Source organism: Desulfovibrio mangrovi (assembly GCF_026230175.1).
GTDB classification, from domain to species: Bacteria; Desulfobacterota; Desulfovibrionia; order Desulfovibrionales; family Desulfovibrionaceae; genus Halodesulfovibrio; species Halodesulfovibrio mangrovi.
The window spans coordinates 573253-630262 of record NZ_CP104208.1; the positions used below are offsets into that span (position 1 = coordinate 573253).

General features: G+C 57.1%; 53 protein-coding genes (2 of these 53 running past the window's edge). 22 read left to right on the plus strand and 31 right to left on the minus strand.

The annotated features are described in order from the left end of the window. Together N1030_RS02670 and N1030_RS02675 are read left to right on the plus strand one after the other, a co-directional pair. Positions 1 to 354, plus strand: the 3' end of a protein-coding gene (locus N1030_RS02670) for a universal stress protein (protein WP_265827494.1). It extends 501 nt beyond the left edge of the window; 354 of the gene's 855 nt are visible here — the last part of the coding sequence; the start codon falls outside the window, past its left edge; it ends in the stop codon at positions 352 to 354. 2 nt (positions 355 to 356) lie between these two features. Next, positions 357 to 740, plus strand: coding sequence for a hypothetical protein (locus tag N1030_RS02675; RefSeq protein WP_265827495.1), 384 nt, complete (start codon positions 357 to 359; stop codon positions 738 to 740). A gap of 209 nt (positions 741 to 949) precedes the next feature. On the opposite strand, the gene N1030_RS02680 is transcribed toward N1030_RS02675, so the two are convergent. Both N1030_RS02680 and N1030_RS02685 read right to left on the minus strand, forming a co-directional pair. Then, positions 950 to 2137: an AI-2E family transporter gene (locus N1030_RS02680; protein ID WP_265827497.1), complete on the minus strand. Its 1188-nt coding sequence runs from the start codon at positions 2135 to 2137 to the stop codon at positions 950 to 952. A 21-nt stretch (positions 2138 to 2158) separates the two neighbouring features. After that, positions 2159 to 2341 (minus strand): hypothetical protein, encoded by a 183-nt coding sequence (locus N1030_RS02685; RefSeq protein WP_265827498.1) that lies wholly within the window; start codon positions 2339 to 2341, stop codon positions 2159 to 2161. Between the two features lie 249 nt (positions 2342 to 2590). Between N1030_RS02685 and N1030_RS02690 the strand changes: the two genes are divergently transcribed. Then, positions 2591 to 2794 (plus strand): hypothetical protein, encoded by a 204-nt coding sequence (locus tag N1030_RS02690; protein WP_265827499.1) that lies wholly within the window; start codon positions 2591 to 2593, stop codon positions 2792 to 2794. A 153-nt stretch (positions 2795 to 2947) separates the two neighbouring features. Here the strand turns inward: N1030_RS02690 and N1030_RS02695 are convergent, their stop codons facing one another. The 3 genes from N1030_RS02695 to N1030_RS02705 form a co-directional block, all read right to left on the minus strand. Then, entirely contained in the window at positions 2948 to 3958 is a 1011-nt protein-coding gene (locus tag N1030_RS02695; protein WP_265827501.1) for a hypothetical protein, read from the minus strand. A 1-nt stretch (position 3959) separates the two neighbouring features. After that, positions 3960 to 4754 carry a nucleoside triphosphate pyrophosphohydrolase gene (gene mazG, locus N1030_RS02700; protein ID WP_265827502.1) on the minus strand — a complete coding sequence of 265 codons (795 nt, stop codon included), beginning with the start codon at positions 4752 to 4754 and terminating at the stop codon, positions 3960 to 3962. Positions 4755 to 4829: 75 nt separating this feature from the next. Then, positions 4830 to 5300, minus strand: coding sequence for a CvpA family protein (locus tag N1030_RS02705; protein WP_265827503.1), 471 nt, complete (start codon positions 5298 to 5300; stop codon positions 4830 to 4832). A 287-nt stretch (positions 5301 to 5587) separates the two neighbouring features. Here N1030_RS02705 and N1030_RS02710 point away from each other — a divergent pair, with 287 nt between their 5' ends. From N1030_RS02710 to N1030_RS02725, 4 genes are all read left to right on the plus strand, one after another. Then, positions 5588 to 6844 (plus strand): HDOD domain-containing protein, encoded by a 1257-nt coding sequence (locus tag N1030_RS02710; RefSeq protein ID WP_265827504.1) that lies wholly within the window; start codon positions 5588 to 5590, stop codon positions 6842 to 6844. Then, positions 6837 to 7721 carry a histidine kinase gene (locus tag N1030_RS02715; RefSeq protein ID WP_265827505.1) on the plus strand — a complete coding sequence of 295 codons (885 nt, stop codon included), beginning with the start codon at positions 6837 to 6839 and terminating at the stop codon, positions 7719 to 7721. The genes N1030_RS02710 and N1030_RS02715 overlap by 8 nt, the downstream gene beginning before the upstream one ends. Positions 7722 to 7774: 53 nt before the next feature. Continuing rightward, the gene (locus tag N1030_RS02720) at positions 7775 to 7999 is read left to right on the plus strand and encodes a MoaD/ThiS family protein (RefSeq protein WP_265827506.1); all 225 of its coding nucleotides are present in this window, start codon (positions 7775 to 7777) and stop codon (positions 7997 to 7999) included. 106 nt (positions 8000 to 8105) lie between these two features. Then, positions 8106 to 10742: a bifunctional diguanylate cyclase/phosphodiesterase gene (locus tag N1030_RS02725; protein ID WP_265827508.1), complete on the plus strand. Its 2637-nt coding sequence runs from the start codon at positions 8106 to 8108 to the stop codon at positions 10740 to 10742. Between the two features lie 9 nt (positions 10743 to 10751). Here the strand turns inward: N1030_RS02725 and recQ are convergent, their stop codons facing one another. Then, a complete protein-coding gene (gene recQ, locus N1030_RS02730; RefSeq protein WP_265827509.1) occupies positions 10752 to 13049 on the minus strand; it encodes a DNA helicase RecQ in 2298 nt (765 codons plus the stop codon). 200 nt (positions 13050 to 13249) lie between these two features. Here recQ and N1030_RS02735 point away from each other — a divergent pair, with 200 nt between their 5' ends. Beyond that, positions 13250 to 14734 (plus strand): S1 family peptidase, encoded by a 1485-nt coding sequence (locus N1030_RS02735; RefSeq protein ID WP_265827510.1) that lies wholly within the window; start codon positions 13250 to 13252, stop codon positions 14732 to 14734. Positions 14735 to 14802: 68 nt separating this feature from the next. Then, positions 14803 to 16383 (plus strand): S1 family peptidase, encoded by a 1581-nt coding sequence (locus N1030_RS02740; protein ID WP_265827511.1) that lies wholly within the window; start codon positions 14803 to 14805, stop codon positions 16381 to 16383. Between the two features lie 103 nt (positions 16384 to 16486). On the opposite strand, the gene N1030_RS02745 is transcribed toward N1030_RS02740, so the two are convergent. The 16 genes from N1030_RS02745 to N1030_RS02820 form a co-directional block, all read right to left on the minus strand. Next, complete coding sequence (locus N1030_RS02745) at positions 16487 to 16978, minus strand: structural protein (protein WP_265827512.1); 492 nt, start codon at positions 16976 to 16978, stop codon at positions 16487 to 16489. Positions 16979 to 17261: 283 nt separating this feature from the next. After that, complete coding sequence (hisA, locus tag N1030_RS02750; protein ID WP_265827513.1) at positions 17262 to 18002, minus strand: 1-(5-phosphoribosyl)-5-[(5-phosphoribosylamino)methylideneamino]imidazole-4-carboxamide isomerase; 741 nt, start codon at positions 18000 to 18002, stop codon at positions 17262 to 17264. Then, positions 17999 to 18643, minus strand: a complete 645-nt coding sequence (locus N1030_RS02755; RefSeq protein WP_265827514.1) for a hypothetical protein — start codon at positions 18641 to 18643, stop codon at positions 17999 to 18001. Before N1030_RS02755 ends, hisA begins: the two co-directional genes overlap by 4 nt. Then, positions 18640 to 19233 carry an imidazoleglycerol-phosphate dehydratase HisB gene (gene hisB, locus N1030_RS02760; RefSeq protein WP_265827515.1) on the minus strand — a complete coding sequence of 198 codons (594 nt, stop codon included), beginning with the start codon at positions 19231 to 19233 and terminating at the stop codon, positions 18640 to 18642. The genes N1030_RS02755 and hisB overlap by 4 nt, the downstream gene beginning before the upstream one ends. 62 nt (positions 19234 to 19295) lie before the next feature. Continuing rightward, on the minus strand, positions 19296 to 20057 hold the full coding sequence (gene tatC, locus N1030_RS02765; RefSeq protein ID WP_420842836.1) for a twin-arginine translocase subunit TatC: 762 nt from the start codon (positions 20055 to 20057) through the stop codon (positions 19296 to 19298). Positions 20058 to 20401: 344 nt separating this feature from the next. Continuing rightward, entirely contained in the window at positions 20402 to 20839 is a 438-nt protein-coding gene (gene tatB, locus N1030_RS02770) for a Sec-independent protein translocase protein TatB (protein ID WP_265827518.1), read from the minus strand. 27 nt (positions 20840 to 20866) lie between these two features. Next, a complete protein-coding gene (guaA, locus tag N1030_RS02775; RefSeq protein WP_265827519.1) occupies positions 20867 to 22417 on the minus strand; it encodes a glutamine-hydrolyzing GMP synthase in 1551 nt (516 codons plus the stop codon). A 30-nt stretch (positions 22418 to 22447) separates the two neighbouring features. After that, the gene (gene guaB, locus N1030_RS02780; RefSeq protein WP_265827520.1) at positions 22448 to 23905 is read right to left on the minus strand and encodes an IMP dehydrogenase; all 1458 of its coding nucleotides are present in this window, start codon (positions 23903 to 23905) and stop codon (positions 22448 to 22450) included. A gap of 555 nt (positions 23906 to 24460) precedes the next feature. Beyond that, on the minus strand, positions 24461 to 25060 hold the full coding sequence (locus tag N1030_RS02785) for a tetratricopeptide repeat protein (RefSeq protein ID WP_265827522.1): 600 nt from the start codon (positions 25058 to 25060) through the stop codon (positions 24461 to 24463). Beyond that, positions 25050 to 25211, minus strand: a complete 162-nt coding sequence (locus tag N1030_RS02790; RefSeq protein WP_265827523.1) for a CcmD family protein — start codon at positions 25209 to 25211, stop codon at positions 25050 to 25052. The genes N1030_RS02785 and N1030_RS02790 overlap by 11 nt, the downstream gene beginning before the upstream one ends. Before the next feature lie 30 nt (positions 25212 to 25241). Then, positions 25242 to 25916, minus strand: a complete 675-nt coding sequence (locus N1030_RS02795; protein ID WP_265829002.1) for a cytochrome c biogenesis protein — start codon at positions 25914 to 25916, stop codon at positions 25242 to 25244. Between the two features lie 94 nt (positions 25917 to 26010). Next, positions 26011 to 26688 (minus strand): heme exporter protein CcmB, encoded by a 678-nt coding sequence (locus N1030_RS02800; RefSeq protein WP_265827524.1) that lies wholly within the window; start codon positions 26686 to 26688, stop codon positions 26011 to 26013. Beyond that, the gene (locus tag N1030_RS02805) at positions 26682 to 27329 is read right to left on the minus strand and encodes an ABC transporter ATP-binding protein (RefSeq protein WP_265827526.1); all 648 of its coding nucleotides are present in this window, start codon (positions 27327 to 27329) and stop codon (positions 26682 to 26684) included. Before N1030_RS02805 ends, N1030_RS02800 begins: the two co-directional genes overlap by 7 nt. Then, entirely contained in the window at positions 27319 to 29232 is a 1914-nt protein-coding gene (locus tag N1030_RS02810) for a heme lyase CcmF/NrfE family subunit (protein WP_265827527.1), read from the minus strand. The genes N1030_RS02805 and N1030_RS02810 overlap by 11 nt, the downstream gene beginning before the upstream one ends. 81 nt (positions 29233 to 29313) lie before the next feature. After that, complete coding sequence (locus tag N1030_RS02815; RefSeq protein ID WP_265827528.1) at positions 29314 to 29727, minus strand: cytochrome c maturation protein CcmE; 414 nt, start codon at positions 29725 to 29727, stop codon at positions 29314 to 29316. A gap of 219 nt (positions 29728 to 29946) precedes the next feature. Further along, on the minus strand, positions 29947 to 30981 hold the full coding sequence (locus N1030_RS02820; RefSeq protein WP_265827529.1) for a CNNM domain-containing protein: 1035 nt from the start codon (positions 30979 to 30981) through the stop codon (positions 29947 to 29949). Between the two features lie 292 nt (positions 30982 to 31273). Here N1030_RS02820 and N1030_RS02825 point away from each other — a divergent pair, with 292 nt between their 5' ends. After that, positions 31274 to 31894, plus strand: a complete 621-nt coding sequence (locus N1030_RS02825; RefSeq protein WP_265827531.1) for a D-glycero-alpha-D-manno-heptose-1,7-bisphosphate 7-phosphatase — start codon at positions 31274 to 31276, stop codon at positions 31892 to 31894. Then, a complete protein-coding gene (locus N1030_RS02830) occupies positions 31894 to 32922 on the plus strand; it encodes a glycosyltransferase family 9 protein (protein ID WP_265827533.1) in 1029 nt (342 codons plus the stop codon). The genes N1030_RS02825 and N1030_RS02830 overlap by 1 nt, the downstream gene beginning before the upstream one ends. A gap of 99 nt (positions 32923 to 33021) precedes the next feature. Here the strand turns inward: N1030_RS02830 and N1030_RS02835 are convergent, their stop codons facing one another. The 4 genes from N1030_RS02835 to N1030_RS02850 all read right to left on the minus strand — a co-directional run bounded on the left by N1030_RS02835 (position 33022) and on the right by N1030_RS02850 (position 36958). Next, positions 33022 to 33798, minus strand: coding sequence for an energy-coupling factor ABC transporter ATP-binding protein (locus N1030_RS02835; protein ID WP_265827535.1), 777 nt, complete (start codon positions 33796 to 33798; stop codon positions 33022 to 33024). Continuing rightward, complete coding sequence (gene cbiQ / locus N1030_RS02840; protein ID WP_265827537.1) at positions 33795 to 34574, minus strand: cobalt ECF transporter T component CbiQ; 780 nt, start codon at positions 34572 to 34574, stop codon at positions 33795 to 33797. Before cbiQ ends, N1030_RS02835 begins: the two co-directional genes overlap by 4 nt. A gap of 63 nt (positions 34575 to 34637) precedes the next feature. Beyond that, positions 34638 to 35306, minus strand: a complete 669-nt coding sequence (cbiM, locus tag N1030_RS02845) for a cobalt transporter CbiM (protein ID WP_265827538.1) — start codon at positions 35304 to 35306, stop codon at positions 34638 to 34640. 263 nt (positions 35307 to 35569) lie between these two features. Then, entirely contained in the window at positions 35570 to 36958 is a 1389-nt protein-coding gene (locus N1030_RS02850) for a sodium:proton antiporter (RefSeq protein ID WP_265829003.1), read from the minus strand. Positions 36959 to 37481: 523 nt separating this feature from the next. Between N1030_RS02850 and N1030_RS02855 the strand changes: the two genes are divergently transcribed. Then, complete coding sequence (locus tag N1030_RS02855) at positions 37482 to 38072, plus strand: TrmH family RNA methyltransferase (protein ID WP_265827540.1); 591 nt, start codon at positions 37482 to 37484, stop codon at positions 38070 to 38072. Positions 38073 to 38159: 87 nt separating this feature from the next. Here N1030_RS02855 and N1030_RS02860 read toward each other — a convergent pair whose 3' ends face one another. Together N1030_RS02860 and N1030_RS02865 are read right to left on the minus strand one after the other, a co-directional pair. Continuing rightward, complete coding sequence (locus N1030_RS02860; RefSeq protein ID WP_265827541.1) at positions 38160 to 39401, minus strand: glycosyltransferase family 2 protein; 1242 nt, start codon at positions 39399 to 39401, stop codon at positions 38160 to 38162. Between the two features lie 5 nt (positions 39402 to 39406). Continuing rightward, positions 39407 to 41089 carry a glycosyltransferase family A protein gene (locus N1030_RS02865; protein ID WP_265827543.1) on the minus strand — a complete coding sequence of 561 codons (1683 nt, stop codon included), beginning with the start codon at positions 41087 to 41089 and terminating at the stop codon, positions 39407 to 39409. A 156-nt stretch (positions 41090 to 41245) separates the two neighbouring features. Between N1030_RS02865 and N1030_RS02870 the strand changes: the two genes are divergently transcribed. The 10 genes from N1030_RS02870 (at position 41246) to N1030_RS02915 (ending at position 53938) form a co-directional block, all read left to right on the plus strand. Next, positions 41246 to 42889 (plus strand): glycosyltransferase family 2 protein, encoded by a 1644-nt coding sequence (locus N1030_RS02870; RefSeq protein WP_265827545.1) that lies wholly within the window; start codon positions 41246 to 41248, stop codon positions 42887 to 42889. A 29-nt stretch (positions 42890 to 42918) separates the two neighbouring features. Next, the gene (locus N1030_RS02875) at positions 42919 to 44088 is read left to right on the plus strand and encodes a THUMP domain-containing class I SAM-dependent RNA methyltransferase (RefSeq protein ID WP_265827546.1); all 1170 of its coding nucleotides are present in this window, start codon (positions 42919 to 42921) and stop codon (positions 44086 to 44088) included. 27 nt (positions 44089 to 44115) lie between these two features. Continuing rightward, entirely contained in the window at positions 44116 to 46368 is a 2253-nt protein-coding gene (locus N1030_RS02880; RefSeq protein ID WP_265827547.1) for a CHASE2 domain-containing protein, read from the plus strand. Between the two features lie 226 nt (positions 46369 to 46594). Continuing rightward, a complete protein-coding gene (gpt, locus tag N1030_RS02885) occupies positions 46595 to 47083 on the plus strand; it encodes a xanthine phosphoribosyltransferase (RefSeq protein ID WP_265827549.1) in 489 nt (162 codons plus the stop codon). Between the two features lie 163 nt (positions 47084 to 47246). Further along, the gene (locus tag N1030_RS02890) at positions 47247 to 48272 is read left to right on the plus strand and encodes a BMP family ABC transporter substrate-binding protein (protein WP_420842837.1); all 1026 of its coding nucleotides are present in this window, start codon (positions 47247 to 47249) and stop codon (positions 48270 to 48272) included. A gap of 39 nt (positions 48273 to 48311) precedes the next feature. Then, a complete protein-coding gene (locus N1030_RS02895; protein ID WP_265827551.1) occupies positions 48312 to 49412 on the plus strand; it encodes an ABC transporter permease in 1101 nt (366 codons plus the stop codon). Then, positions 49412 to 50332 (plus strand): ABC transporter permease, encoded by a 921-nt coding sequence (locus N1030_RS02900; protein WP_265827552.1) that lies wholly within the window; start codon positions 49412 to 49414, stop codon positions 50330 to 50332. The genes N1030_RS02895 and N1030_RS02900 overlap by 1 nt, the downstream gene beginning before the upstream one ends. A 2-nt stretch (positions 50333 to 50334) precedes the next feature. After that, positions 50335 to 51876, plus strand: coding sequence for an ABC transporter ATP-binding protein (locus tag N1030_RS02905; protein WP_265827553.1), 1542 nt, complete (start codon positions 50335 to 50337; stop codon positions 51874 to 51876). Positions 51877 to 52072: 196 nt separating this feature from the next. Further along, positions 52073 to 52918, plus strand: coding sequence for a ThiF family adenylyltransferase (locus N1030_RS02910; protein WP_265827554.1), 846 nt, complete (start codon positions 52073 to 52075; stop codon positions 52916 to 52918). Between the two features lie 108 nt (positions 52919 to 53026). Beyond that, positions 53027 to 53938, plus strand: a complete 912-nt coding sequence (locus tag N1030_RS02915) for a cation diffusion facilitator family transporter (RefSeq protein ID WP_265827555.1) — start codon at positions 53027 to 53029, stop codon at positions 53936 to 53938. An 83-nt stretch (positions 53939 to 54021) separates the two neighbouring features. Here the strand turns inward: N1030_RS02915 and N1030_RS02920 are convergent, their stop codons facing one another. The 3 genes in view from N1030_RS02920 to N1030_RS02930 are tightly spaced (at most 44 nt apart) and all read right to left on the minus strand, a layout consistent with a single transcriptional unit that may run on beyond the window. Further along, positions 54022 to 55500: a dihydrolipoyl dehydrogenase family protein gene (locus N1030_RS02920; RefSeq protein WP_265827556.1), complete on the minus strand. Its 1479-nt coding sequence runs from the start codon at positions 55498 to 55500 to the stop codon at positions 54022 to 54024. Between the two features lie 15 nt (positions 55501 to 55515). Continuing rightward, positions 55516 to 56256, minus strand: a complete 741-nt coding sequence (locus N1030_RS02925) for a TVP38/TMEM64 family protein (RefSeq protein ID WP_265827557.1) — start codon at positions 56254 to 56256, stop codon at positions 55516 to 55518. A gap of 44 nt (positions 56257 to 56300) precedes the next feature. Beyond that, positions 56301 to 57010: the 3' portion of a glucokinase gene (locus tag N1030_RS02930; RefSeq protein WP_265827558.1), read on the minus strand. Its footprint extends 247 nt past the window's final position; the window shows 710 of its 957 coding nt (coding positions 248-957); the start codon falls outside the window, past its right edge — the gene reads right to left on this strand; the stop codon is at positions 56301 to 56303.

Consider the following 57010-nt stretch of genomic DNA (forward strand, 5'->3'; position numbering starts at 1 on the left):
GCGCTTGCGGCACGGTATGGAGCCGGGTTGTGCATCGGCATGACCTACGAAATGGACATGGAGGCCTTCAGCCTTGCCCCTGAGCTGGAAGAGGCTCTGCACCGCAAGGCCCGTTCTGCCATCAATCCTGCAGTGGAATATGCCCGCAGGGCGGACGTGAAGCATGTGGAAACCGTCATCCGCCACGGCAATCCCTCGTACAAGACTCTTGTCGAGGAGGCAGCTGCCTGCAAGGCGGGGCTGCTTGTGGCGGGAGCCAGCGGCAGGGGCAGCTTGTCCCATGTGTTGTTGGGCGGCGTGGCAAGACGGTTGATTTCCCTGAGCACCTGTCCGGTGCTGATCGTGAAGGAGTAGCCATGGTTGCCGCGAAACAGGAAGCGACTGAGACTCAAGCACCGCAAGTTCTTCTTGGCGAGGCAGCGAATGAAGCCGCTGTTGCAGAACAGGAAGATGCCCAGCCGGTTGTGATATACCGTTATCTTGACGCGGATTCCGGCAAGGAGATTCCTGCGGAAACCGTGGACTGGGACGAGCCTGAATTGAGCGATGGGGCTGTGGTGCACGTGCTGAAGGCCGAAGGCGGTAAACAGCACTATACAGTGAAGAGCATGGTCGGCGAGGACGTGGTGACCGTCTATCTGGACAAGGCGCGCAACATCCTCTGGCGCATGGTGTTCCTTGGCGTGCTGCTCACGGCCAGCTGGTTTGTTCTCGACTTCATCTTCGGAAAGATATTTTAAAGAAATTCCTACACATACTGCGTCACTTGCAGTGTCTGCGGGGTATTGACCTCCCCCGCAGGCGACACGGAAAGCCCTTCATTCAGCAGAAGGGCTTTTCATTTTGCATAAAGCGGGGGAGAGGCGGACAGCTACCATAAGCTGAGCGCCGATGTGTGATCGTAAAAAAGGCCGGACAGCGTTTGCTCTCCGGCCTGTTCGTTATCAGGTTACTTGCCCTGTTTTTTGGCGGGGGCGGGGGGCTTTTCTCCGAGCACGTCGGCGAATTCTTCGCCGTATATGGTGAGCATGACCATGGTGAAGCTCAGAATGAGCGGGCCATACAGAATGCCCAGAATGCCGAATGCCTTGATACCGCCCAGAATGGACATGAAAATGAAGAACACCGAAACCCGCGCGCTGTCCTTCATGAAGTAGGGGCGCAGGAAGCTGTCTATGGCGGCAACAGGCAGTGCGCACCACAACAGCAGAAAGATGGAGCTTTGCCATTCACCCACGATGAGCAGGTAGAGACAGGCGGGAATCCAGACCAGACCGGTACCCACTACGGGAATGAGCGAGCAGAAGCCCATGACCGTGCCCCAGAAAAGGGCGGGAATGCCCACCATGGCCAGACCGAAACCGCCTACGATGCCCTGCAGCACAGCAACAAGCAGGCCTCCTACCAGAACGGAGCGGGAAACCTGACGCAGCGTGTTGATGATGTTGTCTTCCTGTTCCTCACGCATCGGGCAGAGATATTTGACCGCAGCCAGCATCTTCTTTCCGTCTTTGAGCAGGAAGAAGATGATCAGCAGCATGAGCAGGAAGTGGAAAAAGAAGGTCACCGTATCGCCAAGGGCGCTGGTGGCAAACGAGATCACGGTTTGTCCTGCCGACTTGGAGAACAGCGTGATGTTGTGCTTGATGTCCAGTTCCAGGGGATCAATGAAGGGCAACTTCTGCTGCAGCCATTGAATGGCGGGCAGAATGCCGCTCTGCTGGGTGAGCTGGTCGAAATCCGTAATCCTGAGCCAGTCGTTTACGGCGCGGATGCTGTCTATGGCCTGCGGGATGAGGCCGGACAGGAATACCGTTACCGGCAGGGCAAAGCAGACCACAAGTATGCCGATCACGGCTCCCGAGGCAAGCAGTTCCCTGTTACCCATGCGTTGCAGAATGCGGTTGTAGAGGGGCGAAAAACAGGCGGCAATGACTATGGCGATGATTCCCGTATGCATGAAAGGCCGGATGATGCCGTACATGAGATACAGGGAAAGCAGCACCAGAATGATGAGAAAATAGCCGTAGAGCCCCTGACGCGAAAAGGTGCGCGAGAACTGCGCAAGAGGGCTCGTTGCTTCCTGCGCTTGTTGTTCGCAAGTGTTTTCAGCAGGGGAGGTCGTTTGTTCGGTCATGTGTAAGGTGTGCCCGACCTGCTACATGGCACCGGCAGGTTTGCCGGCAAGGCCGCAGTAACCGGGGTCGGTCTCGTCTTTGCGTTGAGGGTTCTTGAATCGCCACATCATGCAGTCTTCGCCGAGACAGAACTTCATCTTGTCATCGGACGTTTTCAGTAACGGGCACGTTTTAAAACGGGCTTCTTTTTCGGGCAACAACATTTCCGCCTCCTTTCTGCTTTGATCCGAGGGGGCCGCGTGGTCGGTCACTTTCTTTTCGCGCGCTGGCATGGTCCATGAGATTGCCTTGCTTATCGGAATACTATGCTAAACGGAACGGCTTTGCATCTGATTTTGCGTTTGGTGGCATCCATTGAAGAAAAAAGCCATCTGCCCCTAAAGGCTTTTGAAATCGTGCCGATCTGTTGTGTTGAATAGGACAATTGGAATCTCTGGACAGGAGGGGAGAACATGGAAATTGATGCCCTGAAAGGTGGTGCCGAAGGTGCCGCCAACGTGTTGGAGATGCAGCGCATGGCTCAGGCTGAGCCTCGTATGAACCAGCAGGATCAGAACAGACTTGCACAACGCGAGCAGCACGGGAACGGTGCCAGCCAGACCCAGACTGGTGCTGCCATCCAGGGGTTGGGTGAGAATCTGAACCTTATGGTTTAACCTGCCGGATTTCATCGCACTGTCGAAAGCGGAGCCCAAGGCTCCGCTTTGTTTTTTTGGCTTTCGGAGTCCGGTTTATCCGTCTGGTGCTGTTCAGGGAGGCTCGAATCCTGTGTGGCGCCTGTGTGGCGGACGAGAAACGGCTCGGCGAGGCTATTTATCAAGCAGCGAGAGGGTGCGCATTACGTCTGTCATGTCGGCAGGATCAACCGTGCCGTAATCCGTTTCCCGCATGTCATCGCCGAAACCGGCGGCTTTGCCGAAGACGGCAAGGCTTATCCGTTCCATGATCTGGATCTCCTTGCGTGCTGCGTCTTCATGGATAAAGGGCGCTTGTGCACCCTGCATCATGATCAGGTCCATGGAATAGCGCTGCATCCGTTCCGTGAACTCCTGTGACTGGCGCAGTGCCTTCTTCAGGCGTTGGTGACGCTTGTGCAGGTGGTGCCACGGGTTTTGTTCCCGAAGCACATAGTCAGCCTGGTTTGTCTCGTCTGCAACGGGGAACTGCGTGTCAGCCGGAAGGGATGAGAGAAAATGCAGCCAGAATACCAATGCTTCCGGATAGGCCGGATCGCCGCAAGGGTATTGATCAAGAAAGCGGGCCGTCAATGCTTCAATGGGGCCCTCAAGGCGCAGGCGGCTGGCTTTGAGACGGCATCTGGTGAATGTGGCCAGCGGTTGGGGCTGAAGCCGTGCAATGCGATGTCGTATGGGGGCGGGAATGCTACAGTCGAGATGCAGTCTGCGGACCGTGTCCCGCCATACATGGGGCGGGGGGACGAATTCTATTGACCGGCCGTGAGCCAAATGAAGAAGGCACGGCAGGGCCGCGCCTTCCAGATGGTCTGTCAGTTGTAACATGTCGGTGTTCGAGAACGGTGAGGAGTCTTCTCCGGGAGAAGATTCCTTTGTACCGGCATGTTCATGGGGATGCAGAATGGCATCCAGCGCACGCAACAAGGGCTCGTCAGGAAAGAGCAGAAACTCGGCAAAAGTCTCGAAATCCGGATGGTCCGGAGAAAGAGCGTCTCGCAGGGTTGCTTCGTCGTGGTCGCCGAGCACGGTGTCCGCATAGCGACGGACATCGTCCGACAGGCTGCGGCCTGTCTTCAGCCACAGGCTGATGGCGTGTGTGATGTCCTGTGTTGCTGCGTGCGGCATGCTATGCCCCTTGCTTCACCTCGTTCCACAGCGCGTCCATTTCGGAGAAGGAAAGGTCGGCAAAGACCTTGCCGCGCTCGCGGGCCAGTGCTTCCATGCGTTCAAACCGTGCAAGAAACTTGATGTTGGTGCTGTTCAGGGCGGCGTTGGCCTTGAGGCCCTTGCGGCGTCCGAGTTCGACCATGGTGAAGAGCACATCGCCGAATTCGCGTTCCTGCGCTTCCTTGTCATCCGTGGCGCAGGCTTCGTTGAATTCCTGCCACTCGGATTCAAGCTGCTTTTCAACGGCGGCGTCATCGGGCCAGGTAAAGCCGATGCGGGCGGACTTGGAGTTCAGGCGATAGGCCTTGAGCAGCGGCGGCAGTCCCTTGGGCAGGCTGTCGAAGGTGCCCTTGGGCTTGTCTTCTGCGCCGTCCTTTTTTTCGCTGCGCTTGATGCGTTCCCAGTTTGCCCAGACTTCTGCGATGTTCTCCACGCTGGAGTCGCTGAACACGTGGGGGTGGCGGCGGATCATCTTGGCTGCGTTTTCCTGCATGGAGTCAGCAAGGGTAAAGCCCTTGCATTCGTAAAGTCGGCTGATGAAGAGAACGAGGAACATGACGTCGCCAAGCTCTTCACGCACATCCACGTTCTTGCCGCTGCGGATGGCGTCCACGAGTTCAAAGGTTTCTTCCAGCAGGTAGTCGCAGAGGGATTCGGGCGTCTGTTCTTTGTCCCACGGGCATCCGTCCGGACCGAGCAGTTTTTCGATGACGTCTTTCAGGGCAATGGTCGCTTCGGAAATGGGGCTGGTCATGAAAATGTATCCTGTTGGCGCATCATGTCGTATATACCTGATGCGTGGGGTGTTGTGTCGGAAACAATCCGGCTGTTAAAACGTTTTTTCAGGTATGTACTGCTGCAGGAAGGTTGTTGCTTGCTGCAGGTAGGGAACTGCTTTGGAATTGGTGACGAATTCTGCCTTGGGCAGGAAATAGGTGATGCATGCGAGCAGCACGCAGCTGATGAGCACGCCCTTCAGGCCGCCCAGCAGCAGGCCGGCCAGATGGTCGAGCCATGCGGCGGGAGAGGAATCTATGATGGTGTGGATTACTGCAGCCAGCAGGGAGGTAATCAGAATTACGCCCAGAAAAACCCCTGCATAGGAGGCTATGCCCACCCATGAACTGTCGGAAATGATCTTGCTTACATAAGGTTCCGCCTCGGGGTAGTAGCGGTTGGCCAGCAGAAAGCCGCCCACAACGCCGAAAATGGCTCCCAGCTCTGTGACCAGTCCTCTGAACAGGCCTCTGATGAGGAAGAAACCGACAATGACAATAAATACTATGTCGAGTGAATTCATGTGCGTAGCATCCGAAAATTTGTTTCTTCGTAACTGGTTGCCACGTCAGGCGAACAATGGCTTGATACGTAGCGAAACCGGGCCTGAGTCGTGTGGCTGCACATGCATAGCAAAAGTGACTTCTCAGGGGAAGCGAAAGAGGTTGGTGCAGGCACTTTTCAAAGGAAAGAAGCGGATTGCCAAGCCGAAGCATTGTGGCTAAATAATAGTGGTTAAACGCGACATGTGTTGGCATGTTGGATCGAGGGGGAACGTATTGTTTTTGATGAATTGCAAACCGGAGTAATATGGGAACTCTTGCATTATCCGCTTTGAAGCCGGGCATGCGTCTGTCTGCCGATGTGCTGGACAGAAATGGCCGTAAATTGCTTTCGTATGGTGACACGCTTTCCGAACAGGCTTTGCGCGTACTCAAGATCTGGGGCGTGACCGAGGCGCAGGTGGAAGGCGAAGGCTCCGAGGAAGCCTCTGCTCTTGTGTCTGAGGAAATCCCTTCGGAACTGTACGAAGCCGCCCGGCGCGATACGGAACATCGTTTTCGTCATAACGACTCTTCCCTTCTTGTCATTCAGGAATTGCAAAAGCTTGTAACGCTGCATCTGGCCCGCAAGATGGCCCTTGCCCAAGGGCGGGGCGATGACCCGTTGGCGCTTGTGCAGCATGACTCTCCTGCCAAGCCTGCGGGCAAGTGTCCTCCTCCTCTGGATGTCCAGACGCTGCTGCGTGACGACGTCAAGCTCGGCTCGTTGCCTTCCGTCTTTCATAAGCTGGTTGAGGTGGTGAACGACTCCCGCAGCTCCGCGACGGATGTGGCGGAAGTAATTGCCAACGATACCGATCTGGTTGCCCGCCTGTTGCGTGTGGTGAACAGTCCCTTCTATGGTATGACTGCGAAGGTGGACACCATTTCACGCGCTGTTACGGTCGTGGGCAGCAACCAGCTTGTTTCGCTGGCCATGGGTATTTCCATTGTCGCATCGTTCAAGGGAATTCCCGAGCATCTGGTCAGCATGCGCGATTTCTGGGAGCATTCCATTGCCTGCGGCATGGCCGCTCGTATTCTTGCCAGTTATCGTCGAATGCCCAATACGGAGCGTTTCTTCGTCGCGGGAATGTTGCATGACATAGGGCGACTCATCATGTTCAAGATAGCGCCCGATCATTCGACGCATCTTTTCCATACTGCCTACTCCGAACACAGAATCGTGCAGCAGTGCGAGAAAGAGGTGATGGGGTTTACGCATGACCGCCTTGGCGGACTGCTCCTCAAGGCATGGAGATGCCCTGTTTCGCTCGAGAAGAATGTGCGGTACCATCATCTGCCCGGCATGGCCCCCACCGTGCCGGAAGCAGCCATCATGTGCGTGGCGGATGTTGTGGCAAATGCTTTCAGATTCGGTTCCAGCGGGGAGCGTCTTGTTCCCGTACTGAGCCGTGAAACGTGGGATTGCCTGGAACTGCCTGTGAGCGTGCTCGGGCAGACAGTATTGCAACTGGACTATCAGGTCTCTGAAATCGTACGGTTGATGAATGTCGATGGATAAAGCACCATACCCGACCGGGACACATAGTCTGGAGCAGCGGCTCAGGCATCTTGAGGAGCAGGCAAGGTTCACTCTGGACGTTCTGGAAATGGCTTCGACGTTGGGCGATTTCCAGACCTGCATCAACAAGCTGCATGAACCCACGGCCCTCTTGGAAGAAACCATCCTTCGCATCGGTGAACTGGTGCATTTTTCCGCGTCCGCATTCTACCTTGTTGACGAGAACAGTTCGGACTTCACGCTTTCATTGTGTTCCCCGGCCTTGTTCCGTGAAATGCTTGATGCGGAAGTGCAGCATCTCATAGACAACGGGGTGTTCGCCCTTGCCGTGCGTGAGAACAGGCCGGTTACCGTGTATTCGCGTGACAACATGTACCGTCTTGTTCTGCATGTGCTTGCAACGACATCACGCACCCGCGGTATGTTCGTCGGAGTCATGTCAAAGGGCGAGCGGAATCTGTCCGGCATTCTCATGTCCCTGCTGTCCATCGTGCTTAAACACTGCGCCAATGCCATTGAGAGCTTTGAGCTGTACCGGCTTTTCCGGCAGGGCGACAGGGACCAGTATCTTTTTGTCGATTCGCTTCCGGTGCCTGTTGTTGAGCTGAGCGCCGTGGGCGAGGTCGTGTACGCCAATGCCGCAGCCGTGCAGCTCAGGCTTGCGCAGGGTGACAGCTTTTTTGCCCGGGTGGCGCAGACAAGCCAGGGACTTGCACGATCCAGCATTGTGCAGTGCGGAGAAGGAGAATCTGTCAATGGTGTTCGGCTGGAGCTGACCGGTGAGGCGGATAATATCCTGCCGGTTATCCTGCACGCAGCGCCTTGGAAGACGGGGACTTCTGAACTGCATGTCCGTTGCATACTTGTTCCGGCGTGATTGTTTTCGTCGTATCAGGCGGTTACCTTCCAATTTGATTACAGGATGTTTTCATGAAGATAGAAGTGAAGTGCTTTGCCACCCTTGCTCACCATGCTCCCGCAGGCGGAGAGCTTGAGGTGGAAGCGGGAACCAGTGTGGACAGCATTATCGACTTGCTTGGCATTCCCAACGCCGAAGTGAAGATCCGGTTTGTGAACGGAGTGCATGTGAACGGTGACGCCGTGGTTGCCGAAGGCGACAGGGTCGGGCTTTTTCCTGCCGTCGGAGGTGGGTAGGCACTGAGGTTTTATTATCCGGGATGCTCTTGCTGTGAATTGTTGCCTCCCCTGCATCTGATAGGTATAGTCCCCTCCGTTTGTTTTGATGGGGGAGTAGGGCTGTATGCCAGATAGCGCCAATGCTGCCGTCCGCAGCGATATATTGTCTTCCGACGTTGCCTTGTTCAGGGTTTTTGAAGCCGCTTCTGCCGGGGTGGCTGTCTATACTTGCGCGGGGCGCCTTGTTTATACGAATGAGGCCATGCTTTCTCTGACCGGACAACGGGCGGAAGCTCTGGGCTCGTTCTACTCCGGTGCGGAGTGTTACAGCGGGGCGCGGGCGGAAGAGGTTGCTCTGTTCAACGCGGTGGCCGGGGGGGACAGGGCGTTGGGTTCTGTTCGTCTGCGTCTTTCCAGGCCGGATGGCTCCTGCCTCTTTGTCCGTTCGGACATGTATACCATTCAGGATATTCAGACCAACAGGCGGCTTGTTGTTCGTCAGATGCACGAGTTGGCCGATGTTTGCACGCCTGCCGCCGTGGTGGGGGGAACGCGCCGTGATAAGGCCTATATGGCCTTGCAGTTGCTTACACAGGTGATTCTTCGTGAATTCACGCTGATCGGTTTGATGGAAGGCATACACGGCGTATTGAGTGATCTCATGGCCGCGGAAAGTTGCTCCATTGCCCTGACAGACGGCCCCGGTTCAAGCATTTCATTTCCCTATTTCTGCGATATCAAGCGCAAGGCTCCGGGTACCCGTCCCTTCGGTAACGGTCTGACCGAGTTTGTCTATGTCTGGGGCAAGCCCTTCATGCTCAAACAGGAAGACATTCTGGGTATGGAATCCAAAGGGGTGGTGTGTCCGGCACAGCCGAGACCTGCTGTCTGGCTTGGGGTTCCCTTGCGTACGCATGCCGGTGAAAGCGTCGGCGTTCTTTCCGTGCGCAGCTACTCGGACGGTGATGCCTTCACGTCCGACGACCTGCAGTTGCTTGAGCTTATTTCCGGCTACGTCGGCGGGGCCATCGAGACCTTCAGGCAGCAGGAGGCGCTGCGTGACAGTGAAGCGCGTTTCCGTGCCGTGTTCGAGCACTCCGGCCTTGGCGTATGCACCGTTACGGCCGAGCAGAGGATTATCGAGAGCAACGGGCGTGTCGCCGACATGTTTGATACGGACGGCGGCAGCCTGCTTCATGCGGATCTTTTGCAATTCATCGTGGATGCTTCAGCCCGCAAGGAAGTGCTTCGGCGCTATGCCGCTCTGATGGAAGGAGCGGCGGACAGCTTCAGTGAGATTGTGGAGTGTCGTTTGCCCGGTGCGGCCCGCTTCTGGTGCAGAATGACGTTCACCGCTGTCCGTGATGGCCATGGAGAGTTCTCTTTTTCCGTTGTGCTGCTCGAAGATGTGACCGAACACAAGCTTTCAGACGACAGACTCATGCACATGGCGTTTCACGACGCCTTGACCAGTCTCCCCAACCGAACCCTTTTCATGGATCGCCTCAACAGCGCCATCCGCAGATCCAGACGTCATGAAGGCTATCATTTTGCCGTATTATTCATGGATATGGACCGGTTCAAGGTTGTGAACGACAGCATGGGCCATGAGGCCGGAGACGAACTGCTCAAGCAGTTCGCCTTGCGTGTGAACGGGTGCCTGCGGGAATCGGATACCTTCGCCCGTTTCGGCGGGGACGAGTTTGCCGTGCTCATGGATGACTTGCAGGACGTGCTGCAGGCGACTCATGTGATTCAGCGTATTCTTGAGTCCCTGAAGGCGCCCTTCAAGGTCGGCGGGGTGGAAGTCTTCAGTGGAGCGAGTGTCGGTGCTGTGCTCCGTGCCAACGAATACGAGCGTTCCGAGGATATTCTGCGCGATGCCGATGCCGCCATGTATCGGGCCAAGGAGAACGGCTCAGGCCGGTACGAAATTTTTGATCGTACGCTGCATTCCCGCATGCAGGACATGCTGCAATTGGAAAACGCAATCCGGCGGGGGCTGGAGTTTTCGGAATTCCAACCGGTGTTCCAGCCGTATGTGACCTTGCAGACGGGACGGGTGCGTGGCGCAGAGGTGCTTGCGCGCTGGAAACAGCCTGCGGGAGATATTGTTTCTCCGGAGCACTTCATTTCGGCAGCGGAAGAGTCCGGCCTTATCTATGGTTTGGACTGCCAGATGCTCGAGTATGGTTGTGCCGCCATGACGGAATGGCGTGCACAGAATCCGGATGCCGGTTCCTTTGTCCTGAATCTCAACGTATCGGCCATTACCATGCAGCGTTGGAATATGCTGGATGTGTTCATGAAGATCATTGCTGATTCAGGATGCAGGCCTTCTGATATCTGCTTGGAAATCACGGAGAATACCCTGCTCAAGGGTGAGGAGGCGGTGACGGACCGCCTGTGGAAGTTGCGGGATAACGGGGTACGGATTGCCCTGGATGATTTCGGAACGGGGTATTCCTCGTTCAACTACCTGCGCAACTTCCCCGTGAACATGATCAAGGTGGACAAATCCTTTACGGCATCCGTGCTTGACGACAGGGCCACGCACGGCATTGTGCAGGCCATTGTCAGCCTTGGCAGGGGACTGGGCATTGAAGTGGTTGCCGAAGGAGTGGAGACGTTTGATCAGGCACAGATGCTGGCCTCGTTGGGTTGCGAGGCGGCTCAGGGCTATCTCTTCTCGCGTCCCGTGGGGCGTGACCGGTTGTACCGTGCCATGGAATACGGCAAGCTGCCCATGGAAGCCGGTTAGCCGGAGCTGTTACCAGTCATCTCCGTCCACGCCCGCAGAGCGCATTTCCGTTGCAATGCAGCGCAGCAGGCCGTAGTCAAAACGGCCGCGCAGGGCTTCAAAGGCCCCTTTCAGACCTGAGCCGGAACCAATGCATGCTCCGAGCGCCTCGCGGATGCTGAGCATGTCTTCCGCGTTCATGGATTCCGTGATTTCTTCCAGTTCCATCTCTTTAAGGCGCAATGCCTGTGCGAAGTGGCCGTAGACTGTGCCGATGGCAAGTCCTCGTTCCTTGGCGACGGCTTCCGGCGAGCCCAGCGTTTTGAGCAGATCCATGGACGCCTTGATCGTTTCCGTTATGCCTCGGTTCTGGCGTGCCGTTCTGCGGCGTTCCTTTTCGGCAGCACGTTGCGGCATGTCCGGAACGCTCTCCGGTTTGCCGTGTGTTGTTTCATGTGAGGCCATCAGGTCCAGAAACAGTTGGCCGTACATGGACAGCTTGGCCTGCCCCACTCCGTAGAGGTTGCTCAGGTCCTCAAGTGTGCAGGGGCGGTAGGCTGCCATTTCCATGAGCGTCTTGTCCGGAAAGACGGCATACGGCGGAACGTCCTGTGTTTCGGCCAGCTTCAGCCGTTCGTTGCGTAATGCCTGCAACAGCGAGGACGTGAGCGGATGCGACAGAGTGGCGTGAAGGGCTGCATCCGTTTCCGGGGTAACCCTGCCGTGCGAGCTGGCGGTCGAGAGCGCTTCCCGTCTCAGTTGCACGTTCCTGTCACCACGCAACACCTGCCAGCTGGCTTCGTTGAGCAGCAGGTTGCCGTGTCCTTCCATATCCACATCCAGCAGGCCGAGCGCCACAAGTTGCCGGAAAACGGACTTCCACGATTCCTTGGCCAGCTTTTTGCCACATCCAAAGGTCTTCAGTTCGTTATGACCATGGGCGGAAATTCGTTTGGAGAGCTTGCCCAGCAGGATGTCCGTCAAATGGGCAACCCCGAAGCGTTGTCCTGTGCGGTAGACAGAAGACAGTGCCTTCTGGGCGGCCACCGTGCCGTCCCACGTTTGCGGGGGCGTCAGGCAGGTGTCGCAATTGCCGCATGGGGCGGGTAGCGTTTCGCCGAAGTAGCCGAGCAGTGCCTTGCGGCGGCATTCCACCGTTTCCAGAAAGCCGAGCAGTGCGTTCAGCTTCTGGTGCTCAAGATGTGCGCGGGAGTTGGTTTCCTGCGAGCCGATCATCTTGCGTAGGATAACGACATCCGCCAGACCGTAGGTCATGAAGGCTTCGGCAGGCAGGCCGTCACGGCCGGCGCGTCCAGTCTCCTGATGGTAGGCTTCAAGACTGCGGGGAGGCTCCAGATGGGCCACGAAACGCACGTTGGGTTTATCCACGCCCATGCCGAAAGCCACGGTGGCAACCATGACAACCCCTTCTTCGCGCATGAAGCGTTCCTGATTGTAGTTGCGCTGAATGGCCGTCATGCCTGCGTGGTAGGGCAATGCGGTGATGCCTGCCGCCTGCAGTTCTTCTGCGGTCTCCTCCACCTTCTTGCGCGATACGCGGTAGACAATCCCTGATTCACCGGCATGTCTGTGCCGGATGAAGGAAAGCAATTGATCCATGCCGCGGTCTTTGAGCACGATCGTGTAGCTGATATTGGGCCGGTCAAATCCCGTGGAGAAGGCGGAGGCTTCTTTCAGCTGCAGATGGTCAACGATGTCGCGGCGGGTGGGACCATCCGCCGTGGCAGTGAGTGCAATGCGCGGCACCTGCGGGAATCGTTCATGCAGGATGCTGAGCTGGGTGTATTCTGGCCGGAAATCGTGGCCCCATTGTGAAACGCAGTGCGCTTCATCGATGGCGAACAAGGCGATGGGGATGTTGTCCAGCCGGTTCAGAAATTGCGGAGTCATGAGCCGTTCCGGAGCCACATAAAGCATGTCCAGTGAGCCGTTGTGCAGGGCGGCTTCCACTTCCCGCTGGCGGGCCGGAGAGAGGCTTGAATTCAGACAGGCCGCCCTGACGCCCATCTGGTTCAGGGTGCTGACCTGATCCTGCATCAGGGCAATCAGCGGCGAGACCACAATGCCCGTTCCCGGGCGCAGGATGGAAGGAATCTGATAACAGAGTGATTTGCCGCCGCCCGTGGGCATGAGCACCAGCGCATCGCCGCCGTTCAGCACATGTTCTATGACGCGCTGCTGTTCTCCCTGAAATTCGTGATAGCCGTATACCGTACGGAGAACATCAATCGCTGTGGCTGCTTTCAATGTGTTGGAGGATGAGGGGAGCGGGGCAATCAATGATGCTTGTGTTGATGTGGTCGGCATGGCGCGGACACTAGCTCATATTGCTCCGGACAGGAAGGGGGATGGTGGCTATATGTTGTTATGCATGGAACATCGCTTGATCTATCGGGTGTCTATAGTTTACTCCTTGCGTTCTGCAATACAATTTGAACGGGGAGGCTGCTGTGCGTCGGTGTTTCTTACTGCTTGTCGTGCTTTTTCTTGTGGGGTGCAAAGCAACTATGGTCGGTACGGATCTCAAACCTACCGATGTTGAAAACAAGGCGGTTACCGGCGACCAGCGGGTTGTATTCGTGACCCCTGAGGAAGCCATAGACATTGCCGAAGAGGTGGCAAGTCTCAAGTTCCGGTCTGTAAAGGTGAACAAGGCGGGCAATGCCGTCATCGTTCAGACCTATGATCCCATGTACGGGGCATTTATCGGACGTATAGAACCTGTTGTATTGTATATTCCGAAGACGCAGGAGTATGGGGTTACCTTCCTCATGTACGGGAAAGGTGACGGCTTCTGGGACGGAACTCTTGCCCCCAAGCTCTTTCTCAAGGCTTTTTATCAGGAGCTTGAGGACTATCTCAGCTTCAATGAGATAGAGACTTCCATTTATACTCAGGCTGAATACATGCAGTCCAAGGATATTCCCGTGGAGAAGGCCGGAGAAGATATCCCGCACGACCCGCAAGCCTTTGCCTTCTGGCTCACCAAGCGCGAGAACCGTGATCCCATGGAAGGGGTGTTTGAATCTTCGGACGGCGCGTTCACCTTGGGCATCTATGCCACTCCCAAAGATCGTAAATACAAGTTCAAAGCCATCATCCTTGAATCGCGCGACCGTCGCTGGAAGGTCGGCGAAATTCTTATCCGGTTCAAGAAACTGCAGCCCGGTGCCATCTGTCTGAGCCGTCTTTCTGACAAGAGGGGCGATATGGAGGGCATAGCCTGGAGGGTTGAGCGTGGAGCCATCATCTCCATGCGCAAGCCCGAAGGCGATGTTGCGCTGTATCGGGAGTCGGAAGAGGATATTCTCGGCACCGCGACAGGGGTAACGGAACGGGATAATGGTCCCACCATTACCAAAGGGGACACTGTCTACAGGGTACTCGGAAACGGCAGTGCATGGGTTCTGGGGAAGAAGTACCTCGCTACTGCCGAGCATGTAGTTGACGGCAATGATGACTATTTCGTTTTCGACGGTGATGAGGTCAGAGAAGTCCGCGTTGTGGCGGCCGACAAGGATCTTGATCTGGCCGTTCTCAAACTGATGGAAGGTTCCTTCTCGGTGTCGGCATTGCCTATCCGCAAGCAGAGTAAGCTTCCCAATGGTACTCCGGTGCTGGCGTTAGGTTTTCCTCATGCAAGCATATTGGGAAAAGAGATTAAGATTACCGACGGCATTGTGAGTGCCCAGACGGGGTATGGGGGAGAGGCTGAGAAGTATCAGATTACCGCCCCTATTCATCCCGGGAACAGTGGCGGTCCCGTTCTTGACGATTGCGGGAACGTAATGGGGATTGTCAGCACTGGTATGAATAAGGCCGTCATGGAGAATACTGCCTTTGTCGTGAAGTATCAGTTTCTGAAGGCGTTCATGCAGTCTCACAATGTGGAGTTTACCGAAGCAGAATCCAGCAGGCCTTTGAGTGCCGTGGAAGCTTTCGAGAAGTATTCCAAATCCGTCATGTTGATTTTGGCTGCTGAAAAGAAATAATTATCTGAAATTGCTGAATAAACACGACAGTCTTTTATCGTGAGCGTCGTATAACAAAGAGGGTGGACATGAGGGGTTACAGCCTGCCGCGAATGATGGGAATAATTGCTGCGCTCGGCATGGTGCTGATGCTTGTTGCCTGCAACGGTCCTGTATCCATGGGCTCGTCTCCTGCGATCAAGCAGGTGGGCGGGCAGGTGGTGGGACCGCAGGAAGTGTATGAGATGTCTTTCTTTGAAGCTGTGGACATGGCGCAAACCGTGGCCAAGGATAAGTTCCGTGAGGCGGAGATAGACTACGAAGGCAGAAGCATCCGCGTGAAGAACTGCATGTATCCGGGTGGATGCATGAGCGGCGAGATCAAGCCGCTGTTGCTGCGCGACTATAATACCAGCAAGTCCGGTGTGATATTCCTTTTGGACATCAAGGGGGAGAACTCCAGCGACCCGTTCGAGTATAAGCGGCATGCCGACCTGTTCTATGGCGGCATCAAGGAATACGCCAAGCTGCGCGGCGTGTCCGTATCAACCTTCAGGCACTATACGCAGGAAGAAGGCACCTTTATCGAGGTGGCTCCCAAGGAAGTGCCCCGCGATCTGGCAGGGTTTGTTTACTGGTTGGACAAGAAGGAAGGCCCCAAACCCTATGAAGGTGTGTACGAGTTTTCCAATGGCCGGTACACCCTTGGTCTGTACTATGACGGTTCCGACCGTGTGTACAAGTACAAGGCCATGATTCTGGAAACCCGCACCCGTGAATGGAATGCCGGTGAGATCAAGATCAAGTTCAACAAGCTTGAGCCTGACTCCGGCTGTCTGAGCCGCTATTTCCGGCAGGACAAGACCGAAATCGGGGCAACGTGGAAGGTCTTCAGCGACGGGTTGGTAGCCCACAACGTCGTTGATAGCGGTTCCAATGTGGTGCTTCTGCCTGTGGACGTGAGCGGTTATGCATCCGAAGGTTCCGGGCGTTCCGGTCATGGAGGCAGCAAGAAGGGCGGCGCGACGGCGAGAAAGGGTGAAAAGACGTACCGTTCGCTTGCCACGGGCACTTCATGGCTTATCAGCAAAAAGTATCTGGTCACCTGTAACCACGTGGTCGATACAGGCGACACCTACTTCGTCAGAGTTGGCGACGACTACAAGGAAGTTCGTGTTGTGGCTCGTGACCATGATCTTGACCTTGCGGCTCTCAAATTGGTTGAAGGTACTATTGATGACCCCGCCTTGCCGCTTCGCAAGAGCGAGGTATTGGAAAACGGCTCGGAAGTGTATGCCCTTGGGTATCCCGAGGCTGGCCTGCTTGGCGTGACGACCAAGATTACCGACGGTATCATCAGTGCCCAGACTGGGTTCAAGGGACGCGCGCAGGACTATCAGATTTCGGTTCCGCTGCAACACGGTAACAGTGGCGGGCCCGTGCTGGACGAATCTGGCAATGTGGTGGGGGTGGCTTCCTCCATCCTTCGGCCGGATATCGCCGACAACGTGAGCTTCATGGTGAAGTATCAGTTCCTTAAGATGTTCCTGCAGTCCCATAACGTGGAATTCACGGAAAGCGACTCCAATGAGACCATGAAGGCCAAGGAGATATTCCGCAAGTACGGTAGCTCGGTGTACTTCCTGTGGGTGCTGGAGCGTAGTAACTAGCCGCAAGCACTGCTCGCAGTGATTGGTCGAAAAGAAAGCCCCCGATGACGTATCGGGGGCTTTTGTTATTTCTGAGGCCCGTTCTGGTGTGGAAAGCAAGGTGCTAACCCTTGCGGCGTTTTGCCCACGGTACGGAGAAAATCCATTCGCTTGCGCAATGCAGCTCGTGGCGCGGCATTTCACTGGTGAAGATGAGGGGGGCGTTTTCCGGCACATCTTCCGCCGGAATGATTTCAGCCCTGCAACGGCAGCCCAGCGCAAAGGGGGGCAGGCAGCGGATAAGGTCGGGGTGCGAGGCGGGAAGAACGGCTCCGTGCAGCACTCTGCAGTGTTTGCAGGGGGGACGCATGGCCGTGTAGCCGTCGTCGTTGTTTGGTGGAGGATCGGTGGTGATCCGCAGATAGGCACCGCGGTTGGTCTCCAGCGCTGCCATAATACCAAGCTGCTCGTCGCGCCATGCCAGATAGTGCTCCATGAACGCGTCGATGTCTTCGGAAGAGGCCTTATGTTCTTCAAAGAGCAGCCAGATGACTTGTCCTGTCAGTCGCGAAAATAGAGGATGGCGGCTGGCGAGATCTTTGAAATCAAAATTCATTGTAACGACCCTGTATCAAGGTGAAGGAACAGGCGGTTTGTGTGTCTGAACACTGTCCGGTAAAACGCCTGAGAAGGTTTACTGCGAGCAGGCGCTGCTGGCAAGCTTCATCTGGGGTGACAAGGCAGGAATTTGACTGATTGTACACATTGTATGCATCAAGGGTGTTTGCTCCTGCAAAAAGCAGTGTGCTGAATGTCTTCCGTCCTCTGTAGAATGAAGAAAAAAAGCCTGCGACGGAATCCGTCGCAGGCTTTTGCCTTTTAACTATTGAAGGGGCGGCTTAGCTGTCCTGCTGGGCCGCAATCCACTCCATGGCTTCCTGCAGGTTGAGGGTGCCGGTGTAGATGGCCTTGCCGGAGATGGCTCCTTCCAGATTGGCGGAACGGCTCAAGGGGTAGAGCGCCTTCACGTCATCCAGCGTGGCTACGCCGCCGGCAGCGATAACGGGCAGGGAAGAGGTTTCCGCAAGCTTCTTGAGTGCGGGAACATTCACGCCGGTCTGCATGCCGTCGCGGTCAATGTCGGTGTAGATGATGAACGAGGTGCCCTGTGCTTCAAGGCGCGGCAGTACGTCATACACCGTCAGGCCGGTGTCTTCCACCCAGCCCTTGGTCTTCAGTTTGCCGCCCTCGGCGTCAAGGGATACGCCTATCTTGCCGGGCAGCGCTTCGCAGAGAGATCCGTAAAGATCTGGATCGGTCAATGCGATGGTGCCGATGATCAGGCGGGATACGCCTGCGTCAATGTATGCCTTGGCGGTATCCAGATCGCGGATGCCGCCGCCAAGCTGCACGGGAATGTCGATGCTGGAGCAGATGCGGCGGATAAGCTCGCGGTTTACCGGTTCGCCGGAAAATGCTCCATCAAGATCTACCACGTGCAACCATTTTCCGCCCTGATCCTGCCACTGCTTTGCCATGGCCACGGGATCGGAAGAAAAAACGGTTTCTTCATCGGCCCGGCCCTGCTTCAAGCGAACGGCCTGACCGCCTTTAATATCAACTGCGGGAAAAATGATCACAGACCCAACTCCTTGATACCCTTGCGCATGCCTTCTTCGGCAAGCTGCTGTGCAGAGATCCACTTGCCCTTGCGCTCAACGAACTTACTGAAGTTCATGAGGTTGTTGGCAAGGCTCTCCTGTGTTTCCTCGAAGTGGAAACGGGAGCTGGCTCGCTGTCTCGCTACGTCGATGATGAAAATGTCCATGGTGACTGCTGCGGGATGGTAGGTTCCCGCTTCGCCGCCGTCACGGTCCTGCCACTGAAGAACCTGGGGCACAACCAGAAAGTCTACGCCCATGCATTGGCCGACATTGATCCACTTGGCGAGTGCCGTGGAAGAGCCTGCCTTCTTGCTCGTATCAAGCTCAAGGCAGCGGGCGCTGGCACCTGCACTGACGTAACGACGGTTAGTCATGCGGAACAGCTGCGTTTCGAAGTTCTGGTCAAGCTCGCGCAGAATTTTGTCTTCAAGCTCAGCCTGTCCTTCCGGAATATAGCCTGCAAGCAGGTCCCAGGTATGGAGAGGCTGGGTGAAGCGGGCAACGCCGATGGAAACCTCAGGCAACGGGGTGGGGCCTTGGGTTACCTTCTGGCATCCTCCAAGGATGAGGCCGGTAAGCAAGAGCAGGGTGATGCTGATACGCTGAACTAGTTTCATGAATCCAGACTCCCTTTGGTGCTGAGTAGCTGCGCCCGATCGCGGCTGGCGGCCATGCGCAGGGCAAGACCGAGACCTTTGCATGCGGATTCGAGCAGATGATGTCCATTCTTACCATACAGATAGGAAATGTGCATGTTGATTCTTGCCGCGTATGCAACGGATTTGAAGAATTCCCTCCACAGGTCGCTCTCATCCCCTGCAATGACGGGAGGCAGCAGATCGTCGTTTCGGTAGACCAGATAGGGTCGACCGGAAATGTCGATGTTCACTTCCGTCATGGATTCATCCATGGGAACCTTTGCGAAACCGACACGGTTGATGCCTGTCTTGTCTGCAAGGCACTGGTTCAACGCCTGTCCCAGGCAGAGGCCTATGTCTTCCAGCGTATGATGCGCATCAACGTGCAGATCCCCTTCGCAGGTCAGTGAGAGGTCAAATCCTCCCCAGAAGGCGAGAAGGGTGAGCATGTGATCGGCAAACCCCCATCCGCTCTTCACGTCCACCTTGCCGGAGCCGTCGATATCCAGCGTCAGCGCAATGCGTGTTTCGTTGGTATCGCGTTGTATGGTGGCCATACGTTGTGTCATGCGCATATCCTTTGAAACGCCGTGCGTGGGCACGGGTGTGCGTCCGGAGTTATACGGGCGCGTTATCTCGTTTCGGTGGCCTCTTCCTCTTCTTCATCGTCTTCTTCCGCTTCCTCTTCTTTCTTCTTGCGTCCGAATACGGCGGCCACAATGATGGAAAGTTCATACAGAACGAGCAGCGGACCGGCCATGAGCAACTGCGAGAAGACATCCGGCGGCGTCAAAATGGCACCAAGGATGAACGCGCCAAGCACGGCAAACCGACGGAATTTCCGCATCATGTCAGCCGTTACAAGACCGATTCTGCTGAGGACCAGAGAGAAGAGCGGCATCTCGAACACGAACCCGAACGCAAGCAGCAGTTTGATGGAGAAGCTCAGATACTCATCCAGCTTCAGCATCGCCTGAATGTGCTCGTTGTTGAAGCTCATGAAGAACTCGAACGCCGCAGGGAAGACGATAAAATATCCGAACGAAGCTCCGCCGATGAAGAACAGGGCGGAACTCAACGCGACAGGAATGATGTATTTGCGCTCTTCCTCATACAGGCCGGGAGCGACAAATGCCCATACTTGATAGAAAATGTAGGGGCTGGTGAGAAAAACGCCGGCAAGAGCCGCTACCTTCAGGTAGGTCAGAAAGGCTTCCTGCGGCGCGGTGAAAATGAAGCTGCTGTTCTCCGGCATGAACTGGACCATGGGAGCAACAAGCAGATTGAAAAGCTCTTCGGCAAAGCCGTAACAGGCCAGACAGCCGATAATGGCGGCAATGGCGACGTGCTTGAGGCGCTTGCGGAGTTCGTCCAGGTGCTGGACGAGGGTCATGGGCCCCTCTTCTTCTTCCTCTTCCTCTTCTTCCTCCTCCTCCTCTTCTTCTTCTTCCTCTTCGTCGTCTATTTCTTCATCGGCGGCGACGGGGAGTAGAGAGGGATCGTCAATCCCCTCGCTAGAGGATTCCTCAAAGGGGAAGGGCGGGGGCGGATGGGGAACGGATTCGGAAACAGCCGGGGCGGCATCAGCCGCCCCGGCATCGGGAGTATCGGATTCAGGTCGGGCTAGTTCGTCAGCCTGCGCTTCAGACGATGCCGCGATACCACTTACCTCTGCGTTATCGCTGGAGACGTTCTCCTGCCCCTCGTTGTTGTCCGGGGTGTTCTTGTCGGCGTTACTCATGCCTTTTCCCCGACCACAGCAACTTCTTCGGTAGCAGATGCAGCAGCATCAGCAACTTCGTCCGGGGGGACAGCCAGATCGCCCGCAGGCTTCGGTGCAGCCTTGGCAGCGGTCTTGGCTGCCTTGGTCTTTTCGCCGGACTTGGCAGCAGTCTTGGTGGAAGATTTGGCTTTAGCCTTTTTCTTCGGCTTTTCCTCTTCTTCCGTATCGTCGTCGTCGCCGTACAGGCGCTTGGCAGCGGCCTTCTTGCGCTTCTCGTGTTCCTCCAGCTCGATCTCAGTGTTTATGGTGCGCTGAAAATCAGTGGAAACGCGGCGGAATTCCGCCATGCCCTTGCCCAGCGTGCGGGCAATTTTGGGCAGACTCTTCGGCCCGAGAATAATCAGGGCCACAACAAGAATAACAAGTATTTCTGTAGTACCAATGCCGAACATGCCGTTTTTGCCTGAGATTATGTTAGATTATTCCCACTCAATGGTGCTCGGGGGCTTGGAGGAGATGTCGTACACCACGCGGTTGACACCCTTGACTTCGTTGATGATGCGGCTGGAAATGCGCTCCAGAATTTCGGATGGCATGCGAACCCAGTCCGCCGTCATGGCGTCAACGCTGTCTACGATGCGCAATGCAATGACATGCTCGTACGTACGGTCGTCGCCCATGACCCCGACGGTCTTGAGCGGCAGCAGTACGGCAAATCCCTGCCACACTTTGCGATACCAACCGGAGGCAGTCAACTCGTTCTGCACGATTTTGTCCGCTTTCCTGAGAATTTCCAGACGTTCGTCGGTGATTTCACCGATAACGCGGATGGCAAGGCCAGGTCCGGGGAAGGGGTGACGCCATACGATGGAGTCGGGCATGCCGAGTTCGATGGCAACCTTGCGGACTTCGTCCTTGAAGAGTTCACGCAGGGGTTCGATGAGCTTGAGCTTCATCTTGTCCGGCAGGCCGCCCACGTTGTGGTGGCTCTTGATCACGGCGGAGGGACCCTTGTGGGAGACGGATTCGATCACGTCGGGGTACAGGGTGCCCTGTGCCAGATAGGCCACGTTTTCGATGCGGTGCGCTTCTTCATCGAAGACCTCGATGAATTCGTAGCCGATGATCTTGCGCTTCTTCTCAGGGTCTTCCACGCCGGCGAGCTTGCTAAGGAAGCGTTCGCTGGCGTCCACAACCTTGAGGTTCAGGTCGAAGTGTTCGCGCAGGTAGCTGGAAACTTCTTCCACTTCCTGTGCACGCATCAGGCCGTTGTCCACGAAGATGCAGTGCAGGCGATGACCGATTGCCTTGTTGAGCAGCACGGCAACCACGGTGGAGTCGATGCCGCCGGAAAGGCCGCATACAACGTTGCCCTCGGGGCCGACGGTTTCACGCACGTGCTGGATGACGCTGTCGATGAAGCCGGACATGGTCCAGTCGGGCTTGATCTTGGCAATCTTGAACAGGAAGTTGTTGATAAGATGGGTTCCGTCTTCGGAGTGGTGTACTTCGGGATGGAACTGCAGGGCGTAGATCTTTCTGGCTTCATCCGCCATGGCGGCGATATCCAGCGTCTCGGTGCGGCCGATGACCTCGAATCCGGCGGGCAGGCTCTTAACCTTGTCCCCGTGGGACATCCACACGCGGGAAGGAGAGGAAATGTCCAGCCCTTCGAAGAGCGGGGTTTCCTTCAGCATGGTGAAGTCGGCGGGGCCGTACTCACGGGTTTCGGAGCTGGCCAGAGAGCCCTTGAGGTTGTGGGCCAGAAGCTGCATGCCGTAGCAGATGCCGAGTACCGGAACGCCGAGTTCCAGCAGACCCATGTCGAGGGTGGGGGCATCCTTGTCGCCTACGCTGGAGGGCCCGCCGGAGAGAATGATGGCGGAAGGCTGCATGGCCTTTACATCTTCAGCAGTGACGATGCAGGGGTGGATTTCCGAGTAGACGCCGGCTTCACGCACGCGACGTGCGATAAGCTGGGTGAACTGGGAACCGTAGTCAACTATGATGACTTTGCTTATGGAATCCATGGTGTTCCTCTATGGTACGGTTCTGCGAACCTAGTTTTCCATTTTGTAGTTGGGGGCTTCCTTGGTGATGATAACGTCATGGACGTGGGATTCGCGCAGACCGGCTGCGGAAATCTGTACCATGCGTGCCTTGTGGGTAAGGTCGGCAATGGTGGCCGCACCCACATAGCCCATACCGGAACGGAGGCCGCCGATAAGCTGGTGAATGGTATCGGTAACGGGTCCCTTGTAAGGAACGCGGCCAACGATGCCTTCGGGAACCAGCTTCTTGCTCTTTTCCTGGAAGTAACGGTCGGAGCTGCCGGCCTTCATGGCGTCGATGGAGCCCATGCCGCGATAGTTCTTGTAACGACGGCCCTGATAGAGCACGGTTTCACCGGGGGATTCGTCGGTTCCGGCGAACATTGAGCCCATCATAACGCTGGTGGCGCCTACGGCAATGGCTTTCACCACGTCGCCGGAGTACTTGATGCCGCCGTCGGCGATGATGCACTTGTCCACTTCCTGAGCTGCCTTGTAGGCTTCCTGCACGGCAGTAACCTGCGGAACGCCAACACCGGCTACGATGCGGGTGGTGCAGATGGAGCCGGGTCCGATGCCGACCTTGACGGTGTCTGCACCGGCCTTGAACAGAGCCATGGCGCCGTCGTAGGTGGCGATGTTGCCTGCAACGATCTGGGCGTTGGGGAAGCTGCCGCGAATCATGGCCACTGCGTCGAGAATGTTCTTGGAGTGACCGTGGGCGGAGTCGAGCACCAGGGCATCGGCACCGGCCTTGAGCAGGGCTTCGGCGCGCATTTCGCAGTCCTTGCCTACGCCGAGGGCAGCGGCAACGCGCAGGCGGCCGCTTTCATCCTTGGCGGAGTGGGGGTACTTCACGACCTTGTCGATGTCCTTCATGGTGATGATGCCCTTGAGCACGCGGTCATTATCCACCACCAGCAGTTTTTCAATGCGGTGTTCGTGCAGATGGCGCTTGGCTTCTTCAAGGGTGGTGCCCACGGGAACAGTGACGAGATTCTTGCTGGTCATGACCTCGGACACCTTGGTGGTGTCGGGGGATTCCACGAAACGGACGTCACGGTTGGTGAGAATGCCCACCAGTTCCTTGCCGCGCAGCACGGGCAGGCCGGAAACCTTGTACACGGACATGACTTCCAGAGCCTGTGTGATGGTCAGCTCAGGCTCGATGGTGACAGGGTCAATGATCATGCCGGATTCGGACTTCTTGACCTTCTGCACTTCCAGGCACTGCTGCTCCAGAGGCATGTTTTTGTGCACAACGCCGATGCCGCCGTTGCGGGCCATGGCGATGGCCATTTCCGACTCGGTAACGGTGTCCATTGCTGCGGAGATGAGGGGGATGTTCAGCGGAATGGAGTTGGTAAGCTTGGTGCTGACGTCAACCATGTCCGGAGTGGTTTCAGAGTAACCAGGAAGCAGCAGGACGTCGTCGAACGTCAAAGCCTTGCCTATGATTTCGCTCATCGTGTGGGTCTCCCAAAGTTTGTTGTGGCTATCATTTTCAAGGCCCGAACGAGGGGTGCTCGTTATAAGGTCTTTAGCTGGCGCGTTATCGACCGCCGGTACAGGAAAAGCCTGAAAGGCCCGTCCGGACAATGTTTCCGGTGGTTCCTTTCTGCTTTCTATTACCCTGTCTATGGCGGTGTCTGGATAATGCTGTTATTGGTTTAACAAAAATGTTAAAGTATAATTTACCATAATACTGTGATGGCGGTGGAGATGTCAATATGCAGGATGCGAGAGCTGCACCTGCTAATGCAGTGGCAGCAGCTTGAAGATGAGCGGCAGAAGAGATGAAATTGCATTTCTCAGGCAGCATTCTTCAATTTACGCCACAATCGGTAAACGGGCAATATGGATTCCCCTGATGAGGGCCAACTGCTGAAAGTAACAGGTAAAACTGCATTGTCGCCATGCGTTGGAATAAGGTAACCGTGCTCTGCCGTTGGATCTTTCTGCGAATGTGAGAAGGGGCACCGGCTTGTGCCGATGCCCCTTGTAGGCTGTTGCAATGCGGATTTACTTGTGCTCGCTGGCCAGTTCGGATTGCGCCCGTTGCTTCAGTTCGTCATCCGCCTTGGGATTGACGAGCAGGGCTTCGAAATGGGTCTTGGCCTTTTCCGGCTGTTTCAGGAAATGCTTGTAGATGATGCCGAGATTGTATCGGGCGGAAGGGTCGTCTTCCAGCGAGAGCAGCGTTTCAAACACTTCCACGGCTTCGGCAGGTTTCTCTTCGTTGAAGAGAATGATGCCGTTCATGTACAGCACCTGCGGATCGGAGGGAGCCGCTACCTGTGCCTTCTGCACGAAGAAGGAGGCCCGGCCCCAGTCGTGCTTGCGGATGAAGAAGTCGGTAAGCTGCTTCAGCACATCCACGTTGTTGGGGTCTTCCTTCATCAGCGCCATGAGGTGCGTGAGTTCGTCTGCGCCGCTGTCTGCACCTGCTGCTCCGGAGGGCATGGGGCTGCTGGCTTGCTGCCTGCCGGGTTCCGTAAGGTTGGGATGCGAAGTGCGGTAGGCGAAGGAGGTGGCCAGAATAGCGCACAGGCTGAGGCCGATGAGACCCAGCACAAGCTTTTTGCCGCCGGTAAGGGGCGTGAGAGTGACATTAATTGCCATTGCGGGACTCCGTTCCGGAATCAGCCAGCAGTTCCATCTGCCGGATGCGTTTATCAAGCTGCTTCTGGTTTGCGGCCAGCAGGCCGATATAGGCGCCCAAGCCGAGCCAGATGGCGATATTGGCCATGAGAAGCCAGGTGGAACTTTCCATATACCTCTCCTGAATTATGCCCGGAGGGCGTTACATGTCTTCACAGGTTGCAATGGTATCAAGCCGATCCGTCATGGCGGACTGGCGGGTGCGGACCGCCGTGAGCGCCAGCCAGAACAGGCCGAAGGTCAGCACACAGGCGATGACCGTCAGCTTCATTTCCGGCTCCAATCCCCCTCCCTTCGATGCGAACACTGCCGGGTGGATGGAGCGCCACAGCCGTGCGGAAAGGAATACCAGCGGAACGTCTACGAACGCGGCAATACCGAGAACGGCGCATACCACTGCACGGCGTTCGCGGGAAAGAGCCATGGAGCGCAGGATGAGATAGCCTGCGTAAACAAACCACATGATCAGCGTGGTGGTGAGGCGCGGATCCCACGTCCACCATACGCCCCAGCTGTGCTTGCCCCAGACCATACCGGTCGCGAGGGCAAGGCCGCTGAAGAGCACGCCCACCTCGGCGCATGCACCGGCAAGGTTATCCCAGAACCACGTACGTTTCTTCAGGTACATGATGGAGGCGACGAACACCACGGCGAAGCTGATGAGCGACCACCATGCCAGCGGCAGGTGGAAGTAGAATATTTTCTGCACGATGCCCATGGTCTGTTCGATGGGGGCATAGACGAATATGAGGTACTGACAGACGGCAAAGGCAATTCCGGCCGCCAGGGATGTGAATGATATCCAGTTGTCGCGCATCATGGCCTCGCTGCGAAGAGGGTTGCGGGGAGAAAATGGCAATGCCTGTGCCGCTCTGTGTAAGCAGCTCCCCTATGTTTACGGCAGTCTCGTATCATTCTTCCCCGCTATACACAAAGCCGAAGAGCAGCAGGCCTGTTGCGCCGAAAAGGGCGTCAAAGGCACCGGCAAGGCCCAGCCAGTTGTCCGCGCCTTCGGGGATATCTCCTGAGAACGCGGCGGCTCCGATGCGGATACCCGCCAGCAGAACCGGAATGAGCAAGGGGAAGAGAATGATGGACAGCAGGGATTCCTTGGCTGCCTGCCCCTGCGACAACGCTCCGAGCAGAGAACCGAGCAGGACTACGCCGATGTCCGTGAGCAGCAGGACGGCAAGTCCCGTTGTCCAGTGTTCCGAAATCGTCTGCCCCAGAAAGACGATGGTTGCCGGAATGAACACCAGCTGGGCGCAGAGCAGCAGAATCATGCCCGCCATGGCCTTGCCCAGCCATATGGACTGAACGGGCATGGGAGACAGCAGCAGGCCGAAGCGGGCGCCGTTCTGTTCTTCAAGGCCGAACAGGGTGTTGAAGATGAGCACCTGACAGAAGGCGGAGGCCAGCCAGAAAATGGAAGCAGCCGCCTGAGGTGCCATGACTTCGCCAACCTGTTGCGACAGGCTGAACACGAATATGAGCAACAGACCGAGCAGCAGGGCCTGAATCAGGCCGGTGCCGCGGGCGAGTACGAGACGCAGATCCTTGGCGGCTATGGTGGTGGCGTACTTCAGCATACGCACTCCGGGGTGTAGCCGCTGGCAGGACCGTAATAGTCAACGCGCTTGTCGCGAATGGCGAGCACCTTGTCAGCACGGGCAAGGTCAGAGGCCACGGAATGGCTTATCCACACAAGTCCGGCACCGCGTTCGCGGGCTGCGGCAATCTCGTTATGCAGGATGGACATGGAACGTACGTCAAGCCCTGTTCCCGGCTCGTCCAGCAGGATGAGCGAGGGATTCAGCAGAAACACACGGGCAAGGTTCAGACGCTGCGCCATGCCCCGCGAGAACGTGCCTGCCCGTTCAAAGGCAAAGCGTTTGAGTTCCACGCGGTCCAGCGCCTCCAGCAGATCCTGTTCCTCGATTTTGAGATCGTGGATGGAGGACCAGAAGGCCAGATTCTCCATGGCGGAGAGGTCGGGATAGATAAAGGTCTGGTGACCTACATATCCCACGCCCGCGTCACCTGCGTTGCATTCCACAGTTCCCGCGCTGGGGCGGGCCAGACCTGCCATGATCTTGAGCAGGGTGGATTTGCCCGCACCGTTGGGACCGGCAAGGATGGTGACCGTTCCGGCTTCCACCGTACAGGTCACATCCTTGATGATAAGCTTGGTGCCGTAGAACTTGGCAACCTTGTCCAATCTACAGAGCATCTTCTTCCCTGCGTTTCAGGTTGCGGTAGCTGGTCAGGCCCAGCAGCGGGAAAAGACACATGAGGGTGCCGCCGATCCATACCCAGTTGACCAGCGGGTTCACGCTGAGCTTCAGGGTTGCGGCTTCCTGCTCGTCTGCGCCGAGCAGAGTGCCGTAGAGTTCATTGCCGAGAGAGGGAACGGTTGCCGCTTCGGAGAAGGCGCTGCGCTGGAACTTGTGGTACAGGCGGCGCTGCGGCTGCATGATGCCCACGAACTTGCCATCTCTGGTTACTTCCAGATCCGCCTGAATGAAGATGTAGGCGCGTTCGCTGCCCTGATGCAATTGTTTGTAGGTGAAGGTGTAGTCGCCTACCTGCATGCTTTCACCGGGCTTGATTTCGCCTTCGGCTTCAACTTTGTAGGGGCCGGAAATGGCAACACCGAGGATGGTCAGTGCCAGACCCACGTGCACGCCGTAAGCTGCGATGGAGCGCATGTTCTTGCGCATGGCGGGCTCGGTTGCGAAAAGCAGGATGATGCCTGCAAGACCGGCCAGTGCGGTGGCACCACCGGCAACAGCCATGGGCAGGGTGAAGCCCTGGGTGTAGAGGATGCCTGCGGAGACGGCAAAGGCGACGCCCACGATACCGGCCTTTTTCATGTCACGGATGCCGCCCTTCCAGCCAAGCCACGGGCAGACCATGAGCAGTGCAGAAAGAATGACAAAGAGGGGCAGACAGACGCGGTTGTAGAATGCGGGTTCCAGACCTACAGGATTTTCACTCCAGAACTTGGAGAATACGGGCCACATGGTGGCGATGAGAATGATGATGCCCAGCGTCATCAGCACCCAAGCGGCAATGACGAGGAAGCCTTCGCGGCTTGCGATGTCGGAGAGCGGGCGGGAGTCGGGGTGACGATACTGGATGGCGACCAGCAGGCTGATGAAGGTGAACAGGATGATGAAGGCGAGCAGGGGGGTGCCCACGCCGCCGTCACCGAATGCATGCAGGGAATCTACCACGCCGCTGCGTACCAGATAGGTGGCGAAGAAGGCCGAAATGCTGGTCAGTGCAATAAGGAAGATGTTGATGCGATGCAGCTTGTTCCTGCGGGTTTCGATAACGGAGGTGTGCAGGAAGGCGGATGCGACGAGCCAGGGAATGAGCGAGGCGTTTTCAACTGGGTCCCATGCCCAGTAGCCGCCCCAGCCGAGTTCCATGTAGGACCACCAGCCGCCGAGAATGATGCCGGCAGTAAGGGTGAGCCATGCGATAAGAATGAAATTGCGGGTAATATCGGTCCACGAACCTTCCTGCTTGTAGGTGCCGTTCAGAGCCTGTGCAAGGGCAAGGCAGCCGGGGATGGTGAAGCCACCGTATCCGAGGAAGAGCAGGGGCGGGTGGAAGATCATGCCGGGGTTCTGCAGCAGCGGGTTCAGGCCGTTGCCGTCGGCAGGAGCGGGATCAACCATCTTGAAAGGGTTGCTCCATGCGGTGAGCAGCAGCAGGAAGAAGGCCATGACGGCGAGGAAAATGAGCCAGAACCAGAGCTTGGTGCCCTCGGAAAGGGACTGGTAGGAGTCGGAGCAGAGGAAGAAGACGCCGAAGATGGCCACAGACCATGCCCAGAAGAGCAGCGAACCTGCCTGCCCTGCCCAGAAGGCGGTCATGCGGTAGAAGGTGGCGAGATCAAGGCTGGTGTAGCTGGCAACATACACGTTGGTAAAGTCGTAGTTTACCAGAGCCCACAGCAGGATGAAGCTGCTGACGGTCATCAGGGCCGTAACCATGATGTGCGCTTTTTCCATCCAGGGCAGGATCAGGGTGCGGCCCTGCCAGATCTGCATGACGGCGACAATGCTGAAGCCGACGGAAAACATGAGTGACGCCACGAGCAAGAGATACGCGAGAAGGTGCATGATACTCCTTCAGCCGGATTCCGGCACAGGGATTGAGTATGATTGCGGGACCGTGTCAGCTGATGAGACGCCCCAAGGCTATTACTGGCGATTTTCCTTCTGGTATTTGGAAGGACATTTCGTCATGAGAGTTTTGGCGGCAAAGACTTTGCCGGTAGCATCAAGGCCACCTTCGACAATGACTTCAACACCGGGCTTGAAGGTGTCCGGTACGGCTCCGCGATAAGCTATGCGCATTTCAAGGCTATTGTTGTCCTTGTCCTCGATAAGGAAGGAAACGCCGGGACCGTCATTGAATTCCTCAATGCCTTCTGCCTTTACCGTGCCGAAAAGACGAACTGAATGGAGCTTTTCCGCCGGCATGGACAGTGCTTCAGACACGTTCAGGAAGTATACGCTGTTTTCGGAGAAGCCGGAAAACAACAGGTAACCTACACCGCCAAGAAAGAGCAGCAGTGCGGCAAGGTAGACGCTTTTACCATTCTTTTTCGCCACAGGGCCTCCTGAATATTGTACCAACAGCAAAGGTAAATAGGGAGTTGTTGGTAGTGATTCCTGATAGGGTTACGCTTCTTCTTCAGTCCGCGTCAACCACTGCAAGCGGGTGTACCGTATACCCTGCTGCTTTTCCAAGTAAAAATATTATACATACATGGGCAAAACCCAAGGGCAGTTTGCTGAAATGATTGGGAAATGAAGATCGAGAGGGGCTGCCTAAACGCCGGATTTGGTCAACTGGCTGCGCTTGCGGCGTGCCAGCTGGCGCAGGTCTTCCACCCGGTCGGTTTCATCAACGATTTCCTTGCCCAGAATTTCTTCCAGAACATCTTCCAGACTGACGACGCCTGAAAGACCGCCGTATTCGTCAAGGACGACGAAAAGGTGCATCCGGAGTTCAAGAAAACTGAGGAGCAGCTTGTCCAGCGTGACTGATTCCAGCACAAAATGGACGGGACGCATGATTTCCGAGAGCTTGGTCTCATCACGGTCGGCGGCGATCTCTTCCAGAATGGCGCGGCGCAGAACGATGCCGACCATGTCTTCGTTATGTTCGTCGTACACGGGGATGCGGCTGTAGTGCCAGAAATCACCCTGCTCGCGCGCCTGCTGCACAGTCAGGTCAGCGGACAGCGAAAAGGTGACGGTCCGTGGTGTCATGATGTCTTCTACGCGCTTCTGGTCCAGCGACAGGATGTTGCGGATGGACGTCTCTTCATACGGCTTGATGGAACCGGAACGGCGGGAAAGGCTGACCACGGCGCGGATGTCGTCTTCCGTGGTGTGCGGGCCGCGCTTTTCCGGCGTGAGCAGTCGGGTGAGAGCTGCGCCGACGACGATGACGGGCTTGAGGCACCAGACAAGCACAGTCAGCGGGCGGGCGATGACCGGGGCGAGCGGGCGGGCATAGGAGACGCCCAGCGTTTTAGGAATGACTTCGGAAAGCACCAGAATGGCGACGGTGAAGCCCGCTGCAAAGACTGCCATGTATTGCGGGCCGAAAACATCGGCGAAGGCGGCCCCGGCTACGGCGGCCCCGGCTGTGTTGGCAACGGTGTTCAGCGTGAGCACGGCCGTGATGGGTTCTTCAATGTGCTGCCGCAGTTTGAAGAGGATTTCGCCGGAGCGCCTGCCTTCGTTCCGGAGTCGTTCTATGTAGCTCCACGGTATGGAATAGAGTACGGCCTCGGTGACAGAGCAGGATGCGGAAATGAAAATGGCGAAGGTAACTGCAAGAATGAGTTCTAACATTGGGTATCCTTCCGCCGGATGTGGCGGATCGGGTATAATTTGTGTGTTACGTAATCCAGCTATTGTATAAAGGCTGAAGCCGGAAAAGCAAGGGGTTATGGGGGGCTTGGCTGGACGGTGATCCCTGTCCGTTGCAAGGTCGTCTTGCCAAAACGCCGTACGCGTGACAAAAAACGCGCAGCTTGCAACCGTTTTGTCTGGCTGAGATGACCGCTGGCGCACCATTCTGCGACAGGCGCGTCCTGACGGCCGGTGGCACGGCGTGCAGGCAGCCAACCATTCAGGAGACACGATGCCCCGTATTCGCAATATCCTTCTGGACCGTGACGGCACGGTCATTCTCGATAAGCACTATCAGCACGATCCGGATGAACTGGAGTTTGAGAACGGTGCGGTGGAAGGCCTTGGCCTGCTGGCTGCCGAAGGCATGCGCTTTTTTGTTCTTACAAACCAGTCCGGCATAGGTCGCGGGTATTTTTCCGAAGAGGCAATGAATGCCTGTATTGCAAGGCTTGATTCCATGCTCGCCGGACACGGTGTAGTGGTGACGGAAACCGTCTTCTGCCCCCATGCGCCCGATGATACATGCAACTGCCGCAAGCCGGCTCTGGGAATGTGGGAAGTGCTGCGCGAAAAATACGGATTGCTGCCGGAAGAAAGCGTCATGATCGGCGACAAGGTTGCCGATGTGGAGCTCGGACTCAGGGCCGGGCTTGCAGCGTCCATTCTCGTTTTGACGGGCAAGGGTGAGAAGCACGCCCGGAAACTCTCGTTGCCGGATTTTGATTTTTCATCACAGTCGCTCTGGATGGAGACTGCCCGTACGGAAGGTGGCTGGCCGCAGTGTGTGGCCCGTGATCTGGTCGGGGCGGCACAGTGGATACTTGAATCCCTGCACGAAGGAGAGGCGTAATGAGCCGTATCGGTATCTGGAACACAGCCTTTCTTGGCGATGCAGTGCTGACGCTGCCTTTGATCCGTACGGTGAAGGCTGCCTATCCTGATGTGGAAATCGATTTTTACGTCCGCAAGGGGCTGCGTTCCCTGTTTACGGGACAGCCTGAGCTTGCAGAGGTGTACGAATACGACAAGCGTGGCAAGCAGAATGGGTTGCTTGCTGCTGCGTCCATGGGCCGTGAACTGGCATCCCGCAACTACTCGCTGTGGATTTCCGCCCATACGAGTCTGCGTAGCGGGATTATTGCCCGCTGGACCAGTGCACGCATGCGCATAGGGTACAATCGGCCCCTCTTCAATCAATGGTTTTACACGCATACCGTGGACAGACGCTTCCGCGAACTTGAGGAGGTGGAACGTCTGCTGCAGCTCGTGAAGCCGCTTGGCATAGAACATCTGGAGGACTGGCCCGAACTGGTGCTTCCGTCTGATGCCCGTGAGGCTGCCGACCGTTTTTGGAACGAGCATATTTCGGCTCCCGTACTTGGCGTACATCCCGGTTCCGTATGGGGAACCAAACGCTGGCCCGCGTCTTCTTATGCCGAGATTGTCCGGCGCGGAGTGGAGGCCGGAGCGCAGGTGCTCGTGTTTGCCGGTCCCGGCGAGGAGCATATGGCCCGTGAAGTGCTGGACGCCTGCGGCGTTGTCGATTCCGGCAAGGTCGTGGATCTTTCCGCCAAGCTTTCGCTGCCGCAGCTTGCCGCCTATCTGGGTAAGTTGAACTGCTATGTGACCAACGACTCCGGTCCCATGCATCTGGCATGGGCGCAGCGTACGCCGGTGACGGCCATTTTCGGTCCTACCGTTCAGGCTTTGGGATTCTACCCGCGCGGTAAGGATTCCACCGTGCTGGAGGCGGATGTGGCCTGTCGTCCCTGTGGTCTTCACGGACCGCAGGAATGCCCGAAGGGACATTTCGAATGCATGCGGCAGGTAACGCCGGATATGGTTTGGAATGATGTGGAGCGAAAGCTGTTCCGGTAACCGGCAGGCCTCATGGCCTGTTCTTGCGAATACAGTAAGGGCGTGGTGCAAATGCACCGCGCCCTTTTTTCATGCAGTGTACCGGGATGTGAGGGGGAGCTAGTCGCTGTCCTCGTGTTTGTGGTCCACATTGCCGCCGTCGTGAATGTGCACGTGCACATGCGGAACATGTTCCGTTTCCTGAATCGTGCCCTTGTGCAGGGAAACGAAACGGGAGCAGGTGCGTTCCAGAAAGTCCCAGTCATGAGAGATGATGCAGCGGGTTACGGAAAGCTGGTTCAAATGTTCGATGAGCCGTTCCCGTGTGTCCGGATCAAGGTCATTGGTGGGTTCGTCGAGCAGCAATACCTTGGGGCGCATGGCCAGCACAGAGGCGAGGGCTACCATTTTCTTTTCACCGCCGGAAAGTCTGTGGGTAATGCGATCTTCAAATCCGTTCATGCCCAGAGTCCGCAAGGTCTCAGAGGCGCGTTCCCGGGCTTCATCCGGCTTCATGCCCAGGTTGAGCGGCCCGAAGGCAACGTCCTCAATGACGGTGGGAGAAAAGAGCTGGTCGTCTGACTGCTGGAAGAGATAGCCCACTTCGCGTCGGAGCAGGCGAAAATCCGCTTCCGTCGAAATCGTTTTGCCGTTGTACCAGATGCTGCCATGCGTCAGGGGAATGAGGCCCATCATGGCGTGCAGCAAGGTTGTCTTGCCGCTGCCATTGTGCCCTATGAGGGCCATGCGGTCGCTTTCGAACAGGGTGAGCGTAGCATGATTGAGAGCCGGTTTTGCCGAGCCGGGATAGGTGTAAGATATGCTTTCCGCCCGCAGCAGCGGCAGGCCGGTTTCGGTCTCGGTGTGGCGGTGTTTGCAGTCCGGAGTATGTGTCATAGCGTTCCCGTGAGTGAGTCGAAGCGCAAAAAGAGGTCGTAGCCGAAGCAGATGAGCGCGGGGAGCGTTATCAGCAATGCCGTTGTCATATCGGCCAGCCCGAGTCGCGGGGTATGCAGCGTGTGGAAAGAGCCCGTGAAGCCGCGCAGACGCATGGCATTGTTCACCCGTTCGGCTCTGTCCCAGCTGCGCACCAGAACCATGGCGGCAAGGTTTGCGTAGGTCCTGTATGTGTGCATGTTCGTGGAGGGGGTGAATCCTCTGATCTTGGCTGCCGTGCTGAGGCGATCATACTCCTGTGCGATGACATGGATGTAACGCCATGTGAACAGGAACAGGAGTGCCAGCTTGTCAGGCACACGCAAGGCTGCCAGAGCGGAGCCGGTGGCCGTGATGGTGGATGTGCCGATGAGCGAGATGAAAATCAAAATGATGGCATTGGATTTCAGCGTGATGAGGGCGGCGAGTTGTATTCCCTCTATCGAGGCTGTGAAGGGGCCGACCTGCGCCAGAGGTGCTCCGGGAGTGGAAAACGGGAGGAACAGCCAGAGCAGGCCGATGAACAGATTCACAAGAGCCATACGGCGGAGCAGGGGGCGTATGGGCAGGCTGGCCAGAGCCAGTATAAGCAACGCAATGACGAATGCGGCTGCAGCACTTTCGATATGCTGCATCAGGGCCAAAGGAATGGTTGTGCTGACCGCTGCGAGTACTTTGCAGCGGGGATCAAGCCGGTGCATCGGGCTGCTACCCGAGGAAAATGGTTCCTCTAGCATCCGGTTGTCCTGTGCATGGGGCGATCAGTGTGCTTCATCCGGTTCATGCGTCCTGTCCGTTGGTTAGCGCGCGGGTGCTTCTGCCGGTTCGGCGGCAGTATCAAGCGTATTGGGGGCGCTGGAGGGCGCAGGCGTCGAGAAGACCAGAACTTCGGGGCGCACTTTGGCAAGGAAGGATACCACGGAAGCGGTGACAATACCTTCAATGAGCATGACAGGCAGGCTGGAAAGAATGAGCACCTGTGATACATGGAAGAACGCATCGCCGGAGAGGGCGAGAGAGCCTGCAGTGAGAATGGCCGAAAGGCCGACGGCAAAGGCTCCGCAGGCAAAAGCCGCAATGGAGCGGTTGGCCGTGGAGCGGATAAGCATCGGGCGGAAAATATAGAAACAGAGCACAGGGGGCAGAGCCATGTTGAAGGTGTTTACCCCCAATGTGGTAAGCCCGCCGAACTGGAATAGAATGGCCTGCAGGGCCAGCGCTACCAGAATGGCGGGAAAGGCAGCCCAGCCGAGAATGACTCCGAGCAGGCCGTTCAGTACGAGATGGGTTGCCGAGGGACCGACAGGGACATGGATAAGGGAGGCGACAAAGAAGGCGGCGGACAGAATGGCGACCGTGACGAGATTGTCGTAGTCCATTTTCTTCAGACCGATGGCGGTTCCTGCTGCCGTCAGGCAGCCCGCACCGGCCAGCACCATCGGGGTGAGAACTCCTTCTGAAATGTGCATGTGGCATCTCCCTTGGTTCTGTCGAAATGACTGTGCTGAAACCCGATAACTGCGTTCCGGCATACCATTTACTGTTCTTTGTCGTCAACGTGCTACAAAAATAAAAAATGTGTGATCGCTCAATATTATCCGTAGTTGCGTTGGGGGAGAAGGGATTACTGCGGGTTGGGCGGCTTGGTTTTGTCATTATTCTATGAGGGCAAAATGAAAAAGGCCTCCGGCAGATGCCGGAGGCCTTGATGTTCTTAGTGCTCGTTCTTCTTCTAGAAGAAGAGGAAGGTGACGAGGACGAAGCAGGGAACCAGAATGGAACCGGACCAAGCCATGTAGCCGAAGAAGCTGGGCATCTTGACGCCCTGGTCTTCTGCGATGGAGCGGACCATGAAGTTGGGTGCGTTACCGATGTAGGTGTTGGCACCCATGAACACGGCACCGGCGGAGATGGCGAGCAGAGTCTGGCTCATGTCGTTCATCAGGTGCATTGCGTCACCACCGGCAGTGTTGAAGAACACGAGGTAGGTGGGGGCGTTGTCCAGGAAGGAGGACAGCAGGCCGGTCAGCCAGAAGTACATGACGTTAACGGGCTGGCCGTCGTGGGAAACCATGTTGATGACGCTGGACAGGGCACCATGTTCACCGGCCTTCAGAATGGCGATGGCCGGAATCATGGAGATGAAGATGCCGGAGAAAAGCTTGGCAACTTCGATGATGGGGAACCAGTTGAAGTCGTTCTTGCGGCGGCTCTCAGGGTCGGTCAGCTTCAGGGACAGGCCAGCGATGACGAGCAGCAGTACGTCGCGGACGATGTTCTGCAGGTCAACCGGCACGTGGTAAATGATGAAGCTTACGTGCGGGTGCCACATGCCGGAGAGCAGAACGGCACCAACAACGCCGCCGAGGAGGAGCAGGTTGATCTTGCCTTCCATACCCAGCTTTTCGCCGGTGCCGGCTGCTTCACCCTTGGGCATGGGCTTGCCTTCCTTGCCGAAGAGATAGGTATCCATGGCAAAGAACACAGCCAGCAGGATGGCTGCAACAAAGAGCATGGGGGGCAGCATGTGCACGGTGGTCCAGAAGAAGGAAACGCCCTTCAAGAAGCCGAGGAACAGCGGCGGGTCGCCCAGAGGCGTCAGCGAGCCGCCCACGTTGGCTACCAGGAAGATGAAGAATACAACGGAGTGTACCTTGTACTTGCGGTGAGCATTGGCGCGCAGCAGGGGACGGATGAGCAGCATGGCTGCACCGGTGGTTCCCATCCAGCTTGCCAGAATGGTACCGACGAGCAGGATGCCGGTGTTCAGTACGGGAGTACCCACAAGGCTGCCGGTGAGGCGGACGCCGCCGGCAACGGTGAACAGGGCAAACAGCAGAATGATGAACGGAATATACTCAAGGAAGAGAGTATGCAGCGTTTCATACAGCGCCAGTTCAAACCCGAACTGGAAGGTGAAGGGGACAAGGAACGCCAGTCCCCAGAATGCGGCAACTTTGCCGAAGTGGTGATGCCAGAAATGCGGTGCCGCCAGCGGGAAAACCGCGATGGAAAGCAGCATGCAGGCAAAGGGAATTACCCAGATTCCGGACAGCAGTGCGCCGTCCAGATGGGGGCCGCCATGTCCGCCTTCGCTGGCAAATGCGAGTGCGGGCAGCATGATGGCAGTCAGCGAAGCAGCGATGACAGCCAAAGATTTGATAGAACGCCAATTAAACACCGTCTCAGCCTCCTTATTGTCGCGGTGAACGTCCATACTCGAGTGCACGATATTGTCCTTGCAGCAGCGTACCTGTCGGGAGAACCCCTCCTCACCGATCAACGCTGTACGTCCTGTCTTCATGTAGAAACCGGGGCGTAACGCGATGGAAAACCCAGTGCAATTGCAATGAAAAACTCCACAAGACCACAGACCTTCTACCGAGTACACACCGTCTTTTCAATAGACGCTCAGGGGAAAATTTAATAAAACCCGTAACAAAAGACTAAAACAATGCAAATTCAGATGGTTAGTTTTCTGTAAAAGCTTATTGTGAAAAATGGTGCAAATCGTTTGTGTGAACAGTTGTCGGATTGTGCACCCAACCAGCAAGGGTGACAAATGCAGGAAACATCTGTAAAGCATGGTTTGCAAACGTGAGCAAAACATCAACACACTTTAGATGTAACAGTGGTGCAACAGAATGGTACGTGAAAGAACAACACACAGACTGGAGAAACTGAAGCGGGTGCTCTCACTCAGGCAGAAGGACCTGACTCTGGTTCTCGCCAATATTCATGACCCGCATAATGTGTCTGCAATATACAGAAGTTGTGATGCATTCGGGGTGCCCAAGGTGCACCTCTATTATACAGATACGGCTTTTCCCACGCTCGGTGCAAGCTCTTCGGCCTCTGCCCGCAAATGGGTGGATACGGTGCGCCACAAGGATAAGGAAAGCCTGATGGCTGCCATGCGCGCGGAAGGCATGCAGGTGCTGGCCACCAGCTGCACCCCCAACGCCAAGCCCCTGCAGGACTATGACCTTTCACGTCCCACGGCCGTGATCATGGGCAATGAGCACAGGGGCGTGGATACCGAACTGGTCGATCTTGTGGACGGCGAAGTCTACATCCCCATGTACGGCATGATTCAGAGCTTCAACGTTTCCGTTGCGGCTGCCGTCATCCTTTCCGAGGCTGCCCGCCAACGCAAGTTGGCAGGAAAATATGATTCTCCGACCTATACGGAAGAAGAATACGAGGCCATTCTGGCCAAGTGGATCGAAAAGTAGCAGCACTTCACTTTCGTGCTGCGGCACATAAAAGAAGGGTCATATCTCGTTGAAGATATGACCCTTCTTTTCGTTTGGTTGAGTTTGTTACAAAACGCCCAAGTCTCTCAGCCAGTCTTCGTACAACTGCTGCAAGTCGCTTTCTCCGGCCTTGCGGGCCCAGTTGGCGAGCCCCGCAGCCTTCTTGATCAGCGGGCCGGGGTCTTCGAGCAATTCGTTTACGTGATCGGCTTTTTCTATGGCTTGCTGGGCAAGGGGAATATTGCCGGCTTTGGCTGCCGTTGCGGCCAGCTGCTTGTAGTAGGGCAGCATGGGGAAGAAATAGGTTTGGAGCAGGCGCACGCCGCATGCTTCCGTAAACTGGCCGTTGTCTTCCAATATGCCTGCAAGCAGATTGTAGCCTGTGTGCCAGAGCGGTTCCTTTTGCAGCATGTCCCAGCAGGCCGCAGGGCTGAATTGCTGCGTCATGGTCAAGGTCAGCTCCTCTTCTTTCGCTGAAGGGAGGGTCAGATAGGATTCCAGCCATGGGGTCAGTGCCATCTCGTACCCGTCACGTCTGGCGAAACGGTGGATGTCCGGTCCGAAGCACCCCTTGCAGCGTTCGTTGAGCAGGGCGGCATTGTCGTTGTCGTCGTCGCCGCGTCCGGGGGTCTGGCTCTCCAGATGGTACACGCGGCTTTGCGTGATTACCGCGAGGCGTTTGCCTGCCTCTCGTATGCGGCAGCACAGTTCAAGATCCTCGGAACCGTTCCGGTAACCGGTGAAGAAGGCTCCGCATTGGAAGAACAGCTCCTTCTCAAGCATGATGGCCGCGCCGGTAATGGCCTGCAGGGTGCGTTTGCCGTGTACAGCGGGATGGTTGGCAGGGAAGTTCGCATACAGGTGTTCGGTGCGTAGCGAAGGGGTGAAGGTGATGCCGCAGTGCTGTACCCGGTTGGTATCTGGATACAGGAGCAGCGGGCCCACTGCACCGAGCCGGGGATCATCCTGCATGGCCTTCATGAGTGGCGGCAGCCAGTTGTCCGTCAGCAGGGTGTCGTTGTTCAGGAAAAGAAGGTGTCTGCCTTGTGCTGCCTTCGCTCCGGCATTGCAGGCGGGGCCGAATCCGGTGTTGGTGTCAAAGCGCAGATGCGTGAAACGGTCGCCGAAGAGCTGCCGCCCCAGCGGGGCAAGCGCTGTAGCCGTGTCGTCCTCTGAATGGTTGTCCGCCACGATCACTTCAAAGTAGTTGCCGGAAGTGTGCGCCTTCAGGCTGTTCAGGCAGGCTTCGGTCAGGTCCCAGCGGTTCCAGACGGGAATGATAATGGAAACGAGAATGGATGCAGGCATATGACTCATGCACCAGCACGGTTGTGCAGGCGTGTGGTTTTGCGTTTGAGGTCGTCCAGAACAAGCGTGCGGGTGGTGTCCCGCAGTTGGGCGATGCTTTTTTCGCCGTGAATGTGTTCCAGTTTGATCTTGTTGCCGAAAATATGGCCGTTCTTGGCAGGTGTGTTGGCCTGCCGCAGGCTGGAATGCTGCATGTGTCTGATGCGCAGCGAACCGTTGTAGACGCTCGGGAATCCGGCCAGACAGGAACGCATGTCGCGCTCCAGATCGTCGAACTGGCTGGGAGAGAAGCGTACATCGAACGCGCCGCAGGCGTCCACGGATCGCATGTTGATCATGTGGCAGCAGCCGGAAACATGCATGCACGGTCTGGTGAACGCGGTCAAGGAGCTGTCGTGCTCTCCGGCGGCGTTGGCATACACGAAAGTATGTTCCATAAGGTCTTCGAAACTCCGCTGCCCCATTTCTTGCGGCAGGAGGTGGAAGTCCGCGCATTGTATGGCGTGGGGGGCTATGTGGTCCGTGATGGTGCACCCTACGGCTCCTGCCTCCGGATGGGCGAGGGCCGTGCCCCACAATTCATGGAGCCAGTTCTTCGGCAGGATGATGTCGTCATCCAGAAAAACGGTCCATGGTCGTTCTTTGACTTCCGGCAGCGAAAGTAGCCAGTTGCGGGCGGCTGGCGCTCCCACGTTTACGGGCAGCGTAATCCGTTTGAAGAGAGCGGGATTCCACTGGTCGGCCATGGCGTCCAGCATGGCGGCGGTGTCGTCCGTTGAACCGTTGTCCAGCAGAATGACGGGCGCGTCTCCGGTGTCTGAGTCGCGTAGGCTGATCAGCGTTTGCCTTAGCTCATCCGCCTTGTTCCATGAATACAGCACGATTGCGGGAGCTTCGTTCCCTTTGGGCAATCCGGTCTGCGGCAGCGGCGTCATGGCATCATGGAGCAGCAGGGTCAGGTTGGGGTGAAAACCGATGGTCTTCCACAGATCGCTGAAGAGCGAGGTGGCGGACTCAGCCTCGCCGAGAAGGCGCAGCAGGGCCGCCGTCTGTCTCGTGTGCCACAGGGCGAATCCCGGATGTTTGACTTCCTGCAGGATGGGCAACGCTTCTTCGGCGCTGAGGGCATGCAGAGCCCACTGGGCATGAAGGCGGCTATGGAGTGAGCCGCGTTCCGGGATCGATTGGGGCAGTGTGTCGAGTATTCTCAGGGCAAGATCGAAATGTCCGCCTGCAAGGGCTCGGTCCAGCCCCGCGGCTATCCAGTACAGGCTGTGCTCACCTGTGGTTTCCGGGGCAGGCAGGGTTTGTAAAATGTCGTCTTCGGTGTGTGCGGCGTGCCAGTCGGCATATTGCGGCGCAGACAGATCAGGGGCGGTTGCCAGCGTAAGCCAGTCCGCCACCGGAAGACCGGCAGCACAGCCGGAAATTGCGTCCATGTCTGCGGCAAGGCGCAGCAGGCGGGCATCAAGGGGATGGTCCTGCAGGGCCCATACGGTCATTTCAAGGGCAAACTGTCCGCAGAGTTTTTGTGTATCCTCTGGTCGTCCGGCCACGTTTTGGGCGGAAGCCTGCAGGGCAAGCGTGATGTGCCGCCACTGGTGCTCAAGGCCGAGTGCCCCGTATTCGAGGGTAGGCACGGCGCCGCAGAGGGCGTCTATCTGGTCGGCGGAGAAGGCCTGACTCATTATACCGTCCTGTAACTATTTATTTATACTCGAAAGAGAAGCGGTGATGGGGTATTGATTCCCTGTCGGAACCAAGGCACACTGCGAAGAGTCCGTTCTACGCAAACTTTGAAGGGGACTGCACCGGATGTCAACCCTGAACCAGAGGAACCTCTTGTGATCATTGACTGGAAGGCGCTTGCGCCGGAACTTTCCCGCCCTCTGCTCAAGGGAGGAGTGGGCAAGGTGCATCTGCTCGGCATGGCTGACACCGCTCTCGGGCTGGCCGGAAAGGGCGGCCCCAAGGCTGCCCTGTATACGGAACTCGGTTGCGATATGCTGCTGGCCGCATGGGAACATGACTGTCTTGATGCTGACACTGCCGGGCATCTTCTGGCGTTGCACAGGGTCAGACCCATGCTCAAGCCTGAGGTGCTGGCTGTGGTCTCTGCCGTGCATGGTGCAGGAAGACCGGACAATCTTACCTATCTCAACCGGCTGTTGCAGAAGCGTGAAACCGATAAGACGTTCCGCTTTCTTGAACAGCAGCGTGAGAAAACGCCTGCTGTCCTGTTCTGGGCGGCGCAGGCTCTTATAGTCGGTTTCTATGAGGCCGAATATGACAGGGTCAGCGCGTGGCTTCATGCGGATACAGCCATTCCCGCGCCCCTGAAGGAACGGCTTTTCGGCGATGTGGCTTTTGCGGCAGGGGATTATGCCGCTGCGGTGACGCATTATGAAAGGGCCGTGCATGCCCTGCCGCTGGTGTCGCATTCCATGCGTCTTGCAGAAGCCGTATACCGTACGGGTGATACCATTCGGGCTACGGGGCTGTGGGAAGCGGCTGCGGCGCAGCGTCCCTGGTGCATCAATATTTTGTTTCGTCTGCATGACGTGAAGACCGGTCTGGATGTCGATGTGCGTCTGCCGGAAGGCCTCGGTGCAGCTCTGTTGTATACGTGGAACAAGGCCGAGTATCTGGACAGGGCGCTGGAGAGCATTGCCGCGAGCGAAATGGATGGCAACCGCGTGGTGGTGCTGGATAACGGCTCAACGGATGCGACTCCTGATGTGCTGAAGGCATGGTGCGACCGCATGGGCAGAGACAGGATGGAAGTTGTCACCCTGCCGCTGAACGTGGGGGCACCCGCTGCGCGCAACTGGCTCATGCATATAAAAGCCCTTGCGGATTGCCGCTGGGTGGCGTACCTCGACGACGACGCCATGCTTCCCCCCGACTGGCTGGGTCGTTTCGGTGCTGCCATGCATGCTTATCCTGATGCCCTCGCATGGGGCTGCAAGGTGGTTGACCATACGAATCCCATGGTTCTGCAGTCTGTTGATTTGCATCTGGATGAGGGGGGCGAGGTGCTTCCCGCGCCCGAGCACATGGAACCGTATCAACGCCGGTTCAGCGTTTCGGACATACATCATCAGGAACTGGATTTCGGCTGGTTCGATTATGTCCGGCCCTGTGCCTCCGTAACAGGGTGTACGCACATGTACCTGCGGGAAACTCTTGTGGAGCACGGCGGATTCGACCTGCGATTCTCTCCCTCGCAATATGACGATCTGGAACATGATCTGCGCGGTGTACTGTATGGGCGTCTGCCCGTGTACACGGGACACCTGCGCGTGACGCACATGAAGCGCACCGGCAAGGCCGCCCGCACGGACAGCGGGGAGTTCGGCAACGCCTATGCCAACATGTATAAACTGCAAATGAAATATACGGCAGCGGAATTCGAGACCATGCGCTGCAACGACGAGGCGGCCGCACAGACGGACCTTCTCGCCAAGTTGCTGCGCCTTGAGCTGTAGAAAGACTTTCGCGCCATAACGGATTAAATATGACAGTTTTCGATACCCGGAGCACCGTGCTTGTTACCTGCCCTCGCGGCGCAACGTCCATTTGTGCGGATGAACTGCGTGCACTGGGCTTTCCTGTCCTCGGTGAACTGGCTGCCGCCGTGGAAACCGAGGCCACGCTCCGCGAGTGCATGCGGCTCAATCTGTATCTGCGCACCGCGCATCGCGTGCAGTTCGTGCTCAAGCACTTCAGGGCCTCCAATGCGGATCAGCTTTATTCGCATATTCATGCGGTTGAGTGGGAACAGTGGATTTCGCCTGACGGCTACCTTTCCATCGGTTCGCACGTGGTGAATAACGAATCCATTCGCGATACCCGTTTTGCCAACGTGCGCGTCAAGGACGCCATTGTGGATCGCATGCGCGCCAAGTTCGGCAGAAGGCCGGATTCCGGTCCGGACAGCACGGGTATCGTGGTTTTCCTGCACTGGTCCGGAGACGACTGCACGCTCTATCTGGATACTTCGGGCGAGCCGTTGAACCGTCGCGGGTACCGCAAAATTCCCTGCAAAGCTCCCATGCAGGAGACGCTTGCCGCTGCCACCATCCTTGCTTCCGGCTGGAAGGGGGATACCCACTTCGTCAATCCTATGTGCGGCAGTGGCACCCTTGCCATTGAGGCTGCCCTTATCGCCCTGAACAGCGCCCCTGGCCTCATGCGCGATAACTACGGGTTCATGCATGTGCCCGGGTATGATCCCGCAGACTGGGACGCATTGCTCGATGAGGCTGAAGCCAACGAAAAAGGCGAGCTTTCCATCCGCATTATTGCCACGGATATTGATCGTCCCACTGCGGAGGCCGCCTACAAGAACGCGAAAGAGGCCCGTGTGGAGCAGTATATCCAGTTCGGCGCCTGCGACTATGCCGAGACCCCAGTGCCGGAAGAAGGGGGCATGATCATCATGAACCCGCCCTACGGCGAGCGTCTTGGCGACAAGGAGCAGCTCGGGCCGCTGTATTCGGGAATCGGCGATTTCTTCAAGAAGCGTTGCGCCGGATACATGGGCTACGTTTTCACGGGCAACCCTGAACTTGCCAAGCAGGTGGGGCTGCGCACCAAGCGCAAGATTCCGTTCTTCAGCGCCAAGATAGAATGCCGCCTTCTGGAATACGAACTGTACGGCGGAACCAGAAAGCAGAAAGACTAGCGCCCTCAGCGCGCAGGGTGGCTGCGTATGGACAGGGAACTCAGAAACAGCATTGCACCGCTGGTTATCGTCCTGTGTGTGGCGGTTCTGGGAACCTGTGCGTATTTCTGGCAGCCTGAATTTCTGCGGAAGGCCGAACTGGCCGCGTACGACATGCGGATCAAGGCGCGTGGCGTACAGGCCGGTTCCGGCAAGGTCGTCATCATTGCCATTGATGAGGAGTCCATCCGCAGGGTGGGACGCTGGCCATGGTCCCGCGCGGTCATGGCGCGTCTTGCCTCGGCGCTGGATGCTGCCGGCGTCAAGGCCGCTGTCTACGATATCGGTTTCTTCGACCCGGAACCCAAACCCGCGCAGGATGAGCTTGTCGCCCTTATCGGCAGGGCCAAGTCGCTAGGTCTGTCGCCGACTCCCGCCTTTCAGGCCTATCTGAAGGAACGGCTTTCCCTTACCAATCCCGATGCCCTGTTTGCACAGGCGCTCGCTGCCAGCAGTACCCCGCAGATTCTGGGGTATTACATGCAGCTGGGCGGCAGCGCTGGTTCTAAACGTGAGATGGACGGCAGCAGTGCCGGCGTGGCGGCCTATCCGGTACAGAAGAGGCTGGGGGGAGCCGCCGTCCGCTCCGGAGACGAAACGTCTGATGCCTTGCCCTTGCCTCTGGCTGTCGGAGGAAGGGCCAATCTGGCGTTGCTGGCGAAACCTGCGGCGGGACAGGCTGCCTTTAATGTGTTGCCGGATACGGACGGCACTGTCAGGCGCTATCAGATGGCTTTCCGCCTGATGTCTGAAGGGCGCGAGAGCGTGGTCATGCCGCTGGCGGCAGCCCTCTTCGGGCGGGCCGTACCGGAATCGCCTCCCTCCTTGCTGCTGGGGGATGCCGGAATTGCCGGTTGCGAGTGGGGCAGGCATGTCGTCTTCACGGATGAGCAGGGGCGCATGATCCTCAATTATCGCGGACCGGGGGGAACCATTCCCCATATCCCGGCGTGGCGCCTGCTGGACATGGCTGGCGGGCAGACCAAGGGGAACGAGCTGCGCAGGATGATGGAAGGCAAGTTCGTGGTGGCGGGGGTGACCGCGCCTGCCGTGTTCGACATGCGAACCACGCCGTATGAAACGACCTTCCCCGGCGTGGAGATCCATGCCACGGCCCTGGACAACATGTTTGCACAGGATGCCATTTCGCGTCCCGCATGGGCTGCGCTTGCCGATGTGGGAGCCATCTGGACGCTCTGTCTCGCGTGCCTGTTGCTGTTTGTCCGCACGCGTCCTCTTTTTTCCCTCGCCGGTTGCAGCGCATTGTTCGTGGGTTCGCTTATGGGCAACGAGTATGTTCTGGTCCACAAACTGTTCTGGCTGAATCTTGTCTTTCCTCTGCTTGCGCTCACCGCTTCGTTCATTGCGCTTAATACCCACCGCTTCTTATTTGTGGACAGGGAACGGAGACAGATGAGGGCGGCGTTTAACCGTTATCTGGACCGGAACGTGGTGCAGGAGGTCATGGAAAATCCGCAGCAGTTGCGGCTGGGTGGTGAAACGCGTGAACTTACGGTGCTGTTTTGCGATATTGTCGGCTTTACCACGTTTTCGGAACGGATGGAGCCGGAGGTGCTCGTACAGTTGCTCAACAGATACCTCACCTGCATGACGAAGGAAGTCATGCGGGGCAGGGGGCTGCTGGATAAGTACATCGGAGATGCGGTCATGGCCGTGTTCGGGGCTCCGCTGCATTTCGACGAGCATGCGGAAGCCGCGTGCCGGACTGCCCTGCGCATGCTGACAGGATTGAACGCCCTCAATACGGAACTGCAACGGGAAGGTTTTGCGCCGTTGCGCGTGAGCATAGGCATCCATACCGGTGAAATGGTCGCCGGTAACATGGGGTCGGAAGAGCGGATGAGTTATACCGTCATCGGCGATGCGGTGAACATTGCCTCCCGTCTTGAAGGGCAGACCCGGAAATATGGGTGCACAATCCTTTGCAGTGAAGCAACCTATGCGCAGGTGCATGACAAGTTCTGGATGCGTCCTGTGGACAGGGTGCAGGTTCGGGGCAGGGAAGGGGCTGTGGCTGTGTATGAATTGCTGGGCCGCATTGAGGAGGATTGTCCCGTAACGTACCTTTCCGAGTATTATGCCATGCTGGAGGCCATGGAGAGCGGAAATATCGCGCAGGCCCTCGAGCTGGCCGTAGCCATGACGGAAACCGCACCTGAGGACGGAGTGGCCGCCTATTACCGGAGGTTGCTGGAAGAAAAAACGCACGCGGCAGGGTAGTGTTGCTGTCTTCTTCACGTCTGCTTCGATTTGTTGAGTACATGCCGTCGTACTTGACAGATCGGTTACAACTGGGCAAACCACGCAGCAACGGAACGTGCTGTCGTCCGTTTCATCTGACCGAACAGGTCCTTATTCCGGGCTTCACTATGAGGTGAAACCCTCTATTTTCATTTGAAAACAGCCGGTTGTCCTGACCGGCACTGACACCGTAAGGCAGGAATACGTGGGCAAATCCGATCGCTACCAGAAGATGTTTACCGTTACGTGGGATCAGTTTCACAAGGACGCAAGAGAACTGGCAAGGCGTCTCGCCGATCGCGGTCCTTTCAAGGGGATAGCTGCCATCACCCGCGGCGGTCTTGTTCCGGCGGCCGTGCTTGCGCGGGAGCTGAACATTCATCTTATCGAAACGGTGTGCATTTCCAGCTACAACTGGAAAGATCAGGACGAGCTGCGCATTCTCAAGCACGTGGAAGGCGATGGCGAAGGCTGGCTGATCGTTGATGACCTCGTTGATACGGGAAACACTGCCAAGGTTGTGCGCGAAATGATGCCCAAGGCGTTGTTTGTCACCGTCTACGCCAAGCCCAAGGGGCGTCCTCTGGTGGAGGAAGTCATTGCCGAAGTAAGTCAGGACACGTGGATACTGCTCCCCTGGGACAGTGCGGTGCAGTTCGTGGAGCCTATTGTAAATTTGACGGAAGAAGGGTAATTTTCCTTTTTTGCGATACAGCTTCTGAATCGGCGCGAGGTGGGCGTTCCGCAGCGGATGTCCGCAATTTTGCAACCCATTATCACAAATGACACTTTTCTGCGCTTGGAGGGATGTGATGCGTAAACTGTTTGGTGTGCTGGCGCTTGTCGCCCTGGTCGCCATGCTCGGTATCGGGACCGTGCACGCGGCTGACAAGGAACTGAAGGTCGGCTTTGTGTATGTTTCTCCCATCGGGGATGCCGGTTACTCCTTTGCCCATGACCTTGGCCGTCAGGCCATTGCCAAGATGGACGGAGTTGAAACCTCCTATGTTGAATCCGTGCCGGAAGGTGCAGACGCCGAGCGTGTTATCATGAACATGGCTCGCAAGAACTTCGATATCATCTTCACCACCAGCTACGGCTACATGGACCCCACCCTGAAGGTTGCCCAGAAGTTCCCCAACATCACCTTCATGCACTGCTCCGGTTACAAGACCGCTCCCAACATGTCTGCGTACTTCGGCCGTATTTATCAGGCCCGTTACCTCGCAGGTATGGTTGCCGGCAAGATGACCAAGAGCAACATCCTCGGTTACGCTGCCGCATTCCCCATTCCTGAAGTTATCCGCGGCATCAACGCTTTCACCCTGGGTGCACGTTCCGTGAACCCCAACGTGAAAGTACACGTTGTATGGACCAAGACCTGGTACGACCCGGCAACCGAAAAGGAAGCCGCCAAGTCCCTGCTTGACGTGGGCGCAGACGTTATCGCCCAGCATCAGGACTCCCCCGCAGCTCAGGAAGCTGCTCAGGAACGCGGTGTATACAGCGTTGGTTACAACTCCGACATGTCCGCTTTTGCCCCCAAGGCTCACCTGACCTCCGTTGTGTGGAACTGGGCTCCTTTCTACACCACTGTTGTGGAGAAGGTACGTAAGGGCGAATGGAAGTCCGACCACTACTGGTGGGGCCTTTCCGAAGGTGTTGTTGACCTCGCTCCCTTCGGCGAAATGGTGCCGCAGGACGTACGTGATCTCGTGAATGCCCGTAAGGCCGAGATCAAGGAAGGCAAGTTCAAGGTATTTGCAGGTCCCGTCAAGGATCAGTCCGGCAAGGAACGCGTAGCTGCTGGCGACGTTGCTCCTGACGACATGCTGCTCGGCATGACCTGGTTTGTTGAAGGCGTTGTCGGTTCCAACGAATAACGTCGGTTTCCAATCCGGTTTACTGGAGATTCCCGCTTCATGCTAGGATTCAGAATAGCAAAGAGACAGGAGCCCCTTCAGTGGGGCTCCTTTTTTATTTTTTTCGCGGCGTTGGCGTTGTCGCTGGGTATAAGCTGCCTGTTGCTCGCCATTCAGGGCAAGCCCTTCATGCGTGCGCTCTTCCTGTTGTGGGAAGGGGCGTTTGCTCACGGCTACTCGCTGGAAGACACAGCCCTGAAGAGCATCCCCATTTTCCTGTGTTCTCTCGGCGTGGCGGTGTGTTTCCGTATGCAGGTGTGGAACATCGGTGCGGAAGGGCAATACGCCCTTGGCGCCGTGGGAGCTACCTGGGCGGTTCTTACCTTTCCTGATGCCCCTGCATGGGCGCTCATGCCGCTCATGTTCTGTGCCGCAGCCCTGCTTGGCGCATTTTGGGCGGCTGTTCCAGCGTTCCTGCGCCTTAAGTTCGAGCTGAACGAAATCATTTCAACGCTGATGTTCAACTACATCGGCATTCTGCTGCTCGAATACTTCGTCTACGGCGATTGGAAGGACCCTGCCAGCTTCGGCTTCCCCATGACGATCATGTTCCCGGATACGGCCATTATCGGCTCGCTGTTCGGACGCATTCACTGGGGTGCTGCCGTGTGCGCCGTGGTTGCCGCAATGCTTTCCGTATTCCTGAAGCGCACCCGTCTCGGCTTCGAGCTTATGGCAGGCGGTGAAAACCCGCGTGCTGCACGATATGCTCGCATGCCTTACAGTTTTCTCGTGATGCTGGTCATGGTTCTGTGCGGTGCTCTTGCCGGTTGGGCCGGACTTATTGAAACGTCCGCCACCCTAAACCGCCTGCAGCCCAACGTAGTGGTCGGCTATGGCTATACCGCCATTGTTGTGGCGTGGCTCGCCCGCCTGCGCATCACGTCCATTGCGGTCTTTTCCATTCTGCTGGCAGGCCTGCGCGTTGGCGTGGAGAATCTGCAGCTTGAGCTTCAGGTTCCTGCCGCCTTTGCGGGTATCATGCAGGGCCTTCTGCTCATCACCGTTCTCGCCGGACAGTTCTTCAACTGGTATGAGATTCAGCGCGTTTCCCGCGTGGAGGCGGAGGCTGCCAAAGCCGATGAGGGAGGGAACGCCTAATGGCTCTTGAACTGATTATTCCCATTCTTGCGGCGACCGTGCAGTCCGGCACGCCCATTCTTTACGCCACGTTGGGCGAAATGCTCACGGAGCGTTCCGGTGTGCTGAACCTTGGCGTGGAAGGCATGATGATCTTCGGTGCCTTCGGTGCCTTCCTGTTCACCTATTTCACCGGCAACCCGTGGGTAGGCCTGTTCATGGCCGGTATTTTTGCAGGCATTCTCGGTCTGCTGCACGGCGTGGTCTGTCAGGTGTTCCAGGGCAATCAGGTTGTTTCCGGCCTTGCTCTCACCATTCTCGGTGTCGGCCTTGCAGACTTTCTCGGCACTCCCTATGTGGGCGTGGCGACCACCGGGTTCACTCCCTTTGCTTTCCCGGTGCTTTCTTCCATCCCCGTCATCGGGGGCATTTTCTTCAAGCACGACGCGCTGGTATATCTTTCCTACACCTTGCCCTTCATTTTCTGGTTCTTCATGAACCGCACCCGTTGGGGCATGGCGCTTGCCGCTGCCGGTGAGCATCCGGCCGCATGTTCCGCTGCAGGTCTCAACCCCGTGCTCATGCGCTGGGCAGGCATGTTCTTCGGCGGCTTCTTTGTGGGACTGGGCGGCGCGTACCTCTCTCTTGCCTATACGCATCTCTGGACCAGCAACATGACCGGCGGCCGAGGCTGGATTGCCGTGGCTCTGGTCATCTTCGCGTTCTGGCGTCCCGGTCGCGCCGTATTCGGCGCCTATCTCTTCGGTGGCATCATGGCCTTCCAGATGCGCCTGCAGGCTCTTGGCGCAACCTTGCCGTCATCGTTGCTGCTGATGCTGCCTTATGCGCTGACCATCATCGTACTGCTGTTCTCGTCGGCTCGCGGCAAGGGCCGCGCTGCGCCTGCCGCGCTTGGCGTGAACATTGAGCCCGGAGAATAGTCATGAGCGAACGCGAGATCATCAATAAGCGAACGAACCGCAACGCCTTTGTGCACCTGCCCCCTCTGGTCAGGCTTGAGCATATCTGCAAGGTGTTCGGCAAGGTCCGGGCCAACCACGACATTACCCTCGACATCCGTCCCGGCATGATCAAGGCTTTGCTGGGTGAGAACGGCGCGGGCAAGTCCACGCTCATGTCCATTCTATCCGGCCGGTTCGGTCAGACTTCCGGCAGCATCTATGTGGACGGCACCCTGACCCGTTTTGATTCGCCCCGCGACGCCATCAATGCGGGCATCGGCATGGTGTATCAGCACTTCATGCTGGTCGAGTCCATGACTGTTGCCCAGAACGTGCTGTTGGGGCAGGAGAAGAGTTTCATCATTTCCCCCAAGGCCATGGAAGCCGAGGTGACCAAGCTGGCAGATATGTATGGTCTGCCCATCGATCCGGCTGCCCGTGTGTGCGATCTTTCCATGGGTGAAAAGCAGCGGGTGGAGATACTCAAGCTTCTGTACCGCGACAGCCGTATTCTTATTCTCGATGAACCCACTGCGGTGCTCACCCCCGCCGAGACCGAGCAGCTCTTCGAGGCCATGTGGCGCATGGCGGATCAGGGTAAATCCATCGTCTTCATTTCGCACAAGCTCAAGGAAGTACTTGCGGTGGCGGATGAAATCGCCATTCTTCGCAAGGGCGAGATTGTTGACGAATTCCATGAGAGCGACGTGCCGAACGAGACGGTTCTTGCCAACCGCATGGTGGGCAGGGATGTCGTGCTTTCCATTAACGCCGAGCCCGTGAAGCCTGGCGGTGTGGTGCTGGATATTGCCAACCTGACCGGTGACGGCATGGACTCCATCAGCCTGACGTTGCGCAAAGGCGAAGTTGTCGCCATTGCCGGCGTGGCCGGGAACGGCCAGAAGGAGCTGGTGGAAGTTGTCTGCGGCCTGCGCAAGCCCGTTGCCGGCAGGGTGGAGATTCTGGGGCTGGAGTGGAACAAGTTTTATCCGCGCCCTCCGCGCAAGGGCAAGTCACTCGCCTACATCCCTGAAGACAGACAGGGACTTGCTACCTGCAAGTATCTTGATCTGGTGGATAACTTCCTGCTCACCACCCGTCATTCCTTTTCGAACGGTCCGTTTCTGAACCGCAAGGAAGCGACCGAGACCACGGTGAAGATTATTGACGAGTTCAACGTGCAGCCCGGACATATTGAAGGCACCGCACGATCCCTTTCCGGCGGCAACCTGCAGAAGCTGGTTATCGGCCGTGAGTTCTTCCGGCAGCCGGACATCATCGTTGCGGAGAACCCCACGCAGGGGCTGGATATCTCGGCCACGGAAGAAGTGTGGCAGCGCCTGCTGGAAGCCCGCAACCGTGCAGGCATTCTGCTCATCACGTCCGAATTGAACGAAGCACTGCAGTTGGCGGACTATATTGCGGTAATGTATCGGGGACGCTTCATGGACGTATTCCATAAGTCCGACACTGCCAAGGTGGATGCCATAGGCCTGATGATGGCCGGTGTGACAGCGGTGTAGTCTTTTGTAATTCTTGTATCAGTTGAAATACATGAGTCAGGCCCGATACTGCAGTGCGGTTTCGGGCCTGTTTATTTTTACAGCAGATATCCTGTTGTCTGTATTTCGTGTTTCGGAACCTTTTGACATGTTGAGCTGATGTCGTGCAATATATCGCAGTACACTTGGCGGACTGTGCGGGGGCGCAGGAGAGCATATGAGTGAATCGGTACTGAAGGCTGCAGTGCTTGAGGCTGCCCGCGAGATGGTGCTGCCTGACGGCTCCGGCAAGGTGGTATTGTCGCTGGACGATACGAAAGCACTGGCGGAAAAGCATGGCTGCCCCCAGCGCGACGTGGAGCGTATAGCCCTGCTGGAAGGGGTGATGCCCGGCCGCTACATGCGCAACTACAGCCACATGGATTGTTCCGAGCAACTCAAGCTGCTTGATGCGCATGTGTTGCTTGTCGGGTTGGGCGGTCTTGGCGGTCACGTGCTGGATCTGCTCGTCCGTATGGGCGTCGGTACCATTACCGGTGCAGACGGAGACTGTTTTGCCGAGAGCAATCTTAACCGCCAGCTCCTTTCCCGTGAAGACTCCCTCGATGTTCCCAAGCCGGTTTGCGCTGCACGCCATGTTGCGGCAATCAACAGCTCCACGACCTTTATCGGCATCCATGAATACCTGAGCGGCGATGCACTTCTTGCGGCCTGTCACGGCAAGACCGTGGTTATCGATGCCTTGGGCGGGCTCAAGTATCGCGCCGAACTGGAACGTGCAGCCGCGACGGCCGGTGTCCCCCTTGTCTCCGCCGTGGTGGCAGGGCTGAGCGGCTACGTTGTGGCGGTCTTTCCTGGTGAAACCGGACCAGCCGAGATGCTGGGCACCGGTTCTGCAGCGGAGGATGTGCTCGGTACGCCTTCTCCTGTGGTTGCCTGCGCTGCGTCAATGCAATGTTCAGAAGTGATGCGCATCATCATCGGTCGTCCCCGGATGCACGGGGTGCTATTCTTCGATCTTGCCGATCGCAGCTTCCAGAACGTGCTGTTCGAGGACGTGTAGTCTGCACGTCTTTTTTCCTGTCCGTAACCCTTCGTGTTGAAACCGATTTTCGCTCTCACGGCTGGACAGTTCGATCATATCTGCTATCCTGTGATGAGGAGTGCAAATATGGCATCAGCTGAAAAAACAAAAGCACATATATCGGCCGTTTGCCGAGTGACGTGGGTCGGCCTGTTCGTTAATGTCGTGCTTTCCGCCATCAAGGTGACGGCGGGTATTGCAGGGAACAGCCGTGCCGTACTGGCAGACGGTATTCACAGTATTTCCGACATGGTGACGGATGTGGCACTGCTTGTGGGAGTGCATTTCTGGTCCGCTCCGGCGGATGAGAATCATCCATACGGACATGGGCGGCTGGAAACGCTCGTCACGGTGTGCATCGGGCTGCTGCTTGCCGCTGCGGGTATCGGCATCGGCTGGGACGCCATTTCGGGGTTCCGGACGGGAGAGATACATCACAGCAAGCCTGTGGCCTTCTGGGCGTCATTTGTCTCTATCGTGGCAAATGAACTGCTGTATCAGTGGACTGTGCGAGAGGGGCGCAGACTCAATTCCTCGGCCGTTATTGCCAACGCATGGCATCATCGCAGCGATGCGCTCAGTTCCATTCCTGCCGCGTTGGCCGTGGGCGTGGCCATGCTGCTGCCGGAGTGGGCTTTTGTGGATCTGGTGGGAGCCATTGTGGTTGCCGTATTCATTCTGCATGCCGCGTGGTCCATCTGTTATCCGGCTCTGGAGATGCTGATAGACAGAACTGCTCCCACAGAGGTCATGGACAGACTCAACGAACTGGCCTGTTCCGTGCCGGGAGTGCTGAGCGTGCACAGGTTGCGTTCCCGCTACCAAGGGGCCGGCTTGCTTGTGGACATGCACATCGGTGTTGACGGTGGTATTTCCGTCAAGGAAGGGCACGATATTGCCGATGCCGTAGAGCGTCTGTTGCTGACGGAAGAGCTCGACGTGGCAGAAGTGCTGGTGCACGTTGATCCGTGGCTTCCGGAAGACGAGTCGTGCACCTAAACTGAGGAGCAATTAGTCCTCCTACGAGAAATGAAAAAGCCGGACAGTACGATGTCCGGCTTTTTTTCTTGCTCGGTGGGTGGCTATTCCGTCTCATCCTCGCATTGGCCTTGATAGCCGAACAGGAAACAAAGTCCCGAGCGTACCTTGGCGGAGAAGATTTTTTCGCCGATGAGCGAACCGGCAACACGTTTGTTGATTTCGCCGAGGGTGGGGTAGGGGTGTATGGCTCCTGCGAGGGTTGAGAGTTTTACGCCGCCGCCCAGCACGGCTACCCATTCGTTGATGAGCTCGCCCGCGTTAGGGCCGACAATTTGTACGCCGAGTACCTTTTCTTTTTTATCCAGCAGCATCTTCAGGCAGCCTTCAGTTGCTCCCTGCGCGATGGCGCGGTCATTGTCTGCGAATCGTTCGATTCGGACCGTGTAATCAAGTCCCTTATCCTGCGCGGCCTTTTCGTTGAGGCCGATGGATGCAAGCTCCGGTTCCGTATACGTGACCCATGGCAACCATGTGTAGTCTGCCTTGCGCGGCAGCTTGAACACCGCGTTGCTGACCACGATGCCGCCTTCATACCCGGCGGCGTGGGTGAACTGGTGGCGGCCCGTTACATCACCGCAGGCAAAGATATGTTTGCAGGAAGTACGCATGCGGGCATCCACGTCAATGCCTTTGGGCGAATAGTCCACTCCGGCCTGCTCAAGGCGCAGATCCTTTACGTTGGGGGTGCGCCCCAATGCAACAAGCAGATGCGTACCCGCAATGGTCTGCGTTCTGCCTTCATGCTGCACCACTTCTACCTCAATGCCGTTCCCTTCGTCCGACGAATTGCGGACGGCACGTACGGCCGTATTCAGAAGGAAGCGCACGCCTTCCTGTTCCAGTGCATCCTTCACTACATCAGCCATCTCCTTGTCCTCTTTGGAGAGGACCTGCCCGGAACGCTGGATGACCGTTACCGTGGAGCCGAGTCTGCGGAAGGATTGCGCCATTTCAAGGGCAATGGGGCCGCCGCCGAGAATGACGAGGGATTCCGGCAGGTGGTTCAGCGAGAAGATGGACGTGTTGGTCAGGTAGGGCACTTCGTCGAGGCCGGGGATGTTCGGAACAGAGGCTGTCGAACCGGTGGCTATGACGATTTGTTTGCCGCTGACCATTCTGGTTCCTTCGGCACAGGTGATGCTTATGGTGTGCTCATCCACAAAGGTCGCATTGCCAAAGAGCACCTTGGCTCCCAGTCCGGTGAAGCGTTCAGGCGAGTCGTGCGGCTGGATGGTCTCAATAACCGAGCGGATGCGTGCGGCAACATGGGAAAAGTCAACCGGGGGCAGGTCCGGCTGCGGCAGGCCCCAGCGGGCGGCATTGGCCATGCGGTGCCGGTTGCGGGCTGTGGTGATGAGCGTCTTGCTGGGGACGCAGCCGTAGTGGAGACAATCGCCGCCGAGATTGGCTTCCCGTTCCACAAGCAAGACCTTCACGCCCAGTTGGGCGGCTCCGGCGGTGGTGGTGAGGCCGGCAGCGCCGCCGCCAAGGACGATCATGTCATAGTCGTAAGCCGTCATGCATACCTCCTGTGGTCAGCGGTTGCGTCTGCGCAGGAATTCAAGCGTCTTGCGGGCAATGAGCGGAAAGAGGCCCAGAAGGGCGAATGAGGCAAGCAGTGAAGGGGAAAGGATGCCGGAAAGGGTTTCGATTTTTCCCAGCTCCTTGCCTGCGTTAACATAGACCGCTGTTCCGGGCAGCATCCCTAACTGGGACACCCAGTAGAAGGTTCGTATGGGCAGTGAGGTCAGTCCCATGCCCAGATTAATGAGAAAGAAGGGAACTACGGGAACAAGCCTCAGGGTGAAAAGGTAGAAAGCACCCTCCTTGGCTATGCCTTCGTCCATGCGTTTGAGGCGATGTCCGAACCTTGCCCGGACCCAGTCCCTGAGCAGGTAACGGGAAACCACGCAGGCCAGTGACGCACCGATGGAGGACGCAAAGGAAACGACGACCATCGCCGTCCAGAAGCCGAACAGGGCTGCCCCGCCGAGGGTGAGAATGGTTGCCCCGGGCAGCGACAGGGCCGTGCTCAGGATGTAGATGATGGAATACCCCGCTATAACGGCCACCGTGTGTTCCTGATAGAGCGTCTGCAGGTCGTGCTGGCTTGCTTTGATGGAGTCCAGCGTCAGGTACCGGTTCAGGTCGAAGATGAAGAACAGGGCAACCAGCGCGGCTATCACACCAAGCAGAATGAGTTTTTTCTTGTCCGTTCGCGGTGCGGTGGCACCGGATGCGGTTTCTGGTGCTGTGGTCCGGTCAGGAGAGGTCATTTCGCGTTCTCGCAGGTTTCAGGTGGCGCAGGGAGATAATGCGTTCAGGAACGGTTCAGGTGCATGACTGCCAGTTGGGCGGCTCCCCACAGGCCGAACTCCTCATTGGTGTTCAGGTGTACGGGAATGTTCCGTAGCAGGTGTCCGTGTGTGTCGCTGTCCAGAAATGCCTCTGCAAAGGCAGGATGGCGGACGATGCAAGGATTGCCGGAAGCGACGCCGCCTGTGATGACCAGCCCCCCGAGAGCAAGGGTCTTCAGCACGAAGTCGTGGCAGGCCCGGCCAAGAAAACGGGCAAACAATGCCAATTCTGGCGATGCCTGTGTAAGGCGCGACGTTACCTCTCGTGATGGCAGCCGTTCGCCTGTGAAGAAGGTATGCAGATTGCGTATGCCGGAGCCGGAAACAACCATGTCGCCGATGACCTGCGGCCGGCCGGTTTCCTTGCGGAGGAAGTCGGCAAAGGCGTTTTCTTCAGGACCGATGAACGGAAAATGGGCGTGCCCGCCTTCTGACGGTATGGCTTTGTACTGTCCGGGGCTCACTTCGATGAGCAGGGCGTGGCCGAAACCGGTGCCAGCACCAAGTATGGCGATGGGAGCATCGGCAACAGGCGTGCCAGAAAGAATGGGCGTTGCTTCGCGCATGGCCGGACTAAGGCAGGCATAGGCCTGTGCCAGAAAGTCGTTCACCAGCAGGGCGTTTGCGCAGCCGCAGGATGCAGGCAGCGTTCTCAGGTCAAGGTCCCAGGCAA

Bases quoted from the DNA above. Each gene is read 5' to 3' on its own strand.
- N1030_RS02675 (WP_265827495.1), top strand. From the start codon at position 357: ATGGTTGCCGCGAAACAGGAAGCGACTGAGACTCAAGCACCGCAAGTT.
- N1030_RS02680 (WP_265827497.1), bottom strand. From the start codon at position 2,137: ATGACCGAACAAACGACCTCCCCTGCTGAAAACACTTGCGAACAACAA.
- N1030_RS02685 (WP_265827498.1), bottom strand. From the start codon at position 2,341: ATGTTGTTGCCCGAAAAAGAAGCCCGTTTTAAAACGTGCCCGTTACTG.
- N1030_RS02690 (WP_265827499.1), top strand. From the start codon at position 2,591: ATGGAAATTGATGCCCTGAAAGGTGGTGCCGAAGGTGCCGCCAACGTG.
- N1030_RS02695 (WP_265827501.1), bottom strand. From the start codon at position 3,958: ATGCCGCACGCAGCAACACAGGACATCACACACGCCATCAGCCTGTGG.
- mazG (WP_265827502.1), bottom strand. From the start codon at position 4,754: ATGACCAGCCCCATTTCCGAAGCGACCATTGCCCTGAAAGACGTCATC.
- N1030_RS02705 (WP_265827503.1), bottom strand. From the start codon at position 5,300: ATGAATTCACTCGACATAGTATTTATTGTCATTGTCGGTTTCTTCCTC.
- N1030_RS02710 (WP_265827504.1), top strand. From the start codon at position 5,588: ATGGGAACTCTTGCATTATCCGCTTTGAAGCCGGGCATGCGTCTGTCT.
- N1030_RS02715 (WP_265827505.1), top strand. From the start codon at position 6,837: ATGGATAAAGCACCATACCCGACCGGGACACATAGTCTGGAGCAGCGG.
- N1030_RS02720 (WP_265827506.1), top strand. From the start codon at position 7,775: ATGAAGATAGAAGTGAAGTGCTTTGCCACCCTTGCTCACCATGCTCCC.
- N1030_RS02725 (WP_265827508.1), top strand. From the start codon at position 8,106: ATGCCAGATAGCGCCAATGCTGCCGTCCGCAGCGATATATTGTCTTCC.
- recQ (WP_265827509.1), bottom strand. From the start codon at position 13,049: ATGCCGACCACATCAACACAAGCATCATTGATTGCCCCGCTCCCCTCA.
- N1030_RS02735 (WP_265827510.1), top strand. From the start codon at position 13,250: ATGGTCGGTACGGATCTCAAACCTACCGATGTTGAAAACAAGGCGGTT.
- N1030_RS02740 (WP_265827511.1), top strand. From the start codon at position 14,803: ATGAGGGGTTACAGCCTGCCGCGAATGATGGGAATAATTGCTGCGCTC.
- N1030_RS02745 (WP_265827512.1), bottom strand. From the start codon at position 16,978: ATGAATTTTGATTTCAAAGATCTCGCCAGCCGCCATCCTCTATTTTCG.
- N1030_RS02755 (WP_265827514.1), bottom strand. From the start codon at position 18,643: ATGAAACTAGTTCAGCGTATCAGCATCACCCTGCTCTTGCTTACCGGC.
- hisB (WP_265827515.1), bottom strand. From the start codon at position 19,233: ATGACACAACGTATGGCCACCATACAACGCGATACCAACGAAACACGC.
- tatC (WP_420842836.1), bottom strand. From the start codon at position 20,057: ATGACCCTCGTCCAGCACCTGGACGAACTCCGCAAGCGCCTCAAGCAC.
- tatB (WP_265827518.1), bottom strand. From the start codon at position 20,839: ATGTTCGGCATTGGTACTACAGAAATACTTGTTATTCTTGTTGTGGCC.
- guaA (WP_265827519.1), bottom strand. From the start codon at position 22,417: ATGGATTCCATAAGCAAAGTCATCATAGTTGACTACGGTTCCCAGTTC.
- guaB (WP_265827520.1), bottom strand. From the start codon at position 23,905: ATGAGCGAAATCATAGGCAAGGCTTTGACGTTCGACGACGTCCTGCTG.
- N1030_RS02785 (WP_265827522.1), bottom strand. From the start codon at position 25,060: ATGGCAATTAATGTCACTCTCACGCCCCTTACCGGCGGCAAAAAGCTT.
- N1030_RS02790 (WP_265827523.1), bottom strand. From the start codon at position 25,211: ATGGAAAGTTCCACCTGGCTTCTCATGGCCAATATCGCCATCTGGCTC.
- N1030_RS02795 (WP_265829002.1), bottom strand. From the start codon at position 25,916: ATGCGCGACAACTGGATATCATTCACATCCCTGGCGGCCGGAATTGCC.
- N1030_RS02800 (WP_265827524.1), bottom strand. From the start codon at position 26,688: ATGCTGAAGTACGCCACCACCATAGCCGCCAAGGATCTGCGTCTCGTA.
- N1030_RS02805 (WP_265827526.1), bottom strand. From the start codon at position 27,329: ATGCTCTGTAGATTGGACAAGGTTGCCAAGTTCTACGGCACCAAGCTT.
- N1030_RS02810 (WP_265827527.1), bottom strand. From the start codon at position 29,232: ATGCACCTTCTCGCGTATCTCTTGCTCGTGGCGTCACTCATGTTTTCC.
- N1030_RS02820 (WP_265827529.1), bottom strand. From the start codon at position 30,981: ATGTTAGAACTCATTCTTGCAGTTACCTTCGCCATTTTCATTTCCGCA.
- N1030_RS02825 (WP_265827531.1), top strand. From the start codon at position 31,274: ATGCCCCGTATTCGCAATATCCTTCTGGACCGTGACGGCACGGTCATT.
- N1030_RS02830 (WP_265827533.1), top strand. From the start codon at position 31,894: ATGAGCCGTATCGGTATCTGGAACACAGCCTTTCTTGGCGATGCAGTG.
- N1030_RS02835 (WP_265827535.1), bottom strand. From the start codon at position 33,798: ATGACACATACTCCGGACTGCAAACACCGCCACACCGAGACCGAAACC.
- cbiQ (WP_265827537.1), bottom strand. From the start codon at position 34,574: ATGCTAGAGGAACCATTTTCCTCGGGTAGCAGCCCGATGCACCGGCTT.
- cbiM (WP_265827538.1), bottom strand. From the start codon at position 35,306: ATGCACATTTCAGAAGGAGTTCTCACCCCGATGGTGCTGGCCGGTGCG.
- N1030_RS02850 (WP_265829003.1), bottom strand. From the start codon at position 36,958: ATGCTGCCCGCACTCGCATTTGCCAGCGAAGGCGGACATGGCGGCCCC.
- N1030_RS02855 (WP_265827540.1), top strand. From the start codon at position 37,482: ATGGTACGTGAAAGAACAACACACAGACTGGAGAAACTGAAGCGGGTG.
- N1030_RS02860 (WP_265827541.1), bottom strand. From the start codon at position 39,401: ATGCCTGCATCCATTCTCGTTTCCATTATCATTCCCGTCTGGAACCGC.
- N1030_RS02865 (WP_265827543.1), bottom strand. From the start codon at position 41,089: ATGAGTCAGGCCTTCTCCGCCGACCAGATAGACGCCCTCTGCGGCGCC.
- N1030_RS02875 (WP_265827546.1), top strand. From the start codon at position 42,919: ATGACAGTTTTCGATACCCGGAGCACCGTGCTTGTTACCTGCCCTCGC.
- N1030_RS02880 (WP_265827547.1), top strand. From the start codon at position 44,116: ATGGACAGGGAACTCAGAAACAGCATTGCACCGCTGGTTATCGTCCTG.
- N1030_RS02890 (WP_420842837.1), top strand. From the start codon at position 47,247: ATGCTCGGTATCGGGACCGTGCACGCGGCTGACAAGGAACTGAAGGTC.
- N1030_RS02895 (WP_265827551.1), top strand. From the start codon at position 48,312: ATGCTAGGATTCAGAATAGCAAAGAGACAGGAGCCCCTTCAGTGGGGC.
- N1030_RS02900 (WP_265827552.1), top strand. From the start codon at position 49,412: ATGGCTCTTGAACTGATTATTCCCATTCTTGCGGCGACCGTGCAGTCC.
- N1030_RS02905 (WP_265827553.1), top strand. From the start codon at position 50,335: ATGAGCGAACGCGAGATCATCAATAAGCGAACGAACCGCAACGCCTTT.
- N1030_RS02910 (WP_265827554.1), top strand. From the start codon at position 52,073: ATGAGTGAATCGGTACTGAAGGCTGCAGTGCTTGAGGCTGCCCGCGAG.
- N1030_RS02915 (WP_265827555.1), top strand. From the start codon at position 53,027: ATGGCATCAGCTGAAAAAACAAAAGCACATATATCGGCCGTTTGCCGA.
- N1030_RS02920 (WP_265827556.1), bottom strand. From the start codon at position 55,500: ATGACGGCTTACGACTATGACATGATCGTCCTTGGCGGCGGCGCTGCC.
- N1030_RS02925 (WP_265827557.1), bottom strand. From the start codon at position 56,256: ATGACCTCTCCTGACCGGACCACAGCACCAGAAACCGCATCCGGTGCC.